Consider the following 55,017-nt stretch of genomic DNA (forward strand, 5'->3'; position numbering starts at 1 on the left):
ATAGCCTTCATGAAACTCTTTCTGATGGGCGCTGCCGCCACCGGCCTCGCGCTCGCCGCGACCGTGGCCCATGCCGACCAGCCCGCCACCACGACCGCCGCTGCCCCGGCCGCCAAGCCGACCTATGGCACCTATGGTTTCGACACGGCCGGCATGGACAGCTCGGTCAAGCCCGGCGACGATTTCTATGAATATGCCAATGGCACCTGGCTGAAGAACACGCCGATCCCGGCGGACAAGTCCAACTATGGCGCCTTCACGGTTCTGGATGAACTGTCGCAGAAGCGCACCCGCGAGATATTGGACGGCGCCAAGACCGATCCCAACAGCAAGATCGGCGTCGCCTATGCGACCTATCTGGATTCGGCCGCGGTCGAGGCGAAGGGCCTTGCCCCGATCAAGCCCTGGCTCGCCGAAATCGGCGCGGTCAAGGATCTGAAGGCCTATGCCGCCCTGTCCGGCAAGGCGGCGCGCGCCGGCGTGCGCGGCCCGTTCCGCTTCTATGTCGGCCAGGACGACAAGGATCCCGAAACCTACATCCTCTCGATGATGCAGGGTGGCCTGGGCCTGCCCGACCGCGACTATTATCTCGACCAGGGCGAGAAGATGGCGGCGATCCGCACCGCCTATGTCGCCCATCTCGAACAGATGCTGACCCTGCTGGGTGAGCCCAATGCCAAGGCCCGCGCCGCCGCGCTGATGGCGTTCGAGACCGAGATCGCCAAGGTCCACTGGACCCAGGTCGACAGCCGCGACGCGGACAAGACCTATAACAAGATGAGCCTGGCCGCGCTGCAGAAGGCTGCGCCCGGTTTCGACTTCGCGGCCTATTTCGGCGCCGTCGGCCTCAAGCCCACCGACCTGCTGGCCGCCCAGCCCTCCGCCGTTACCGGCGAAGCCGCGCTGATCGCCAAGGCGCCGATCGGCGTGCTGAAGGACAGCCTGCTGCTGCGCAGCGTCCACAGCTATGCCGATTATCTGCCCGACAACATCGCCAGCGCCGATTTCGCCTTTTTCGGCACCACCCTGTCGGGCACGCCCGAGCGCGAGGAACGCTGGAAGCGCGGCGTGACCTTCCTCAAGGACTCGCTGGGCGAGGAAGTCGGCAAGGTCTATGTCGCCAAATATTTCCCGCCTGAAACCAAGGCGGCGATGGACCAGCTGGTCAAGAATGTCCTGTCCGCCATGGGCCGCCGCATCGACGGCCTGCCGTGGATGAGCGACGAGGCCAAGGCCCGCGCCCACAAGAAGCTGGCCGCCTTCACGCCCAAGATCGGCTATCCTGATCGCTGGCGCGACTATAGCGGCCTGACCATCAAATCGGGCGACCTGTTCGGCAATGCGATGCGCGCGAACCAGTTCGATTTCGATTATAATATCGGCAAGCTGGGCAAGCCCATCTATCGCTGGGAATGGGGCATGACCCCGATGGAGATCAACGCCTATGCCAATTTCGGCATGGTGGAGATCGTCTTCCCCGCCGCCATCCTGCAGCCGCCCTTCTTTGACCCCAATGCCGACCCGGCAGTCAATTATGGCGGCATCGGTGCGGTGATCGGCCATGAACTCAGCCATCATTTCGACGACCAGGGCGCGAAATATGACGAGACCGGCAAGCTCAACCAGTGGTGGACCGATCAGGACGTCGCCAATTTCAAGGCACTGACCGCCAAGCTCGGCGCCCAATATGACGCCTATGAGCCCTTCCCCGGCGCGCATGTGAAGGGCGCCTTCACCATGGGCGAGAATATCGGCGATCTGGGCGGCCTGGCCGTCGCGCTCGACGCCTATCATGCCTCGCTGGGCGGCAAGGCCGCGCCGGTGATCGACGGCATGACCGGCGACCAGCGCTTCTTCCTGGGCTGGGCACAGGTGTGGCGTCGCAATTATCGCGAGGCCAATCTGCGCCAGCGCCTGGTCACCGATCCGCACGCGCCGTCGCAATATCGCGCCGACATCGTGCGCAATTTCGACGCCTGGTATGATGCGTTCAAGCCCGCACCGGGCGGCAAGATCTATCTCGATCCCAAGGATCGGGTGAAGATCTGGTAAGCAGAATCGGGAAGGGCCGCTCATCGGGCGGCCCTTTTTCGTTACGGCATGGAAATGAGACCCGCGACCGATCGTTTCCCCTTCGCGGCGGGCTGACGGGAACTTTTCCGCCATCTTTCTAATGCCACGCTTCATCCTGTCCGGACTTTTCCCCGGCCTGCTTTGTCCACAGCTTTGGGCGGTAGCAAAGCCAAGGAGAAGCACATGACGGGTCTCAACCTTTCGAACATCATCAAGACCGGTGTCGCGTCCGTCGCGCTGCTGGCAGCCTATTCCGTGTCGGCGCAGACGCCCGCCGCCCCCGCAGCATCGGCCCCCGCCGCCGGCGCCAGCAACTTCAGCGATGCCGACATCAAGCAGTTTGCCGCCGCCGCCGTCGAAGTGACCAAGATCCAGTCGGACAATGCGATTGCTGCTGCGGAAAAGCAGCCCAAGATGCTGGCTGCGCTGCAGTCGAAGGGCATTCCGCCCGAAAAGTTCAATGCCATCGGCCAGGCTGCCGCCGCCGACCCGGCCCTGCAGCAGCGGATTCAGGCTGCCGCCGGCACGCCGGCACCCGCTGCGCCCGCCAGCCCGGCGACCCCGGCTGATCCGGCGACCCCGCCGCAGCAATAAGCATATTTGCCACGGGAATGGCGGGTTTTCCCTTGCCCGCCATTCCCGCTCTGCGATCCGGTTCCCCAGATCGTTGAAAATAAAGGGGGTGACCATGGCGGCTCCGCCTGTCTATGGTCGCGGCCATGCATGAACAGGCCCTTGTAATCGCGCTGATCGGCATATTGGGCATCGGCGCCCAATGGATTGCCTGGCGCACCGGCTGGCCCGCCATCGCCCTGATGCTCGCCGCTGGCGTCATCGGTGGCCCGGTGACCGGCCTTATCGATCCCAAGCTCACTTTTGGCGAACTGCTCGAACCCATGGTGTCGGTGGCGGTCGCCCTGATCCTGTTCGAGGGCGGGCTCAGCCTCAATTTCCGCGAATTGCGCAAGACCGACGGCGCCGTCACCCGGCTGGTGGTGCTGGGCGCACCGATCGGATGGGTGCTGGGCGCGCTTGCCCTTTATTATGTCGCGGGCCTCGTCTGGCCGGTGGCGATCCTGTTCGCGGGCATTCTTGTGGTGACCGGGCCGACCGTGGTGCTGCCGCTGCTGCGCCAGTCCAACGTCGCCGCCCGGCCGCGCGCTATCCTCAAATGGGAAGCCATCGTCAATGATCCGGTCGGCGCGCTGCTCGGCCTTGCCACCTATGAATATCTGCGCCGGTCGAGCGAGGGCAGCACGCTGGCGGCCGTCATCCTGTCGCTGGTCGCGGCCGCGATCATCGCCGGCCTCATCGGCTGGCTTGCCGCCCGCGCGATCGGCTGGGCGTTCCAGCGCGGCCATGTGCCGGAATATCTGAAAGCGCCGATCCTGCTGGTCGCGGTGATCGGCGTCTTCGTTCTCTCCAACCTCATCCAGGCGGAAACCGGCCTCGTCACCGTGACGGTGATGGGCGTGGCGCTTGCCAACATGAAATTCGATTCCCTGCGCGACATCCAGCCGTTCAAGGAAAATGTCACCGTCCTGCTGATATCGGGCGTGTTCGTGATCCTGTCGGCTTCGCTCGACCTTGATGTGCTGCGCCAGTTCGAATGGCGCTTCCTGGCCTATCTGCTGGTGCTTCTGTTCGTCGTCCGCCCGGCGACGGTGCTGCTCAGCCTCGCTTTCTCGCCGGTGCCCTGGAACGAGCGGCTGCTGGTCGCCTGGATCGCCCCGCGCGGTATCGTCGCGGTCGCCATTTCCGGCCTGTTCGCGCTGCGTCTCGATCGGCTGGGCTATGGCGACGGCGCGATCCTCGTCACCCTGTCCTTCTCGATCGTGGTTGCGACCATCCTGTTCCATGGCTTCTCGATCAAGCCGGTCGCCCGGCTGCTCAAGGTCACGGGCGCGCAGGATAAGGGCCTGCTGCTGGTCGGCGCCACCCCCTTCAGCCTCAGCCTTGCCGCCCAGTTGCGCCAGCTGGAGGTGCCGGTGATGATTGCCGACAATAGCTGGCAGCGGCTGGCGCCCGCCCGCCATGGCGGCATCCCGACCTATCATGGCGAGATATTGGCGGAGGCGACCGAGGAGCGGCTCGACCTCGCCCAGTTCCAGGTGCTCGCCGCCACGTCGGAGAATGAGGCCTATAACGCGCTCGTCTGCAACGAGTTCGCGCCCGAGGTCGGCCGCGACAATGTCTATCAGCTGGGCGACGCCAGCGATGATCATGATCCGCGCGCGCTGCCGGAATCGCTGCGTGGCCGCGCGTTGTTCGACTCCGGCCTGGGCGTCGAGGAAATCATGATCCGCGAGGATGCCGGCTGGACCTTCCGCAAGACGCGGATCAGCGACCAGTTCGATTTCGAGGCGGCCAAGGCCGATCTGCCGGCCGATGCCGACATGCTGCTGCTGCTCCGCAAGAATGGCACGATGCGCTTCTTCACCCATGCGTCGCGACCGACGCCACAGCCGGGCGACACCATCCTGTCCTATGTGCCGCCCGCATCAAAGACCCGCAAGAAACCGGAAGGAGAGGAGGAATGAGGAGGCTCGCCCCCGCGCTGGCCCTGTGCGTCATGCTGGCGGCCTGTGATCGGCCCGCAGGCAATGCCGTCGATAACGTAGCCAACGCGGCCAATGTCGCCGACAATGACATGGCCGCGAACGAGGCGGATAATGCCGCCGAGCCGGTCCGCTCGATCCTGCGCCCCGAAGTGGCCGAACCCGAAGCGCCGAAGATCGAACCACTCGACGCCACCATCGCCTTCGGCACGTCCGGGCTGAAGCTGGACGATGCGGCGCGCGCGGCGCTCGATACGCTGGTCGAAACCCCGGCGATCAAGACCGGCGGTGCGATCACGTTGCGCGGTCATAGCGACAGCAAGGGCAATGACGGTGACAATCGCGTGGCATCGCGCATCCGGGCCGAGGCGGTCGAGGCCTATCTGGTCGAAAAGGGCATCGCCAAGGATCGCATCAGCCTGATCGCGCTGGGCGAAACCCGGCCGGTCGCGCCCAATGCCAAGGAGGATGGCAGCGACGATCCCGAAGGTCGGGCGAAGAATCGCCGGGTCGACATCCATGTCGCGGTGCCCACGGTCGTGGTGCCGACGGCGGCCGTGCTGCCCAGCATCTCGCCGGTGGACCGCAAGGACAAGCCATAGCCTTGGCCGCCGATCGGGCGTAGGGGACGCCGATGACCTCTCCTGTCTGGCACCCCTTCACCCAGCACGGCCTCAACGAGCCTATTCCCCATGTCGTCCGGGCGGAGGGTGCGACCCTCCATCTGGCCGATGGCAGCAGCCTGATCGATGGCATTTCCAGCTGGTGGGTGACGACCCATGGCCATTGTCATCCGCGCATCGCCGCGGCCATCGCGCATCAGGCCGGGCAGCTCGATCAGCTGATCTTCGCGGGCTATACCCATGAGCCGGCCGAAGCGGTGGCACGGGGCCTGGTCGATCTCATGCCACAGGCGCCGGGGCGCGATCCCCTGGCCCATGTCTTCTTTTCCGACAGCGGATCGACAGCGGTGGAAGTCGCGCTCAAGATGGCGCTCGGCTACTGGCATAATCGCGCGCTCGACGGGCTGGGCGAGGCGCGCAGCCGCATCCTGGTGCTGGAACATAGCTATCATGGCGATACGATCGGCGCGATGTCGATCGGCGAGCGCGGTGTCTATAATGCCGCCTGGACGCCCTTGCTGTTCGATGTCGGCACCATTCCCTTCCCGCATCCTGGTCGCGAACAGGAGACGCTTGCCGCACTGGAGGTCGCCTGTGCAGAACAACCGGCCGCCTTCATCGTCGAGCCGCTGATCCTGGGAGCCGGGGGGATGCTGATCTATCCGCCCCATGTGCTGCGGGCGATGGCCGATATCTGCGCGCGCCACGATGTGCTGTTCATCGCGGACGAGGTGATGACTGGCTGGGGCCGCACCGGCACCCTGTTCGCCTGCGAACAGGCCGGCGTCGTGCCCGACATCATGGCCGTGGCCAAGGGGATTACCGGCGGCGCCATTCCGCTCGCCGCGACGCTGGCGACCCCGCGCATCTTCGAGGCGCATCGCTCGACCGACCGGGCGCGCCTCTTCTACCATTCGTCCAGCTATACCGCGAACGCGATCGCCTGTGCCGCTGCTGCTGAAAATCTCGCCATCTGGGCCGAGGAGGATGTGCGCGGACGGATTGCTGTGCTGACGCAGGGCATCACCGATCGGCTGGCCGTGCTGGCCGATCACGCCGCCTTTGCCAACCCGCGCCAGATCGGCACGATCATGGCGATCGACCTGATTGCGGCCGACGCTGGCTATCTGTCGGACCTCGCCCCGCGCCTGCGTGCCTTCTTCCTGGAACGCGGCCTCTTGCTAAGGCCGCTCGGCAACACCATCTACCTGATGCCGCCCTATTGCATTGATGCGCAGCAGCTCGATGCCGTCTTCGCGGCCCTCGTCGCAGCCGGTGATTATTTCGGTTCTGCGTCCTGACTTCCATTTTCCACGTTTTGGCGCTATGGCGGCGCGATTTTTCGATTCTGGGATATTATGGCCAAAGAAGAACTGCTTGAAATGCGCGGACAGGTTGTGGAGCTTCTCCCCAACGCCATGTTCCGCGTGCGCCTTGAGAATGATCATGAAATTCTCGGCCACACCGCTGGCAAGATGCGCAAGAACCGCATCCGTGTGCTGGTCGGTGACGAAGTGCTGGTCGAACTGACCCCCTACGACCTGACCAAGGGTCGGATCACCTACCGCTTCAAATAAGCCGCATTTTCGATGCGACTCATTCTAGCTTCGGCTTCCCCCAGACGGCGTGATCTTCTGGGGCAGATTGGCGTGCTTCCTGATGCCGTCGATCCAGCGGACATTGACGAAACCCCGCGCAAGGCGGAACTGCCGGCCGCCTATGCGGCGCGTGTCGCCGCCGAAAAGGGGGCGCTGGTGGCTGCCCGCCATCCCGGCGCGCTGATCCTGTCGGGCGATACCGTGGTGGCCGCTGGCCGCCGCATCCTGCCCAAGGCGGAAAGCGAGGCGGAGGTCCGTGCCTGTCTCGACCTGCTGTCGGGGCGCCGGCATCGCGTCTACAGCGCCATCACCCTGATCGACGCCGCAGGCGTGGCACGGCATCGCCTGTCGACCAGCATCGTCATCTTCAAGCAGCTGGAGCGCAGTGAGATCGACCGCTATACTGCCAGCGGCGAAGGGCTGGGCAAGGCGGGCGGCTATGCCATTCAGGGGCGTGCCGCGGGCCTCATCCGCAGCATCCAGGGCAGCCATAGCGCGATCATGGGCCTGCCGCTTTACGAAACCCGCACGCTGCTTGAGGCAGCGGGCTATCCACTGGACCGTCGGGATTTCGAGTGAAATGGTACATTTCGCGGCTCGGAAATCACGACAAGTAGGTAACTGAACGATGGCCGAATGGCTTTATGAAGAAGGCATTGGCGAGGCCCGTGCCGCGCTGATCGAAAAAGGCCGCATCGTCGAGGCGCTGATCGAGCGCGAAGGCGAGGCTGTCCGCGCCGGTGCCATCCTTCAGGGCCGTCTGGTCCAGACCATCATTCCGCGCAAGCGGGGCGTCGTGCGCCTGATCTCGGGCGAGGAAGTGCTGATCGAGCCGATCCCGCCCAAGGTGGCCGAGGGCGCCAATGTGCTGGTCGAAATTTTCCGCGAGGCGATTGCCGAGGAAGGCCGGGGCAAGCGCGCCAAGGGCCGCATCGCCCAGCCCGGTTCCAAGGTGCATCCGGGGCCCAGCCTGCTGCAGCGGCTGCGCGCCACCGATGTCGCCATCCGTCCCTGTCCCGCCCATGAGGAGGACCGGCTCGAAGCCCTTGGCTGGAGCGAGCTGATAGAGGAAGCGGTCAGCGGTGAAGTCGGTGCCGAGGATGCGGCGCTGCGCATCTTCCTGACCCCTGCCATGATCCTGATCGACATCGACGGCAGCCTGCCGCCGGCGCAGCTCGGCCCCAAGGGCGCGAAGCTGTCGGCCCAGGCAATCCGCCGCATGGGGCTCGCCGGCTCGATCGGCATCGACCTGCCGACCATGAACAACAAGGATGAGCGCATCGTCGCGGCTGCGCAGATCGACAAATATCTGCCGCTGCCGTTCGAGCGGACGGCGGTCAACGGCTTCGGCTTCGTCCAGATCATCCGCCGCCGCGAGCGCGCCAATCTGATGGAACTGCTGCGCGAGGATCCGGTGCTGACCGCCGCGCTGGCGCTGCTGCGCCGTGCCGAACGGCATGGCACCGGCGGCGCGGCGACGATCACCGCCGCGCCGGCGATCATCGACCTGCTGCACAAGCGTGCCGACTGGATCGAGCAGCTTGCCCGCCGTCGCGGTGGCGAGGTGACGCTGCGCGCCGATTCCGCGCTGTCGCTGGCGGCCGGTCATGTCGCCTAAGGCCGGCGCCTGCCCGGTCTGCGGCCAGCCGGCACAGCCGGAAACCCGCCCCTTCTGCGGCAAGGGATGCCGCGATCGCGACCTGCTGCAATGGCTGGGCGAGGGCTATCTCGTGCCCGGCATGCCGGGCGACGAAGCCCTGCAAAAAAATGATAATTATGGGCTGGACAGCGAGCCGGATTGACGCCTATAGGCACGCCTCCATCCGGCGGTCACCTCCGCCGAGACCCGATGCCCGGGTAGCTCAGTTGGTAGAGCATGCGATTGAAAATCGCAGTGTCGGCGGTTCGAATCCGTCCCCGGGCACCATTTGTTCCCCTCAGAACATCTCGGAAATGCCCAAGCCGCCTCTCGGAAATGGCGGATTTCTGCGACCTTTTGAGCCTTTTGCTCTCAGGGCGTCCAGTTGCATCTCGCAACCTTTTCTGGCCAAAGTTGGTAGCTATTCTCGCGGGTACCCTGAAGGAGATACCCCATGCTGAGCGCCATGGCCGTGAGCAACGCGAAGCCCATCCACCGTCCATATAAATTATCGGACGGCCGGGGCCTGTATCTGATGGTGATGCCCAATGGGGCGCGCTACTGGCGTTTCTATTACACCTTCCTCAAGAAGCAGAAGACGCTGTCGGTCGGGGTGTATCCCGATGTCTCGCTCGCACTGGCGCGAGAACGGCGGGAAGAGCTGCGCCGCATTCTTGCGTCAGGCGAAGACCCGTCGAGCCGGCGGAAGGCTGATGCCGCTCAGGCGCGGCTGCTTGAAACCGGAACGTTCGACCAGCTTGCAGATGAGTATGTCGCGCGTCTGAAGGCTCGGGGTCGAGCCGAGAAGACGGTCACCAAGAATATCTGGATCCTCGAATACGCACGGCCCGCGCTCGGAAACCAGCTGGTGCGGGATATCTCGACGCCGGAGGTGCTGGAGATCCTGCGCAAGATCGAAGCGCGAGGGCATCACGAAACCGCGATTCGGCTTCGAGGGACACTGAGCACCATCTTTCGCTACGCCATTGCCACCGGCAGGGCGAACAAGGATCCGGCGAGCGAATTGCGTGGGGCGTTGCTGACGCCTAAGGTCAAGCACAGGCCGGCTATCACGGATCCGGCCAAGGTGGGTCCGCTGCTTCGTGCCATCGACGGCTATGACGGCGATGGGGCAGTCCGAATCGCCCTTCAGCTGTCGGCCCACCTGTTCGTTCGACCAGGCGAGCTACGGCTGGCGCAATGGGAGGAGTTTGATCCGGACAGTTGTATCTGGCTCATCCCGGCGAGCCGGACGAAGATGCGTCGTCTTCATAAGGTCCCGCTCTCCCGTCAGGTTCTTGGCCTGTTGGAAAAGCTGGAGGGTATGACCGGGGGCGGTCAGCTCCTGTTTCCCAGCCCGCGATCCGACAAACGCGCGATATCCGACAATACGCTGAATGCAGCGCTTCGCCGGATGGGCTTCAAGCAGGACGAAATGACGGCGCATGGCTTCCGAGCTATGGCGGCGACCTTGCTTAACGAATGCGGCAAATGGCATCCGGATGCCATTGAACGACAGCTGGGCCACATCGAAGGCAATGATGTCCGGCGTGCCTATGTGCGCGGCGAGCATTGGGGCGAACGCGTGCAGATGATGCAATATTGGTCTGATCGCCTTGATCAGCTGCGTTCGACAGAAGCCGGCGTAAGGCGTAAATTTTCTCAAGCTTCTGCAGGCGAGCAGGCGGCTCCGTCACGTGACGGGGATGACGAAAGCATATCGCCTGACTGGCGCTAGGAGTGATGGCCCAGGCCTTATCAATCTATTCTGATGAGTGAGGCTAAAGAGGGCGACTTTCAGCGATGGAAGTCGCCCTTCTATTAAATCGCAGATACTGATTGGGGGAATTGTAGCGTTTGCTTGGCACGCAACGATTGCGGTCGCCAAAACTTGTAAGCGCTGCACGCGCATAATTCATGATGATGTACCAGTATATTTGGCTGTGCGATCACGACTAGAAAATTAGCGGTCATGTTCCGACGATTAGCTAAGATTTTTATGTCCGTTATTTTGGTAGGCGATCGAAAGGCAGATTTGACTTGGATGCATGATCTTAGAGCAGTGCGGGTTTGGCTCAAATGATGTGCGAAGAGGCATCGAAATGCCGTCGCGAGACGCAAGAAACGCTGTGCCAGGACTCTATGCTCAAAATGACCAATAAGCGGCTCCGTAAAGCTGCGTGCCAGGCGTTGCGCGATGGACAGGGCAGCGAGGCAGGTTCAGCAACCACCTGGAAAGGTCACAATGAGCATCTCCGTGCGCGAAATGCGATGAAGTCGCTTTTGAGCCATCGTCAATGCACACGCCGCAGACCATGCGAAAAAATGTGTTCCGCCTGATCCAGATTATTGAGGTGGATTAGGTGAAATTGGCGCTCGGAACCCTTCGGCAATTTACGGCTTCCTTAGCGGATAGAACCACTAAGGAGACCCCACATGGCCAAGGCCGAATATTCCGATGCCATCGCCCTCCTAAAGGCCGATCATCGCAAGGTTGAAGAGCTTTTCGAGCAGTTCGAGAAAGCTGCGACTGGCAAGAAAAAGGGCGACATCGCCCACCAGATCTGCACCGAACTCAAGATCCATACGCTGATAGAGGAAGAGATTTTCTATCCCGCGTTCGAGGGCAAGATCGAGGCCGATACGCTTGAGGAAGCCTATGTCGAGCATGACGGCGCCAAGGTGCTGATCAACGACATCGAGGCTGGCTCTTGGGACGACAAATTCTACGAGGCCAAGGTCAAGGTGTTGTCTGAGGAGATTAAGCACCATGTCCACGAAGAGGAAATGCGTGGAGAAGGCATGTTTGCGCAATGTCGCGCGACCGATGTCGACCTGATTGTCCTGCGGGATCAGATGCTTGCACGCAAGGAAGAGCTGGTTGTTCAGGCCAAGGCCGCAGGCTTGCCGGCGGCCAAACCGACAGCTGTCAATCTGATCCCCACCTGAGCCGGCATTGCGAAGGGCGCGCGGCCGAACTCGAGCGCTCCAGTGCCGAAAGAGAGCTCGCATCCGACGTTTTTCGCCAACATCCCGAACATATCGAGGAAGAGACCATGCCGAAGTTCGGATATAAGCTGATGACAGAGGAGCATGGGCCAAAAGCGCTCGTGGAAAACGCGATCCGTGCAGAGAATGCGGGGTTTGACTTCGTCTCTATCTCAGATCATTTCCATCCTTGGCTCGAATCCCAGGGGCATGCCCCCTTTGCCTGGAGCGTCCTAGGGGCCATCGCCCATGCGACCGATCGGATCGGCATCGCGACCGGCCTCACCTGCCCGATCCTGCGCTATCATCCTGTCATCGTTGCGCAGGCCGCCGCCACTGTCGCTATCATGAGTGACAATCGCTTCACCCTGGCGGTGGGAGCGGGTGAACGACTGAATGAACATGTTACAGGGGTGCGGTGGCCCTCAGTGCCGGAGAGGCACGACATGCTCGGCGAAGCGATCGATATTCTTCGCCTTCTTTGGGAGGGCGGCGTCCATAGCTGGAAAGGGAAGCATTTCCTTATCGACCATGCCCAGCTCTACGATCTTCCGACCAAACCGATTCCTGTCATCGTTGGCGTTAGCGGTCCAGCGTCTGTCGCTCTTGCCGCGGAAAAAGGTGACGGGATCATGACAACCGCGCCGGAAAGCGATCTGGTAAAAGGCTATGAAGCCAGGGCCGGCAATCGTGAGGCCTGCTATGCGGAGGCCGTCATCGCATATGCATCCAGCGCTGAAAGAGGGTTGGAGATCGCACGCGACAGATTTCGCTTCTCTGCCTTCGATTGGTCGGTCAACAGCGAGATTCCCTCGGTCCAAGGCTTTGAGGCTGCTAGCCAGTATGTCCGACCTGAAGATCTGGCAGCGAAGGTGTCAGCCGGTCCGGACGTTCAGACCCATATTCAGTTGATCTCACAGTATGTGGACGCTGGCTTCGATCATATTGTGCTGACGTGCCCTGGAGACGATCAGGCGGGCTTCATCGAATTTTTCGAGCGCGAGCTCAAACCGTCCCTGCCGCGCTTCGAGCCGTCCGAATGAGGTCGCCCCAGGATCGGGACGTTGGAGGGGCGCTCCATGGGTGTGAACGAGGTGAACTGGCTAGGCATCCCAAAAGCGATTGCATGCACCATCCTCCGCTGATGCCGCCAGTCAACGCTATTTAGGGCAAGGCCCGCCGAGTCGCCACGCCAGGCATATGGATAATAAGCTGTGTCACCTGGTTGTTTGAAAACGGCCTAGCGGCAGAGCCTCAAGGATCTGAGAGGTTTAATGGCCAGTTCGCATCAGACCCGTTTCGTGAAGATCTGTCCCGCCCAGTCCGGCGCGATGAACAACGAGCATGACAGGGTCGCCAGAGCCGAACTTGCCCGAAGGATTGCCCGCCTTGGCGAAGCGACATTCGTCGAACATGACCCGCCAGGATTTTCGGCGTTGGATGATAGTGCGCAGAAGACGCTCTTCATTCCGGCAAGCACGATCGACCTAGCCATGGCGCGGCAACTGGGCATAAGCGATGAGAGCCAGATTTACGGCGGTGTGGTTCCCCATGCCTTCGTGGGAAGCAAGGTCATCACTCATCCGCTTTTCCAAAGCAGTGATGCAGTGCCCGTGGGATGGCACTCGGAACTGGGCGCTGCGCTCGCGCCTCATGTTCTCTCCGGCTGGTCAGCTTTCAGTGTGGATGCTGTGCGCGCCGCCGGCCTCGACTTGCTTAAACAGGGTGCAATCCGCCTGAAGGAAGTTGAAGCGACGGCAGGGCTCGGACAATTTGTCGTTACCTCGCCTCGGAAACTGGAAGAAGCGATAGCCCAACTTGATACGGAGGCTGTTGCCCGTCATGGCGTCGTGATTGAAGAGAATCTCGACAATGTCATCACCTACAGCGTCGGCATGACATGCCTTTTTGGAGACTTGATCTCCTATTGGGGCACGCAGCGTCTCGCCACCAACAATGACGGCGCCACCGTCTATGGCGGCTCGACCCTGCATGTTGTGAGGGGTGGCTTTGAACGACTGGCCGGACTCGATCTTGCAGACGATCTGAAGCAGGGTATCAAAAAGGCGATCGCATATGATGCGATCGTTTCGAAATTCTACCCGGATCTGATGGCCTCTCGCCGCAACTATGATGTCGCTGCCGGGATTAATTCTTCCGGCGAAATACGCATTGGCGTCCTTGAACAAAGTTGGCGGGCGGGCGGCGCGAGTGGCGCCGAAATAGCGGCTTTCAAAGCCTTTGCGCGCGATCCCGAATTGTCGGCGGTTACATGCGCCACGATGGAGATTTATGGTGAAATCGACGCCGCACCGATCGGTAGCATCGTCTATTATAGCGGTATCGATGCGGTCGCGGGACCGATGACAAAATATGCAATGGAGCTGGAATGACAGGCAGCCAGATATGCTTCGATGTCGAAGGGGAAAGTCTTGAGGCGACGATCCTGTCACCGGACAAGCTTGTTCCTGGCATACTCTTCATTCACGGCTGGGGCGGTTCGCGCGATCAGGACATGGTGCGCGCCGAAGAGATCGCGCAGCTGGGCTGTATCTGCTTCACCTTTGATCTGCGAGGCCATGCCCGGCACGCCGAAGAACGTAACAGAGTGACACGATCCCATGGTCTTGCCGATGTCGTGGCCGCTTACGACTATCTTGTCGGCCAGGACCAGGTCGACCCATCTGCGATTGCAGTCGTGGGTACAAGTTATGGCGGCTATCTTGCCACCCTTCTCACCGCAGTCCGTCCGGTCAACTGGCTGGCCTTACGTGTGCCTGCTCTCTATCCGGACGAACATTGGGATGTCCCCAAGGCGATGCTGGATCGCGACCTCATCAATGCCTATCGGGCACGCTTCCGGACGGGGCGAGAGGACAAGGCGCTGGCAGCATGCGAGCGATTTGCAGGCGATGTGCTCATCGTGGAGTCAGAACATGATGACTATGTCCCGCACGAGACAATCAGCTCCTATATGTCGGCGTTTCACAACAGTAATTCCTTGAGCTACCGTATCCTCAAAGGAGCCGATCATTCGTTGCGGAACGAGGGCTGCCGGCGCGCATACAACCAGTTGCTGCTCACCTGGATCGAGGAAATGGTTCGGGGAGGTCGCAGATCGTCTACCCCCCACCAGCAAGCGGCCGGAGAAATGCCATCTCAGGCTTATAGACTTGCGGATCGATAGTCTTTTCCAACGCATTGGCCCGACAAGCCGCGTCATGCGTTGAGGGAGGGAAGGAGAGAGTCATGTCATTGTCGCTCGAAGACCTGTCCCGGAAGATGAAGGACATCGATTTCGCGATGCTTGCAACTCGTGCCAAAGGCGGTGCCATTGGTTCGCGTCCGATGAGCAATAATCGCGAAGTCGATTATGACGGCACGGCGTGGTTCTTCACAGACGAAACCGCCTTCATGGTTTCGGACATGGAAGCCGATTCAGCTGTCAATCTTAGCTATCAGGGCAAATCCGGTCTGCTGGGCCACCGTCCTTTTTTCGTCGCGGTCGAAGGGCGAGCCGCCTTGATCAGAGACCGGACTCAGTTTGAAGCCCATTGGACGAAGGGGCTCGAACGGTGGTGGCCGCAGGGCATTCAAACTCCCGGCCTGGTTCTGATCCAGGTGATTGGCGAACGCGCCCATTATTGGGACGGCGAGAAAGAAGGCGAAATCCTTCTTGAAGGCATTAAGTGATGTCGCCCAACGAAAAGCCTTCTGCACACCGGCTCGGAAAAGCCGGTGCTTTTGTTGTCGGCACTATCATCGCCATTTTCATCATCATATTTGTCGGCAGAAACCTGTGGCACGGAGAAGAGCTCGAGCAGGATCAAGCCGTCGGCAACAATGTTGCGACTGAGCATACCGGCCCCTCCTATAATCAGCGACCGTGAGGCACGCCACGTCTCAGACCGGAAGCTCCGTCGCTCTTTAAACCATCATTTATTAGGTTTCGACGCCCAGAACAGATGGCATGGTGGAATGTTGCGCCATTCATATGCGGCGTGCACTGACGAAAATCGCTGCTCGAGGAGTGGGCGTACAGCCTTGCGCATTTGATAAGCCATGAAGAGCCCATCAGGGGATAAGAGCTGCACGCTGCGATCAATGATCTGCGTTGCGATTGCAGGCTCAAGTGTCGAAAATGGTAAGCCCGAAATTATGCAATCGGCCTGCGAAAGGCCGAGATCCGCCATATACTGCTGAGCATCTGTGGCCGATCCAGTGATGACGTGCAAACGCCTGTCCGGAATTGCCGAAGCCAAATGGTCGGTGAATGACGGGCTGGTGTCGATGGCAATCAGCCTGGCATGCGGTCGGAGGTGAGCGAGAATGGCGCTAGTGAACGCGCCGGTACCTGGCCCATATTCGAGCATCGTCGTTACCTGAGACCAATCAACGCCGTGCAGCATTCGGTCGATCAGCCAGTGCGATGCTGGAAATGAAGAGCCGACCGTGTTCGGGCTTTTGAGAAATTCGGCGGCGGCAATGAGCCGGGCCTTCAAATCGCTCGTTCCCCCCGAAGCCACGGAAGTGGGGTAAGAAGCGGCATTTTGCACGTCGGCCATATCTGCTCCTCGACTTATTCTCCGCTCTAAAATCCTCCCGACGCATTTGAAGTTTCGATTCCCGCCGCAAAAATCACGCTTAACAAAATCAATCTCTGACATGATTTCTCACGCTTTTGGGACAATTGCTGATGTCAGTCTCGACGGAGGCGCGATGAAAGAGGGCGACCGTCCTGCTTTCAAGCGGCCTCTTTCATGTAGCGACGGAATTAATCTGGTCACCAGTCATTCAAGCGAGCAACTATGGATCATCACGAGGCGATGGGCGGTTGACGGATGGGTTAGACGGGTTGCACCGATAATCTGCATCAAAGGCCAGGATCGGAACGGGGGCGCCAGGACAGCTGTTTCCCCTCTATGGCGAAACTCAAGGTCTTCCGCACGCCCGCCGGCTTCCACGACGCCTATGTAGCGGCGCCAAGTCAGAAAGCTGCACTGGCCGCGTGGGGATCCGACGCCGACCTCTTTGCGCGCGGGATTGCAGAAAAGGTCACCGACCCCAAGCTGATGGGTGAGCCGCTCGCGAAGCCCGGAGTCGTAATTAAGGTCAGCCGGGGCAGTGCGGCTGACCATTTCGAGGCTGCCGAGCCAAAGTCGCCACCACATCGCAGTCGCCCGAAAGGCAGACGAATATCTACGGAGAATGTGGCGAAAGCCGACGCGCCGCCCATCGCGCCGACGCCAAGGAAGAAGGTTCCGCGCCCCAGCCGCGCAAAACTCGATGCAGCCCAGATAGCGCTCGAACAAGCGGCTGCTAATCTCAAGCAGAGCCTGGCAGACATCGAAGCAAGGCGGCGTGCTCTCGACGCTGAGCGCCGCGCTTTGCAGGCGGAAGGCGATAAGCGTATGACGAAGCTGGAGACCGCCCGCGACAGAGCGCGCAAAAAGTATCAGGCCCGGCTGGAGAAATGGGCTAGACGCTGACGTATCAAGACTGGCGCTTTGCCGTAGGCCGCCTTCTGCCCTTTAATAGGGCTACGGCCTCGTACCGAGGGCGGCTTTTGCATAGACTATCCAGCGGTAAGGACACGACATGGACGATAGCTGGGGATTGCCCATCGTGATGGCTTATCCCTTGCGGGGATAGCCTCATAAACTAAGGCTCACTCATCGGCCAGACTTGACGGCTTTCAAGATCGCTTCGCAGAAGCTGACCAATTGGCCGGAATTTGAGTTTGGGCCTGGGATATGCATATGGGGGCGCCAAGTGCCGGTAACGTCGATTACACGTGGTCACTCGGCGAGTTGCTCATGCACTTGACCAATGTTGACTGACAAGGAACTTCGCCTCGATCTCCTCGCGAGCGGCGACGTCAACGCAGAAGGGGCTTCTCTCGACATTGCTCCGTTCCTACGACGTATATGGTTCCCAGTACGGACGCTCCATAAGCCCTGTAGCAGCTCCAAGGACAAGCGCGGCTTTAGTCTCGACCATCGGCGCCTTGAGCGGATGAAGAACGCACGCCAGCGCTAGCTGAAAAATGCCTCTTGAAACCGGTTTATTGCTTCCTAATTTTTCCTCGCCGGACGCCGAAACCTGGGTCCGGTGGACATTGAGAGCGCCGGCTCTCTCCGGCGCTTCTCATGCCCGAATTGCTCAATCAGGAGGATTTGGAAATGAGAACCAGTGCTTTTGACTTTTCGCCGTATCGACGCTCAACCGTGGGTTTTGATCGGCTGTTCAACCTGCTCGAGGCAGGCGCGCGCGAAGACGATGGCTATCCACCCTTTGATATTCTGAGAGAAGGCGAAGACAGCTATCGCATCACGCTCGCTGTCGCAGGTTTCCGCCCCGAGGACATTGAAGTGGTGGCCCAGCAGAATCTGCTCACCGTGACCGGCAAGCGTGCCGAGGACAACGGCCAGGGCGAGTATCTGCACCGGGGCATCGCCACGCGTACGTTCGAGCGGCGCTTCCAGCTTGCCGATTTCGTGGAAGCTGGCGATGCCCGTTTCGAGAACGGCTTGCTGAGCATCACGCTCAGGCGCGTGGTGCCCGAGGCGATGAAACCGCGCCGAATTGAGATCGCTGGGGGCAAGGCCGCCCAGGATCAGATCGAAGCACCTAGGGATGAGGTCCGCGAAGCAGCCTGATCCCCGACCAAAGGGTTTGCCGGGCCGCATCCAGCGGCCCGGTAGGCCTACCCCTTCCAGCCAGAAAAGGAGATGACTATCATGGCTTTTCGTGATCTCATTCCCTGGAGGCGGCAGGAAAACCGGCTCCCCGTCCCGGTCAGTGCCGAGGGCGGCCGAGACAGCGATACCCACCCGATGCTCTCGCTCCACCGCGAGGTGGACCGGCAGTTCGATGGCCTCTTCCGCGCCTTCGGCGTACCCGCATTGGCTGGATTGTACCGCGCTGCCGGCTGGCCGCATGTCGAGCTCGGCGAGACCGACAAGGAGATCCGCGCTACGGCCAAACTGCCGGGTCTCGACGAAAGGATGTGGATATTACCGTTGAAGGCGGTGCGCTCACGCTCCGGGGAGAGAGGCGGTACAAAGTTGAAAACAAGGACTTTGGTTATCCCGAGCGCAGCGATAGCTGCTTTGAACGCCGTATCCGGCTGCCCGAGGACATCGACCGTGACAACGCTAACGCAGCTTTCAAGAACGGCGGGTTGACGGTTACTCTGCCCAAGATGGAGGCGGCAAACGAAAATGTCCGCCCAAATCCGGTCAATGGCAAGGCCGCCTGACGGCCTGGCTCAGAACTTCGGTTCCTGTCTTGCCAATTATAATTGTGGGGGCAGCCTCTGCCTTATCGGGTCCTACAGATCAAAGTCAGCAACTGAGCCGCATCAGCCGTCGATGATATCCTTGGCAAGTCCCGTCACTTTCCGACGACCGGATCATGTGGCTCGGCGTCATCGGACGGTAGGAAGCGCTGCGCGGCAATCTGCCGCGCATTCGCGGCACATGTCAGCGCAAAGTTTGCAATGCGCATGCTCATATCGACCGCATTGGGCCGCGCACAGATCACAAATGCGGGCGCAACTGTCTAGCATCACTCCGACAACTTCGATATTGAAGCCCGAGCGCCGCACGGCGATCCGACCCATCGCTGTACAGACGTCCGCGCAATCAAGGCATGACCGGATGCACTGCGTCATCTCCATTTTCTCTGCCATGCAAGCGTCTGCGCATGAGGTACACATTTCAGCGCAGAACATCGCGTGGCGTGCCGCGGTGGCCAAAAGCGGATTAAAATCCTGCCCTACGTCTGGATGGAGCGATATCATCTTATGGATGGACATCAGCCATTCGCCTGCTTGCGTCGGGTCTCCCAACCTTTTTTCGCTGCTTGCGATCGCTTCGCATGACTTTGATCTGATCCGCCAATGCGGCCGCCTTTTCTGGATGAATCGTGGTTTTCTGCCTTGCCACGTCCTGATCCGGATTTCTTGCCGCCACCGGTTTCCTTGTTGACTGTTGCCCACGCACGGCGCTCGGCTTCCTCATGGCTTACGCCCCGATCTTCATAGCCTTCTTCGATGTGCTCCGCTTTGCGCTTTTGCTTGTCCGTATAGCTCGACTTGTCTCCACGTGGCATGTTGGCTCTCCTTCCATTTTGTTTTTCCCAACACGGCAACAGGGGTTCGTGTCCGGCTGTGATCGCAAGAAACTTTCCCACTTAAGTTAGGAAGAGCGAGAATTTGCTTTCTGATCAAATGCATGGCTCGAGACGCCTTCAATTGGCGATAGCTTTAAATTGATCCATGTAATGGAAGGCTGGGTGACCAGGAGTCATTCCATGGCGAGATGAGGAGAGACGACGATGCACCATCAGGACGATGCGGCCTATTTTCGCCGGCGTGAGATTCAGGAGCTTGCCACTGCCGAGAAAATTGCAAATCCTCTCGCCAAGCGGCTGCATTGGGAGATGGCGCAGCAATATGCGATGCGTGCGCGTTGGTCGGAGGACACGCCGGGTGCTCGGGGGCATTATTACAAAAAGAATAGGAACTGATTAGCCGATTAATTGGACGAGAGTTTCCTACCGTAATATTAGGACATGGATACCCATTTCGACGTCAATTTCGGGACACTCGATCATATCTGGGCTTTTGATCGCAGGATGGGCCGGTATGCACAGTAGCGTTATTGTTGACCACTATCTTGTCTTCAGGCAACGCCTCTGTTTGTCAGACATAGCCCCCAAAAAATGAATAATACAAGAACGCCAAATTCCCGCCATCGGCAGGATGCTTCATTGCCAATTGCGTGGTGACGGAGATATGTCATCCAACGAACATAGTTGAGAAGTTTAATTTGTGTTTAAAACGGTCAATTGGTAATATGGCGAAACGATCATTACGCCTGCTTTTATTGCATTTCAGTATGTATTCTCAGTTGTGCCGGGAGGGTGATAATTTGTGAATTTTGATATGGTTTGGTGCCATAACTTTATTCACCACATTACCATGCGCTTTGGTACCATGGCTTTTCCACAAAACCGCATCATCAGCGCCTCAGGGGCTTTTTCATCACGCTACCCGCGGATCCGATGAAGATGAGATGTCCCGCTTGGCCATCGCATCGATGACAGCTCGCAGAAAGGAAGAAGGGTTTTCGATCTCCTCCCTGGAGGCTGCCTCCCAATTGTCGATCAGTTCCTTGTCGGTCATCAGCCCGACATCGTCCTCATGCCTTTTTCTTACCGTGTGCGTCATGCTCCAATCCTTAGCCTTCGCCAGGCTGTCGGCCATCGTCCATGATAGCACCGCCATCCTGTTCCTCTTCGAGCAGGATGGCGGAATCGGCATTAGCCGAAAGGCGAACCTGATCGTCTTCCACCGCAGCAACCAGACCGGTCGAGATGAAGTGATGATGGTCACCATGAGAACCGCTATCGGCCTTCACCATTTTGATCCTGTCACCTTCAAGCCGGTCCACGGTCCCGATGTGGACGCCATCCGCTCCGATTATTTCCATATGTTCAACAATAGCGGTCAGGTCTGCCATGATCGTCTCCTGCATTCTTTTGTGATGTCCAAAGCGTTCCTGCCGGAGGTGGTCAACCACCGCTGCGCGTTCGCTTAAACCCTCGGTAAGCAACCTGATAACGACGCGACTGTTCCGATAAAATCGGTTCAGCTCCCGCCCGCCTAACTTGTGTTGGTTGGATTCCCCCTCTCATTCTGTTCGAGCATCCAGATGGGGGGAGCCTTATGTACGACGTCCACCAAACGGCTCATCCTTCTAGCGCAGCTCAAGCACGCATTGGGCAAACATGCGCTGGAAGAGGAGAATGCAATTTACCCCGCTATGCGCCAGCATGGTCTTCTGGCGGAATCCTACACGCTCCATGCCGAGCATGGTTATGTGAAGCAATATCTTTATAAACTCACAGACCTTGTGAAGGATAACGACGCTTTCCAGCTTAAATTGGCAAATTTTCGCCGCGACATCGAAACTCATATGCGCGACGAAGAGCATGATCTCTTTCCTCGGCTTAAGTTGGCCTTGGAAAAGGCAGATGGCGATTATCTTGCGCGCCGGATGAATCAGGAAGGGCTCAAGCTGGCCTGACCCGGGCGCAACCCCTCTCAATGGTGCAATACCTGCTATCCCTGCACAGGGAAGGGCGAAATTCGAGTACGTGGCGATGACGCAGTGGATTACCGAGCTTGTTGGACAGCTTGGTTATTGGGCGATCGCTCTTTTGATGATGCTGGAGAATATTTTCCCGCCGATACCGTCCGAGGTTATCATGCCGCTTGCGGGATATTCGGCGGCTGACGGCGAACTCAATATCATTTTCGTCATCCTCTCCGGCACGGTCGGCACAACCGCGGGCGCTTTCTTTTGGTGGTGGGTGGCCAAGCTCGAGGGGATCGCGACGCAAGCGACAAGATCCACGGCGCGAAGTAAGCCGGTGCATCAAGCGTCATGCAATTCAGCGGCTGCGCACAGAGGTCGAGCTGGGCGTAAGTGTCATCTGGCCGGAAGAAGTTCAATGTAAACGGCGGCGATCGCGTGGAAAGGCGCGGAAAACGTGCGATCGGCCCTTTTCTCCGCATCCAATTTCTCAGTGAAGCAGATCGGTGATGCGCTGCTTCATGGCCTCCATCGAAAAAGGCTTGGTGAGGACGTGCATACCGGGATCAAGATGCCCGTGGCTCAATACCGCATTTTCCGCATAACCGGTGATGAAGAGAATCTTGAGATCTGGCCTGTTCACACGGGCTGCATCTGCCACCTGCCTGCCGTTCATTCCACCAGGCAAGCCGACATCAGTGATAAGCAGGTCCACTCGTGCATCGCTCTCAAGAATTTTTAGCCCTGCCGCGCCGTCTATCGCTTCGAGCGCACCATAGCCAAGCCCTTCTAGAATCTCTACGACCAGCATCCGCACAGTGGGCTCGTCATCAATCACCAGAACGGTTTCGCCTTCGCGTGCTTGAGGCGCCAGCGCCGGCTCGGCTTCCGGTGTTGCGGGAGTGCCCGCTTCCCCCAGATGGCGTGGAAGATAGAGACATATCGTTGAGCCGCGACCGAGCTCCGAATAGATCCGGGTCTGCCCACCGGACTGACGTGTGAATCCATAGATCATAGAGAGGCCGAGCCCCGTTCCCATCCCTATGGGTTTGGTCGTAAAGAATGGATCAAATGCCTTGGAGATTGTCTCCTTGCTCATCCCTGTGCCGGTATCCGAAACACACAGGGAGACATATTGCCCTGGTTCCATGTCTCGCTCAACAGCAGTCCGGCGATCCAGCCATCGGTTTCCTGTCTCGATCGTTATCTTGCCGCCATCGGGCATTGCGTCTCGCGCATTGATACACAGATTGAGAAGAGCGTTTTCCAGCTGGCTCGGATCCACAAGGACTGGCCAAAGCCCTACCCCGTTGACCGCCTCCACCTCAATAGCCGGCCCCACAGTGCGCATGACGAGGTCGACCATGCCATTCACGAGGTCGACAACGCAGGTTGGTTTTGGAGCAAGAGTCTGACGACGGGAAAAAGCCAACAGCCTGTGTGTCAGCGCTGCCGCGCGCCGCGCGGCACCTTGCGCAGCGTGTACATAGCGGTCCACATCCTCATGCCGACCCTGCGCCCGACGAATCTGGATCATCTCAAGCCCACCAGTGATCCCGGTGAGCAGGTTGTTGAAGTCATGCGCCAGTCCACCGGTCAACTGCCCAACAGCCTCCATTTTCTGCGATTGGCGCAGCGCTTCTTCGGCGGCTATCAGGTCTCGCGTTCTCTCCTCGACCTGTTGCTCCAGAGAGGCCGCCAGCTCGCGAAGTTCGATTTCCGCCCGTCGCCGTTCGGTAGCAACTCGGGTTCGTTCCGCAACTTCACGGACGAAAGCGATCTCGTCGTCGAGCCAGTCGCGTGCGGTGGCATGATTGAGATAGAGCAACGCGACAAGGCCGCCCTGTTCAGTGAGCGGCATATTGACCACAGCCTGCGCGCTTATGGCCTTGAGCGCATCGGCTCCCTCCACCGACCGCGGATCAAGGTCGGCATCGGCAATAATGACGTCTTTCCCGCGCTTGAGATCCTCGATGTAGGATCCATAATCCCGAAACTGCAGCACCCCGGCCAAGGACGATATCCCTTCGGCATTCCAGTCGCGCTCGATCGTGATCGTCTCAAGAGCCGGATCAATGACGCCATAGCCCGCCCTGCTGACCTCCAGCGCCTCGCCCAATATCCGGGATGCAGCAAAGGAGATGTCTGCAGGGTCCTGCACGTCGCGCACGACATTGCTGAGTTCGACCAGCGCATTGCGCATCCGCTCGGCGCGCCTCAGCTCCGTAACGTCCGAAGATATGCCTGCAAGCCGAACAGGTTTGCCGTCGGCATTGAGAAACGGCTGACCGCGAGAGGTCAACCACCGGATTTCCCCCCCCGGCGTGACGATCCGGTAGGTCACATCGAAGTCCACACCCGTACGCCGTGTCAGGTCGATCGCATCGATGTTAGCCGCACGATCGGCGGGATGAATAGCCGCCAGGCGGTCATCATATGTAAACGGCTTTTCCGTATCTACGCCAAACAGTGCCCGGCACGCCGGAGAGGAGGCGAGCTCTCCGGTCTCGAAATTGATACTCCATGTCCCGAACTTTCCGGCGCGAAGGGCGAAATCGAGCTCGCGCTCCTGCTCGTTCTGGCGTTGGAGCCGGCTGGTAATTTCGGCCATGAGGACGGCGTTCGAATTTTCGAGTCCCTCAAGACGTTCGCGCTCCAGCGTCACATCGACCTGGCTGGCGAAGAAATATGCGAGCTTTCCCGCCCCGTCGAATACGGGGGCAAGGAGGAGCCGGTTCCAGAATGGCTCCCCGCACTTGCGATAATTGCGAATGTCGATCTCGATCGGGCGCACCGCCTCCACCGCATCATGAATCGCCTGGACATCCGTCGGATCCGTTTCGGACCCCTGCAGAAATCGGCAGTTGCGACCCAGTATCTCGTCGCGCTCGTAACCCGTCAGCCGACAGAAGGAGTCATTCGCAAACACCACCGGATTATCGTGCAAACGTGGATTGGTTATGATCATCGGCATGCGCGTGGCGCGCACCGCAGCTACGAAGGGATCCGTCCCTGCGTCGAGGCCTAAAACTTCCGCTTCAATCCTTTGAGCATCGGCGGTGCCGTTTCCGCTCGTCACTGTTTCGCTCATTCCTATGCCGATCCCGCCTACGCTTTTCCCCTTTGTTAGAACCGAGGCACGTAGAGTGCGGTTCCATCTCCCTGGCACGGGAAAGCTGGAAGGCGTTACAGATCGAGGCGCGCTCGAAATCGCTGAAGGCAGCGACTTTGGCTTTTTTCCATCGAGATGGATTGGGGTGGAGTGGCCATTTTGGTCAAAGGCGCTGGCAGGCTGGTACGCTGGTCAATAGCTGGGTGGGCGTAGCGCCCCGAGAGGCTACCAAAAAAGGGGATGCGAAGAGCGCCAGCTGTCTGGGCCAGTGGGTTGAATCCGACATTTGGTGCCCGTGCATAATTTCGTCCAGATCGACCTTCCAGATGCAAGGGCGGGGGGCCTCGTTATTCTCCTTGATAAAGAGGTTGATGGCGGCCTGCAGATCGACGACGGAATGAAATATGCCGTCTTTTCGACCGCGACCTGTGAGCTTAGCGAAAAGCGGTCGACGGCATTGAGCCATGGGCACGTCGTCGAGACGAAATGGAAGGTACAACGCGGATGCCTGGTCCAATAGGCGCGACGATCGCCAAGCATATCTGTTCAGTTCGACGCTCCGGTTGCAGCCCAGTTCCCAGGGCAAAAAATCTGCCGGTCGCCGCCGTGGGCGATCCCTCGCGTTCGGCCTGCCGGCGCTCAGTGCAGCATAGTTTGAAGCATGCGCTCAAGTTCGGTCGGAAGCAGCGGTTTAAGGATCAAAGGGGCAGTGGGATGTTTGCGCATTAACGCGAAGTCCGGGGCGCCTGAACAAAAGACATAGGGGATGCCGTACAGATCAAGATCACCTGCCAAAAGGCCGACGTCGCCATCTTTCAACCGAATATCCAGCACAGCAGCGGACGGCATATCTTCAGCCACGGCAGCGATACCGTCGGCGAGCGTTTGGTAAGGCCCGTCTACCGCATAGTTGGCGTCCTCCAATATGTTAGCGATGACGGCGGCGACGGCAGGGTCGTCCTCGACCAGCAGGATGCGGTTACTCATCTTTTAGGCCAATCCGAAATGAGCACGATATCGCTCGAAACAACGCTCCCCGCAGCGCAGGCGGATCAGCGCTCCTTCCGCCATGGCGGTTGCACGGCGGGGATCTTCCGCGACCAGTGGGTAGATTGCCTCATCATTCCATTCACGGCTGTGCTTGATATCGAGTACGGCATGGAGATCGAAATAGCGTCGTTCGGACCCAGACAGGCCGACGCGCTTCAACCCCCTGGCAGTATACGCGGACCGATCGGGCGCGGTAAGCTCGATCACTCCCAGGGCGCCGACGCTGTGCCAAGCATAGCAACGTAAGGAGGCCATGGCCGTCATGGCATTGGCGAGCGCCAGACTTTCCCAGGCAGTATTTTCGATACGCGTATCGAGGTCGAGAGTATCGACCAGCTGGCCCAGCATCGGCCCATGCATGCCCTTCGCGTTACCCCGGCCCATCTCGTCCCAGTAATTGCGCGCCAGTTCGAGCTTGGCGCGCGCCGGCAGCTTGACTTGCGTCATTGCGACCAGATCGTCGAAACCTGCTTCGCCCGCAGCTTCCTGCGACAGGAACCATCGAAGCTCATCTCGGTCCGCCTGTTCAGCGAGCCACGGGAAAAGACGGTCATGCTGTCCAGGCCCACTCGCCTTGAGATTCTCGAACCAGGCGATGAAGCGATCAGGGTCCGTTGGCGCCTCGCGCGCCTCAACCATGACTTCCCGCCGCAACTCCTCAAGAAATCCCATCTCCAGACGAAGCATATGGCGATCATTGTCGAAGCGACTAGCTGACATGTCCTCTGGAAAAGTGGGCGATAGCCGTTCGCGATTCCAGCGGCTCAGCACCTCCTGAAATTCCTGTTGCAGAAATTGAGATCCGTCAGCTTTGAGCTGCGTAGCCACATCCAGTCCTTTCATATGATATGGCGGAATAATCCTGGAGGGCTGACTCTCGTTCCTGAAAATCATATTGATCAGGATCAATGAAACCAGGCGCAGTGCTAAGCCTGGTCAATCTAAAAATGTGAAACCGATCATTTCCACGGCTGCTTCGCAGATCGCCTCAGCGTCCGCTGCATCGTTCTTTCCGCGTTTGACGTACGGCTTCACATACTAAGCGGGCATCAGCTTGACATCATGACCCAGAGCGATGAGCTGACGCGCCCAGAAATGTGATGAGGCCCAGGCTTCGATTCCGATCAAGCAAGACGGCAATTTCGCGAAGAACTTCAGCAAACGATCGCGCGTCAATCGCTGGCGCAATACCGCTGCACCATTGGCATGCATCCACACCGTGCACCTGGAACATGTTCTTCGCCAGGTCTAAACCAATCGTCGTGACCGTTCCCATTGGAGCTCTCCTTCCGACTCATACGCAGGTCAGACTGCGGGAGGGTTGGAGAGCCGTCCACGTCATCATTATGAGACGCTCAGAGTCGGGATACGGGTCACCAGATGCAAACCTTTCGCTTTGTCGGCAAACTGGCGACCGATTTTCGTCGTTCTGCAAAGAGAGCCGCGCTAGCCGTATCTGCAAAACGCGGTCTTAACACCGGACTATAAGCACGGCGGCACAGCTTGCCCGCGATCGTTTATGGCAACGACCATTTGGTCGGAAAGCCAAAGACCCAGCCACCGTCCAACAAGCATCATTCCTGCCTCTTCCCCGAGCGACAAAGCGACGTCGCGGCACAGTGCGCCGAATGTCATGCCACGACGCAATTTGAGCAGCGCCTGCAATTCGCCGTCGTCGATAGTCCGGATGCGGCACTGCTCGCCCTGACGCCACAAAATGACCATATCGGGCAAATCCAGATATTGCGGCGCGGGTGGTTCTTTCTCATCAACCAGAGCCGACCATATGACAAAACCATTGGTTTGAAGGTGCATAAGTTCGATCGACGACGAAAACGTCAACACCGCGCGATCCCAGTCGACATTGCCCAAACCGTCCAGCCCAACGGCGGGACTATCGGCTGCGACGAACAGTTCTTCCAGTGCAAGCTCGATACCAGCGATTTCCGCTATCTCAGGATCGTCAGCGTGAAGCCGTGCAAGTGTCGTCGGAAAATCGCGTCCATATGCGTCCAATGTCCAACTGCTCGGCGGGACGCTGTCGATATGATGCACGGCGGCATGAAGAAACAAATCCTCACCGATCCACGCACGGGTGCGCGGAAAGCTGAGTTCCAGACAGGTGACAAGCTGGGTGCGGTAATTATTCTGATAGACGGCAAGGCCTGGCCCCGCCGCCGCACCGATGCGATCGGCGGCAGCCATGTCTTCCCGTAGCAGCCAGTCTCGCATGTCGCGCTGAAGCGCCAGCAGGCTCATGCCGCTTCCTCCATCTTCCCGGCGGAAATCCCGCGCGCGGTGGAAAGCTCCACCAGCAGGTCGGCCAGCGGCGGGATGGCATCGTCGCGTTCGATCATCGTCGCGACCGGCCCAAGTTTTGTCAGGACATGCGCATAGAGCTGCCACACGGACGGCGGCACCGCCTGGTCGTGCGTGTCGATCAGCAGGTGGTCGCCATGGCTGTGCCCGGCGAGATGAATCTGGCGCACGTGGTCATGCGGCACGCCGTCGAGGTAGGCGACAGGATCGAAGTCGTGATTGCTAGCGCTGACGAACACATTGTTGATATCGAGCAGCAGTCCGCAGCCGGTTCGCGCGCACAGGGCGTCGATGAACTGCCATTCGGTCATGTCTGCCGGAGCGAAATCAATATAGGTCGACGGGTTCTCTATCAGCATCGCACGGCCCAGCGCATCCTGCGCCTGGTCGATATTGGAGCTTACGATATCGAGCGCCTCCTCCGTGTAGGGCAATGGCAACAGATCGTGCGAGTTGAAGCCTTCGATCCGCGACCAGCTCAGGTGATCCGACACGAACAGCGGATCGACGTCATCCACCAGCGCGCGAAGCCGGTTGAGATAGGCCCGATCAAGACCGTCGGCCGAGCCGATGGACATGGATACGCCGTGCAGGGCGACGGGGTAGCGGGCGCGAACATCGCGCAGAATATGTCGCGGCCGACCGCCGTCGATCATGAAATTCTCCGAGATCACCTCAAGAAAATCGACCGCGATGCGATGGTCCAGAAAGTCGGCATAATGCTGTTTGCGCAGGCCAAGTCCGAAACCGGAGAAGGAGGGGATCATGGGTAAACTTCCTGCTGATAAAGGCTGCCCGGCGCGCCTGTGCACGCCGGGCATTGAAACGTCATTTCGGCTCGGTCAGGCTGCCCCCGGCGGCCTTGCACGCCTTGACGGTCATGGCCTTGAAACCATGCCCCTTGCAGACATTCTGCCCCTTGCATTCGTTGCTGGCGGTCTTGCAGTCCGACGTGCCCTTGCAGCTGTTGATGCCGTAGCAGTGAACGACTTTCGTATCCCCGCTGTCTTGCGCCACGGCCGGTGCCGCTGCTGCTGAAACGATCGCGATGGCGGCGGCCGAAGCAGCCATGCCGATACCGCTGTTATGGGTGAGCATGATGATTTCTCCGAAATAATGTTGAGCCAATCTGGCCCCTGTCTTTCGGCCTGCAGCGGCCCCCGGTTACAGAGGCGCCAGAAATTTACCGAACCGATGGCAACATGCTGCGCAATGGCGCGGCTTCTGCTTCACCAGCGCAGCAGCCGCGGCCCGACCAGCATGCCGAGCAAGGTCGCGAGCAATATTCCCAGCGAATACCAGGTCAGGACGAAAATCGCCGACACTTCGGGGCAGTGGATACAGTAGACTGTTGCCGCGAAGGCCCCCGCTGACAGGCCAGCGGCCGCTCCGGCCGCGCGCAACCGGGTCGGGGCGAGCCTGCGGAAGGACCATAGCAAACCGGCGAAGATCGGGGCTGACAGCGACAGGACCAGCCAGGGGCAACTCTTCCAGCTATGGCCGAGCCACATTGCCAGCCATTGCGACGAGGGCGTGCGCGCCAGTTCGAGCAGGCCGACCGCCGCAAGAAGCAGGACGGGTATCGCAAGCGCCCACAATCCGCGCAATCGACCGCTGTCGGGGCGCGCGAGTTGGGCCGTCGTCACCAGTGCGGCGATCGACAGGGAGAAAGTATATCCCCATTTCATCCAGAAGGACGCACCCTGCATGGCCGTGCCCAGATCCGGGCGGATGCCGATCGAAGCCAGAATGAGAAGCGCTGATGCGATCCCGCCAACGATGATACCGATGGCCAGCCGCCGCGCGACGCTGTTTCGGGCCACCGGGCGAGTATCGCTGGCAAGATGCCGGATCAGATCGTCCGTGTTCATCGCATTGCCCCCTGCACCCGCACCATCAGCGCCTTCAGCCCGCGATGCACCGAAATCTTCACGTCGGATTCGCCTATGCCCTCCGCACTTGCCGCTTCGGCGACGCTCAATCCCTCCAGCCGGGTTGCGCGGATCATCCGCGCCTGCTTGGGCGGCAATTGCTCCAGCAGATCGTCTATGTCGAGCTTCGCCATGCTGTTTGCCTCGAATTCTTCGGAGACCAGCAAGTCTTCTAGATCGTCGATCGGCCGCAACCTGCCGACACGGCGGAAATGGTCGATCATCTTGTAACGAGCGACTGCATAGAGCCAGGCGGTGAAGGCACGGCCGCGATCATAGGTCGCGCGGCGGGTGTGAACGGCAATAAGGGTGTCCTGCACCATATCCTCGACATCGTCGTCGGCGCCGCGAACAAGGCGCCGATAGAAACCCCGCAGCAGCGGAACAAGCAGGCGCAGCAATGCCGCATGGGCGGCGGGATCACCGTCCAGCCCATCAATCATCAATGCGCGCAGATGCTCCTCTGTGGTCTGCATTCAATCTCCTCGCCCACATGTTCGGGCCGAACCGGCCATCAGTTACAGCATCGACGAAAATTTCTGCGCCGTTCGATTGTAACCGCAGGTTGTTCTTCCCCGAACCCGCCTATGTGACACGGGCTTCCCGCCTTCCCCCCGGTCACCGCGCGCAGAGGCGACGGATCGAAGAGGATATCATCATGCGTACCACTCATGCGGCGATCGCCGCCAGCATCGCCATCGCTTCGGCGACCGCGTTCGCCGCGTCCTCCGCCCATGCCGAGACGAAGCCGAAGATGGAAAAATGCTACGGCGTCTCGCTCGCCGGCAAGAATGACTGCGCGGCCGGCCCCGGCACCAGCTGCGCGGGTACGTCGAAGGTCGACTATCAAGGCAATGCCTGGAAACTGGTGAAGGCCGGCACCTGTACATCGATCAAGACGCCCAAGGGCAACGGCGCGCTTTCCCCCAAGGCCTGACAATGGCGGCCGGGGCGCCATTCCGTCCCGGCCATCCCTCCTGGAGACGAACGATGAGTCTGTCCCTGAAAATGCGCGATGTCTTCGTTCGGCGGATCGAGGCACTGCTGCCTGATGCACTGCTGCTGCTGGTCGCCCGCTTGGGTATTGCGGCCATATTCTTCCTGTCGGGGCGAACGAAGGTGGAGGGCATCATCACCATCACTGACAGCACATATGAGCTGTTCCGCACCGAATATGCCCTGCCGATCGTCCCCCCCGACCTTCCTGCAACAGTGGCGACCTGGGCGGAGCATCTCTTCCCGATATTGCTGTTGCTGGGCCTGTTCACACGGCTTTCGGCGCTCGCCCTGCTGGGCATGGCCCTGGTTATCCAGACATTTGTCTATCCCGAAGCATGGCCGACCCATCTCAGCTGGGCCGCGATCCTGCTTCCCCTTGTCGCCCGTGGCGGCGGCATCTTCTCCATGGATGCGCTCATTTTTCCCCGATCAAGGATGTGAGGCCTAGCTAGCGCCAGGAATTTTGCCTTGCCGCGACCGATATTCCCCCGCGCCGCGTTTACGGGAGGCCGGCTTCGCAGGGCGGACTGCGAACGCCAGATGATATGAAAAGCTGTCGTTGGGCCAAGCCAGTTGGGACGGCGGAATGATCCCACGGCCGGGTGGTCGGATGCATCACAACCGACCCTAGTCGGACGCTCAGCGAGCAAATTTCGCTTCCCAATTGCAGACCGTCCGATATTCCTACGGCTCCCGGCCAGATTACGCCGATCGAGCGGCCAGCGGTAGGTTCTGCCAGAAGCTGCCGCTGGGGTTCGGGGAAGCGCAATCAGCAACAATCGCGATTGTTGCCTTAAGGCTTGCGGGAAGTGGGGAGCTTGCACCAAATATGCGGCGCAATGGAAAACCCTTACGAAACCGCCAAAGCGTTCGCACTTGATTTCGGGCGGACGGAATATGCGCTCAAGCGCTCCGACTACCTTCGAAAGAACAAGGACGTCGCCGAAGCGGACTGGGACTCATTCGCCGGCGATCTCGGCACGGATTTTTTCGCGCATATTGTCAAGAAGGAGATCGCCAAGACACTCATTGGCGATCCACCGCGTCGACTGATGGCAGACATGACTTGGTCACCAGAGAAAACCGCGCCGCTCACCAACGTGCACGAGTTGATAATTCAAGGCGTATGTCGCGTGCGGAATAGCTTTCTTCACGGAGAAAAATTCACAGGCGGACCAGAGGGGCAGTGGGATCGCGACCTTACGCTGGTCAAAGAGGCGCACGCCGTGCTGACGGAAGCAATGGCCTTCGGGCACCTCACGCACGATTGAGTAAGGGTTACGGCGAATGCGCTTCACAAAATCCGAAGGGCTGACAGAGTCCGAAGCGCTTCTTGCCTCGCTATGCGAGCAATCGTTCTTTGCGCTGTGGACATATTCGCCACGACCTTGGTTATTTCGTCGAAGGCAAGATGCAGGAGCAGCTGTTGGACGTCGAGGAGTATCCAGGTTCGTCTTGATGACAGGGTAATGCCCCGATCCGGTGGCCAGTAGCATGGACCTACGCGCGAACCTGTTCTAATCTTGTTCCCATGGCGAGCGCTTCTGCCCCGACCGATTCCGACGATGATTCTCACGGCATCCTGCCGTCCCAGTTCCTGCGGGAGAGGCGGCCGGAAATCTATTCCGACTCCGCTGGTCGGACGGACTATGAGCTCGACAGGGCGGTCTTCGATTATCACCTTGAGACGCTGACCCGGCGTAACCAGACTCACGATTTCGAGATCTTTTGCCGAAAACTCTGCGAACGCGCGATCTGTCCCAACCTTAGAGCGCAAACCGGTCCAGATGGCGGCGGTGACAGCAAGGCCGATGGCGAGAGCTTTCCCGTTGCCGACGAACTCAGCGATATCTTCTTTGAGGGCGAAGCCAATTCGGGCCGCGAACGCTGGGGCTTTGCATTCAGCGCCAAGGGAGAATGGAAGCGAAAGATCCGCGAGGATGTTGACGGGCTCATAAAGACCGGCCGCAGCTACGACCGCATCGTTTGCGTGACGAGCCAGTATATCAAATCGAAGGAGCGCGCAGCGCTTGAAGACGAGCTTTCACAAAATACCGGCGTTCCGATCACAATCCATGACCGGACCTGGGTTATCGCCCAGGTTCTCGACCATGGGCGCAAGGATCTTGCCTACAACTATCTCGGGGTTGGGAAGGAGGTCATCGACTGTCCGGCGTCAGCACCCATGGCACAGATTATGGGTTGAGATTTAAGGAGGGTTTGGGCTTCGTCGTAGTGACGAAGGAACGCAGATGAAGCCCAAACCCTCCTTGCGAAAATCGCCGACGAAGGCCTCTGCCGAAGCCGTGGTGAAGGATATTCGCCGACAGACGCGGCGGCATTTCTCGGCCGAAGACAAGATCCGCATCGTGCTCGACGGATTGCGCGGCGAGGACAGCATCGCCGAACTGTGCCGGCGTGAAGGCATTGCCCAGAGCCTCTACTACACCTGGTCGAAGGAGTTCATGGAAGCCGGCAAGCGCCGTCTTGCCGGTGACACCGCCCGCAGTGCGACAACGGGCGAGGTTCAGGACCTGCGCCGCGAAGCCCGTGCCCTCAAGGAATGCGTGGCCGATCTGACGCTGGAAAACCGTCTGCTCAAAAAAAGCATGATCGCGGATGGGGGCGACGACGAATGAGGTACCCTGCCGCAGAAAAGCTGGAGATCATCAGGATCGTCGAGCAGTCGCACCTGCCCGCCAAGCACACGCTGGATAAGCTCGGCATTCCCCGCCGGACGTTCTACCGCTGGTATGATCGCTTCCTCGAAGGCGGCCCCGAATCGCTGGAGGATCGCCCCTGTGCGCCAGGCCGGGTGTGGAACCGCATTTCCGAGGATGTCCGCGAGCAGATCGTCGAGATGGCGCTTGATGCGACCGAACTCTCCCCCCGCGAACTGGCCGTGCGCTTCACCGACGAGAAGCGCTACTTCGTGTCGGAGGCCACGGTTTACCGCCTGTTGAAGGCGCACGACCTGATCACCAGTCCGGCCTATACCGTGATCAAGGCCGCCGACCAGTTCCACACGAAGACCACCCGGCCGAACGAGATGTGGCAGACAGACTTCACCTACTTCAAGATCATCGGGTGGGGCTGGATGTACCTTTCGACCGTGCTCGACGACTATTCGCGCTACATCATCGCCTGGAAGCTGTGCACCAACATGCGCGCCGAGGACGTCACCGACACGCTCGACCTCGCTCTCAAGGCCTCGGGTTGCGATAGTGCCACGGTGCTGCACAAGCCCCGGCTGTTATCGGACAACGGCCCCGGCTACATCGCGGGCGAACTCGCCGAGTACATCGAGGCCCAGCAGATGAGCCACGTTCGCGGAGCCCCGTTGCATCCGCAAACTCAGGGCAAGATTGAGCGCTGGCACCAGACCTTGAAGAACCGCATCCTGCTGGAGAATTACTTCCTGCCCGGCGACCTCGAGGCCCAGATCGAGGCGTTCGTGGAGCACTACAATCACCAGCGCTACCACGAGAGCCTGAGCAACGTGACCCCGGCAGACGCCTACTTCGGCAGGGCTCCCGCCATCATCAGGCGCCGCGAAACCATCAAGCGAAAGACCATCGAACATCGCCGCTTGCTTCACCGCAAGCTCGCCGCCTAACATCAAGCCCCAGACGAGGCCCGCTCTCCGCTAATCCACGATCCCATCTGTGCCAAATGTTTCGACGACGGACAATCGGGCTTGGGAGCGCCCGCCTCGCATTACCGCTTACTCAGGAAGATCTCGCCGATGCTAGCGGGCTGACTGCTGTGCATGTCAACCGCATGCTTCAACGAATGCGCAAGGAGGGCTTGATCGAAATGGCCAACGGCCAGCTCTTCGTCCCTGATGTTAGGGCTCTGCGTCAAAGTTGCGGCTTCGACCCAAATTATTTCCATCTGAGGCTTTCCGACGATTATCCGTCTGACCGTCCGGAGCATCTGAGCGATGCGACATTGGAATCTTTGGCATAGGCTGACCTCGTGGCGGCGTGCGTAATCAAATCGAAGCGACGATGCCTGCGTCGCCGCTGCTATCGCGCGGTTTGACCATTATTGTCTCGCCCATGAATGATCGGCCCGGTGAGGATGATCGGCGTTATCGGTTCGCAAAAATCCGGCGTGTAGGAATGCTTGAGCTCAAACCCAAGCCGGACTGAATCAGCGCCATTGGCGCTGGGGGCGGCCAAACCTACAATGGCGCCGTTGATCCTCCTTTGGCGGCGATTGCTCTATCGGATGTCTATCATGCATCTGATGACGGACTCCCTAGCCGGACCCATGCATCATGATGGGCGAAGCATGGTGGAATATTCGCCGTCATTTTCTGCAGTCCCTCAATATCGATAAGCCTCACCAGCGCCTTGCGCCGCTCGAGCAATCCGCTGCTATCCAATCGCTTCAGGGTCCGATTGACATGCACAGCAGTCAAACCAAGCAGTTCACCGAGTTGTTGCTGTGTGAGGGGAACCTCAAACCGGTTTTCCTTCGCCAGCCCTGACGATTTCGCCCGATCATACAGGTCAAGGAGAAACGCTACCATCCGCTCGAGCGCGGAGGTCGCGCCCAGCCAGGACAGTTTCTGCATGAGCGCCACTCGCTCCTTCTGCGTGCTAAGGAACAGGCCTGTAGCAAGACGCGGATTGTCCATCAGCAATTTGCCGATGGCGGCATTTGGGATAGGGCAAATAACTGCATCTGTAAGGGCTTCCAGCGTTTCGCCAGCATGGACGAGGGAAAGGCTGGGGAAGCCGAGCATGTCGCCCGGCAGATGCACTTTGACAATTTGTCGACGACCGTCGCGCAGCATCACAGAGGAGCCGACCCACCCCGCCAGAAGGAAGAAGACGCCGGCAACCTGGTCGCCTTCTCGGCGGATGATATGATGCCGCTTTACGGACCGCTTGCTGCTCGTCCACCCTTCTGCGATCCGAGTTTCCGCAGGCGTGAGAGGCACGAATTCTTCAAGGCGATGATAAGGTGGCAGCATGATCTCTCCGAAGGTCCGGAGTGTCCATCCGCCATTCGCTAACCAAGCGCACTTACAAGGATCAGTCAAAAGCCAGCATTTTTCACCGAAAGTTCAATGCGATTGATGCAGTTTATCCGATCCGCTCTGCAGGCTTCAAGCGCACGAATTCATCCGATCACGCATAAGGCCCACAGCCCTGATTTCGATCAATATGCCAGGCATCGTTCCCAATTTGGAAGATGCCAGCTGCTATTTCGAAAGCGGGTACTGAGAAACTCACGATCCAGCATGATCAGGACCTTTCTTGAAATTGGCGCCACCAGGGCATTTCTCCCCGCATATGGCCTTCATCCTGTGTGAAATGGTCCATGATATCGTTCATATGTTCAGCACAGGCGCGCACCAGCACCCAGCTTGGATCGCTCATATTTTGTCTGGCGAGATCCCTTAGGAGGGCAATCTCCTCCGCCATCAGCGTCAGTGCTTCGACATCATCACGCATCTGAAATACCTGGCCTTTCCCGGCTCCTCTCACTGGCTTCAACACGATGCCGCCAGGAAATATCCGCGATCCCAATCTCCTGCTGCGCAGGAAGCGGGATCATTTGCGCCGCCCATCCATTTCTGGGCAAAGGAGAAACGCGGTGATGCAGATGCATTGGCCCAGGACCTTGACGATTGTTCGTCATGGCCAGAGTGCAGGCAATGTCGCACGCGACGCTGCCATGCAGGCTGATATCGAACGCATAAATTTGTCGGATCGCGATGCCGACGTACCTTTGAGCGACCTTGGATGCGATCAGGCTCGCGCGCTCGGTCGCTGGTATTCCACACGGACAATCGGTGCGCGTCCTGATGTACTCCTCGCATCGCCCTATCGGCGCGCTTGCCAGACCGCGGATCTTTTCCGTAGCGCCGGAGGCTGCGAGGACGACATCGAAATTCTTTTTGATGAACGGCTGCGGGAAAAGGAATTCGGGATCCTCGACGGGCTAACCGCTACAGGAATACGTAGCATTGAACCGCAGCAGGCCGAGTTTCGCAGGATCCTGGGGAAATTTTATCATCGTCCGCCAGGTGGCGAGAGCTGGTGTGACGTCATACTACGCTTGCGATCAGTTATGGATACGATCGCGCTGCATCATGCTGACCGGCATGTAATGGTCTTCACCCACCAGGTGGTAGTGCTGTGTCTGCGCTATATCATCGAAGGGATGACCGAGGCCGAGATACTACAGATTGATCGTGAGGCAGACGTCGCCAATTGTGCGATCACCGAATATCAGTTTGATGAGGGCGAAGGCAAACGTGGTGGGCTATCCCTCATTCGTTACAATGTGACTGCCCCGGTCGAACAGGAAGACATGCTTGTCACCCGCGCGCCCGACGCCATCGCGGGCGCTCGCGGATGACTTGCGACGCGCTCGACGAAGCATGGCTTCTACGGCACCCACTGCCGGCCATTGAGCATGGCGCCGATAAGAATGGCCGCGGCCGTGTTCTCGTAGTCGGAGGCGCTGAATTCGTGCCCGGCGCGCTTCGCCTTACTGGCGAAGCCGCCTTGCGCGCCGGCGCAGGAAAGCTCCAACTGGCAACGGTGCAATCCTCCGCACTCTCTCTGGGCGTGTTAGTTCCCGAGGCTGCCATGATTGCCCTGCCTGCCGACAAAAATGGGGAAATCGCGCCAGAGGCCGCAGAAATGCTCGTGACGCGAATGGCAAACTGCGACACTCTTGTTCTGGGACCAGGCATGAGCACCTCAGTAAGCACCCAAGCATTCATCGAAAATATGCTCGCTCGCCTCGACTTTCCTGTTTGTCTCATCCTGGATGCCGCCGCTCTCGTCGCGCTGCGCAAGCTCGATCAGTCTCGATTGCACGGGAAAAATGTCATTCTCACCCCGCATCATGGTGAAATGGCTGCTTTAAGCGGCTTGTCTATAGAAGCGGTTGAAGCGGACCCCGCTTCAGTTGCCATTGAAATGGCTGCTCGCTGGAATGCTGTTATTCTGCTCAAGGGCGGTAGAAGCCACCTGGCATCCCCTGAGGGAGAATGTCTCGCCTACACTGGCGGTTGTGTTGGGCTTGGCACAGGTGGCTCGGGAGATGTACTCGCCGGTCTTGTCGGTGGCCTTGCTGCGCGTGGCGCCTCTCCGCTCACGGCAGCCGCCTGGGGGGTGTGGATTCACGGTCCCGCTGGAACGATCCTGGCGAAGAAGGTTGGACAGATCGGTTTTCTTGCGCGGGAGCTTCTGCCGCTTATTCCTTCGATAATAGATGAACAGGTTGCTACGACGTCCACAAGGTGATGGCATCCGGTTCGGCTATTCTGCTGCTCCCCTGGGGTGATCGCTCGTGAAAGCGTATGCACTGGCATAGGGGTTTTAGCTGAATAATCGCAGCAAAGGAAAAAGTTCTGGACTGCGGCCGATCCGCAGAAGGCTATTCTCCGGTTTGGTTATGGGGCGCCGCAACAGCCTTGGATTCGGGCGACTCTCGCTGCCGCAGGAAGATCGAGAGAAACACAAGGACGGCCGTCGAGAGAAATTCACTCTGCCAATTCTGGAAGGATTCAAACCAGAGTTGTGCGTCGCCAAGATAGGCCAATGTCTCCAGTGGTTTTTCTCCGTGCGCGATGGCCTCTTGCGCCGCGACCTTGGCGCTTTGTGTCCAGTGGATGACGAACGAAGCAATAAAGAGGGCAGCCAGAGTCAAACCGAGCGACTGCGCGTAGAGAGCGCGCCAAATTGGTCCCCATCGCAAGATTCTAGGTGCGCCGGGCTTGCTGGCCTGGAGGTCAAGGTCTGCGTCTCGCGGCGGGACGTCCGGGTCCTTGGACTCCGCCGAACCGCGCTGGATGAGAAAAGCGGTCAACACTACATAGGCTGACATCTGAAGGAACTCGCTCTCCCAATTTTCAAAGACGCTTGAGAGAAATTCGGGGCTGAAGCTGTAGGCGCTGAGTGCTAGCGCCTGCTCACCATGGCGGCGCGCATCCTCAATCTGAACATGCCAGCCGGCGACCCACTGTCCTATGATGCTTATACCAAACAACAACAGCAAGACGAGCGTCAGTCCGTTGTTTCGCAGCATGACCATTTTCCAATCGGACGAGTTGAGGACGCTCAAGCTAACGGCTCTTGCTAACGTCCGTTCCTAAAGCAGGTGACAGGTATTCGCGCCGGAAGCGCCTTACCAAGCCATTTATCGCGGACCCCGGCACCCGCTGCGGCACCAACACTGATCTCCATCAATAAGATTTATCCCGGCGCTATGGGTCTATTGCTGCGGCAGTCGCGTTGAGTAGCGGCGAGACCAAGGATCGCCCTTGCTGCGCCCTCATGCTGGCGCAGCCTATTTTCCTATGTCCAAGGAGCTATACCCATGAGCCATGCGACAGACGATGCCCATGCGACCGCTGCAAAGTCGATCGAGCAGAAAAAGGAGGCCGCAACAGCTATCGAGGGGGCGGGCCATGAAAGCTTTAGCGGCAAGTCCGTCACCATCAACCGCCCTCGCGCCGACCTCTTTGCCTATTGGCGCGACTTCACCCAGCTGCCCAGCTTCATGGATAATGTGGAGCGCGTGGAAATTCTTGCCACTGACCGCTCCCACTGGGTCGTCAAGGCGCCGGCGGGAAAGGTCGTAGAATGGGACGCTATTATCACCGAAGAGATTGACGGTGAACTGATCGCCTGGGCTTCTGTCGAAGGCGCTGACGTCACCAATAGCGGTCGCATCGAATTTCGCGACGCGGGCGAACGCGGCACAATCGTCACGGCCACCATCGCCTATGATCCGCCCGCCGGGTTCATCGGCAAAATCGTCGCCAAGATGTTCCAGCGCGAACCGGCCATTCAGGCACGGCGCGATCTGCGGCGGTTCAAACAGCTCATGGAAACCGGCGAGGTCGCCACTGCCGCCCGTACTGCACAGCAATTTGCCGAGGAGAAGAACTGATGCGCGCGCTCACTTGGCACGGCAAGCATGATGTCCGCGTCGATACCGTCGACGACCCTGAAATCCTCAATCCGCGCGATGCCATCATCAAGATTAGTTCGACCGCAATATGCGGTTCGGACCTGCATCTATACGATGGCTACATCCCGACCATGAAAGCCGGCGACATACTCGGCCATGAGTTCATGGGCGAAGTGGTCGAGACCGGTGCAAAATCGACGTTGAAGAAGGGACAGCGGGTCGTGGTGCCTTTCACCATCGCCTGCGGGAACTGCTACCATTGCGGCAAGCATCAATATTCCGCCTGCGATAACGGCAATCCCGCCGACAATCAGGATATCGGCCAGGAAATGTATGGCCAACCAATGTCCGGACTGTTCGGCTACAGCCATCTGACCGGCGGCTATGCAGGTGGGCAGGCCGAATATGTCCGTGTGCCATTTTCCGACGTCGGGCCGATAGTTGTTCCCGATGGGCTGGAAGATGACCAGGTCCTGTTCCTCTCCGATATTCTCCCAACCGGGTGGCAGGCGGCCGAATATGCCGACATCGAGCCGGGCGACACCGTCGCGGTCTGGGGCTGCGGACCGGTCGGCCTTTTCGCGGTCCAGTCCGCCTTCCTGATGGGCGCGCATCGGGTGATCGCGATCGACCATTTTCCTCATCGCCTTGAGCTAGCGAAGCGCTTCGGTGCGGAAACCATCAACTATGAAGAAACGAAGACATATGAGGCGCTGATGGAGATGACTGGCGGCATCGGTCCCGACGCAGTCATCGACGCCGTTGGCCTCGAAGCGCACGGGTTCTTCCTCGACAATGTGGTCGATCAGATTAAGGCATCGATGTTCCTTGGCACCGACAGAACCCATTCGATCCGACAGGCGATCCATGCCTGCCGCAAGGGTGGACGCGTCTCCATGCCAGCCGTTTATGGCGGCTTTGTCGATAAATTCCCACTGGGCGCCTTCATGGAGAAGGGGCTGACGCTCAAGACCGGCCAGACCAGCGTCCAGCATTACATGCCCGCGCTTCTGAATGCGATCGTCGAAGGGAAGATCGATACGACCTTCCTCATCTCGCACCGCATGGGGCTGGAGGATGCTCCCAAAGGCTACAAAATGTTCCACGATCAGCAGAATGAGGTGACAAAGATCGTGCTGAAGCCCGCCTTTGATCGCGTTGCGGCGTGAGGAGAAAAGACATGGCTAGTAAATTCGCAATCATCTCCGGCGCGTCCAGCGGGATTGGCGCTGAATTGGCAAAACTGGCGGCCGCAGATGGCTATGATCTCCTCGTCGTTGCCGACACGCCGTTTGCCGGTGCCTCGGCTGGACTCGCAAGTTTTGGCGTCGCGGTCGATACGCTCGAGGTCGATCTTTCCACTGTGCAAGGCGTCGATCAGTTGCTTGATCGAGCCGGCGGGCGACAGGTCGATGTGCTCTGCGCAAATGCCGGACATGGCCTGGGACATGCTTTTCTCGACCAACAACTGCCCGATTGGCGCCATGTCATCGACACCAATATCACCGGCACCATCTACCTTCTGCAAAAGGTGCTCGGACAGATGGTCGCGCGCGATGAGGGGAAGGTCTTGGTCACCGGCTCGATCGCCGGTTTCATCCCCGGCAGTTTTAACGCGGTCTACAACGGCACCAAGGCCTTCATCGACAATTTTACCGAAGCCTTGCGCAACGAATTGAAGGAACATGAGGGCGTTACGCTGACGACGCTGATGCCCGGCGTGACCGACACGGAATTTTTCGACCGGGCTGGCCTGGGCGCCGACACTTCGGTGGGTGCCGACGACAACAAAGCCGATCCGGCCAAGGTTGCAAAGGATGGCTGGGACGCGCTCTTGGCGGGAAAGGGCCATATCGTTTCCGGATTCTCGAACAAGCTGCAGGTCGCGGCAGCGGGGATCATTCCTCAATCCATGTTGGCTGAGCAGCATCGCAAGATGGCCGAGCCCGACACTGCGCAATAGGAGGCTAAGATGTCTAAAGATATCCGCAAGGTAGCGCGAGGGCCGCTTGGCGATGCTCGTCCTGACCATGAGGCTGAGGATGATCGGCCCAAGGGGAAGCCGGTCGAAGAGGTCGAGGACAGACCCAATGTCGGAACGGTAAAGCCGGAGGACTATCCCGTCGAGGATCGCGATCGAGCGCGTCCGGACTGAAATCTTTCACAACCATCGCTGAAGGCCCGCAATCGCGCAACCCCTCTTACAACTGATGTCGAACGGATCGATCAACATGGGGTTGCTCTCCTAAGCGATGCAGACTCGGGCCAGGCATCAGGGGCATATTTTGTTGCTCGGCATTTTCGTTCTCGGCCAATGACAAAATTGTTCGTCGAAATCTTAAATTCAGTTTCTTGGTCTTTCCGTGCTCACGCTCCGAGAGCGTGCGGGATACTGCGGGTCGGCTTGAGACGTTCGTCGCAGTTGCCGCCGACATCCTGATGCTGCTTGGCCGCAGTCGTATTAGGCTTGGATCGCCCTGTATGAACGGATTCCTTCCGCACGTGACTGCTTGGCAGATGTTGATGCACGCGCCCGGCGGTGGTTCCTTTGGTCTGGAATTCCGGACGGGACGGTTCGGAGAATGTTAATTCCTTTGAGCGCCTGCTGGGCAAGTGGGCGCAGGGGCCGTTCGAAGTTGAGATCGATCGTTTCAGGCGGAAAGTGCAGAATGATGGGCTCAAAGACGTTGCAGGCGAGATCGAGAGTTTGACGGCTATCTTTGCTGTAAGCTCGTTAATTTCCCCGGCCAACACGATTGGAAGCGCAGCCCTTGATCGCTGGCCTCTCGGGAGGCGACCTCCCATAGCCCGCCAATTGCAAACCAAGAATGCTGCGGCGCCAGTCGGCCCCCCGCGGATGCACCTGCCCAAGCAAGATCCAGCTGAGCAGAGCAGAATGCAATCTTATGATCTGCGGGGAGATGCGTTAGTAAATTTGTAGACGTGTTGATAAAAGATTTGACTTCGAGATCGAACCTAAATTATAGTTTTTCGATACTGGTAGCATAACTTGTATGGATTAGTTGCTGTAGTGAAATGTGATCGGAAGATCGGAAAGGTTTGTCATGACAAATGCTCCGTCCCCGGCACCATTTGTTCTTTCCCCCCTATACAGAAGCATCCAGCGCCATCCAGGAAATGGCGGAAAACGTGAGTTTTCCAATAGCCCATCGTCCCCGGGGGTGTACTGTCAGCCACACCCTGATCATGGTATTTCCATGGTATCCCCGCAACTCGATTACGGACCGGACAGTCGCCTTACGGCCAATCCTGGATATCCGCGAAGGGAAGTTGACGGGCTGCGGTGAGGAGCGAAACATCGGTGGCTGTGCCCCCAGCAAGGGGCTGCCGGAAACGACAGACGAGCCCTATTTTCAACGGTTGATAAAGAACTCGACGGAAACCGAAAGTTCGAGCGGATCGCTTCTGTCCGCTGGTATAGGGGGAAGAGGCTGCGCGCGTTTGAGCGTCTCCAAAGCTGCCCGGTCGAGCAAGACCGATCCCGATGAGCGCGTGATCCTGTTGGACAGGACCATCCCGGCCCGGTTCATATGGAAGGTGACATAGGTCACGCCTTGTTCCCTGCGATTTCTGGCTGTGGCCGGATAGCGACGATATTTTTCCAGATGGGCGAGCAGCGCGGCTTCCCATGTCATGTCCTGCCTGCTGCTCGCTTGCCTTGCGGGCGGTGCCGGCACGGATTTTGGCGCCATGGTCTCTGGAATGGGATCGACGGCCTGCGCAGGTTCCACCGGATCATGGGTTGGCGGGGACAATGGCGCCAGGCGGGGCAGGAGAATGTCCGGCGGAGACGGGAGAAGGCGCTCTTGCGCCTTTTGCTGCCGGCGCTCGACCTGTCTCGGCCCTTCAGGCACTTCCTCCACCGGCTCGGGCGGGGCGGCGAGTGGCTGGAGGGTTACGACCAGCGGCGGACTGGCTGTCGCAATGATGGGCTGCCGCTGCCAACGGAACGCGACGCAGCCCAGCATCAGCGCGAATATCATGGCCGTGCCCGATATTCCGGACAGGCGCGTGTGCCAATGGATCGGCCGGTCACTATAGCGACCATGATGGGCCTGGCGTTTACCGCTTGCAGGTCCGTGCTGTGGAATGGGCGGTGGCAGAGAGGCACTGGACTGCAGGGCGATGCAGCCCGCAGAGCCCTTGCTCGCCCTATCCGCAAGACGCTGCGCCGCGTCGGCACAATCTGCGTGCCTCATTGCCCGGCTTCCGGTTCCCGGCGCCGCGCGATCCATATGATCCAGAAAAGCAGGAAGGCGGCGACCCCAAGCGAGACGAGCCAGTTGGGCCGTACATGCAGCCAGAAGATGGCATAGCCCACAGCCATGCCCAGGCCGGCCATGACCTTTGCATGACGCGGAACCGCCCGGTCGCGCCGCCATGCACGGATCGCTGGTCCAAAGCGCGGATGGTCCAGCAGCCAGGCCTCGAGCCGGGGAGAGGAGCGTGCGAAACAGGGCAGCGCCAGCAGCATGAAGTCGGTGGTCGGCAGCAGCGGCAAGAAGATGCCGACAAAGCCGATGCCGACCAGCAGCAGGCCCAGTATGAGCCAGGCGACGCGGGAGCCACGCCCGCGTCGCAACAGGTCCGGCGTGGGCGGTTCAGCCAATGCGGGCATCGACCAGTGCCTGTACGCGGGCGAAGGCAGCGTTGGCGCCAGTCACGACGTGGGTCTCCTGAACAGCCGACAGGTCCACATCGTTCAGAGCCGCCGTGAACGTTCGCCAATGGGCAGCGGGGCCTTCAGGCGGTGGCGCCAGATGACGGGCGCCATGGGTATCGGACAGGCCGATCTTCGCGGCTTCCTTGCGCAGCAGGGCTGCCCCCATGTTCGATCCTTCCGCGACATAGAGCCAGCCGAGCGCCGTAGCGACATCCGCAGCCTCGCCTGCCGGAAAGGCCGGTGCCTTGTCAGCCTGCGGCAGCGATTGGCCCAGATCCGCCAGATCCGCCGCGATCAGTCCGAGCCTGCACCGCTGGGCAAGGCCGGGCAGCAGTGCCTGGAGGTTCTTATCCTGATACAGCGCCTCGATATCGCGGTGGAAAAGATACTGGACCATGGCGAAGCGGGCATAGGCTTCGACCGTATCGAAGGACGCAGCGGTGATGATCGACGTATCAAGCCTCTGATGGGTGTCGCGCGTACGCTCCTTCAGTCTCTGCGCACGGGAAAGTTCGAGTGTCGGTGCCGTCATGATGGTCTTTCCGTCAGAAATGATAGCTGATGCCGATGCGGATGCTGTGCATATCCGCATCGCTACGATGCTTGCGCCCCTCGACCAGGGTAGAGGTACCGGTGACCTCCCGATATTCGTTGATCGGCGCGGTATAGGCGGGGAATTCGAAGACGGTGCCGTCGTCCCAGACAATGGTCTGGGCCGGAACCTCCTGCCAGCCGACCGTCTCATAATAGCCATAGTCCAGCGCCGCGCCGGATCGGGCATTGGCAAAGGAGAATTGCTTCTTCTGGAAACGGGCATAGGAATATTCGGCGCGCAGCGACCAGCGCTTGCCGATGTCGCGCTCCATGCCCGCCCCCAGGACCAGCCCGGAGCGGGTCTTGCGATCCTTTTCGAAGAAATAATGCTCCAGTTCGCCGCCAATGCCCTTTTCGTCGTTGTTGGTGGTCGGCCCGGAACGATATTGGTTGCGGGTTTGGGTCTCGCGCAGCCAGCCGATGCCACCGGTGCCGTAGAGCAGCGTCTGTCCCAGCGAATAGCCAAGCCGCCCGCGCAGGGTGATCAGGCGATCCCATTGGTAACGGGTGTCGGATTCCAGGGTGCCCTTGGCGCGCAGGGATGCGACATTATAGCCGTCATTGTCGGTCTGCTGCACCAGCACGCCGGACCAGTTGCCAAGGTCGCCCGCCGAAATATCGGCCTCCACGCCCAGCACGACGCGGCTGGGCAACTGATAATTGTAACCTGCATGGAGGCCACCCAGGAAATTGCGCATATTTTCCTTGTAGCGGCTGCCATTTTCCAGATCGGCGGGATTGCCCGCACCGTCCGTGACTGTGCCGCTGGTCCGGCCAAAGCCATAGCCGATCTGCCCACCGACATAGGGGCCGGTCCAGTCCGTCGGGTCGGCATTGCCGCTCCGACCGAACCAGTTGGCCGGCCACAGCCCGTTCTTCGATCCGATCGTGCTGGTCATGCCGATGCGGAAGGTCCGTCCCGGTGCCGGGACGTAGCCCAGGCTCATCGGTTCATTATAATAGCGATCGGTAAGGTTATCGATGCTCCAGTTGATGAGCAGCGCATCGATCAGCTTGAAGCTGCCGGTCATGTCCAGCAGGGTATAGGGATGCCAGGCGATCTGGCTGATCAGCGGCATATAGCCGCTCGACGGCTTTTCCGCCCCGATCGGGCGCTTGCCCATATAGGTCAGGCGTGCGCCCAGCATCGCCCGGTCATCCAGGAAGCGCTGATTGACGGACAGGTTCGCTGCCCATCGCGGTGGAATATAGTTGGTGGCAAAGTCGGAGGCGAGCGAACTGGCAATACAGGCTTCGCCCGGACGACAGAAGCGGATGCGGTCATAATAGGTCGCGCCTGCCTCCATGCTGAAGCCGCCATTTTCGTAGCTGAGGGTGGCTTCCAGCCCCCGGAACAGCGCGCGATCGATATTGTACACCTGCATCGATCCGCGCTGGAGGATGTAGCGGCGCGCGATATAGCCGTCGACGTCATTGTCGAACCAGGCGAGCTTCAGTCCCAACTCATCCTTGTCGGTGATCAGGCCGGTGCGGGTATAATTGGCGCCAATCTCCCAGTTGCGGGTCTCTTCCTTGTGCAGGTCGGGATTGGCGATGTAGAAGAAGCCGCTGGTCGCTTCCATCAGCGAAGGCAGACGCGCCGCCCGCTTGTAGTTGGCGAAGAGTTGCAGGCCGTCGACCGGCATCAGGGTCGCCCCTAATGAGAAGTTGAACGCATCCTCGCCGCGCTTGAGAAGCTCGGAATAATAGACCGTGCCGGACTGGCGGTCCTTCAGCGAATATTCCTGATAGCGCGCGCCTGCATTGAAACGCAGCCACTCGGCCGGTTCCAGCGCCATGTCGGTGAACAGGCTGTACTCGCTGCGCGATCCTTCCCGGCCGGGGGGTGTCCATCCGTTCATCTGCCAAGTGCCGATCGGCCCCGCCTTTTCATGCAGGAATGACGCCCCATAGTCGGCAGAAAACAGACCGATCGGCGTCAATATCCGGCTGCTGTTGGTGAGATCTGTTCCCCAACTGTCGACATAACGGCGTGCCGGATCGCTGTTGACGAGCGAAGGGGCATTTTCCCTGAGCTTGGATATCCAGCCGTTGAGCTTCAGGTCGATCAGGTCGCCTTCCGGGTTCCTGCGATAGCGTGCCGTGAAGCGATCGAGACTGGTCTTCGACAAGATCTGGTTCTGATAGACAGCCCCCGTCGCACTGCCGAGCGCTCCGGGATAATTTTCGCCAAAGATGCTCCAATAGCCACCATAGCCCAGTTCCAGCACATGATCGTCGGCAGGGCGGATCGCGGCCTTGACCAGCACGGATTCCGTATCGTTCGATGTATTGTAGACTTCCTCTCCGCCGGCAAAGGGCGTCGAGCCATGGATGTCGTAGAAGGCGACGGCGCGGTCGCACAATTCCTGCATCTGCCTTTCCGGGCTACCCGCCGCACAGAAAGGCGAGGGCGTCCCGGTCTCGCGCGGCGCATATTTGCCTTGGCGGCCGGCGAAATAATTGCCGGTTCGACGCACGGAATAGCCCGCGAGAATGTCGAACAATTCGCCCTTGCGGGCAAAGACGAAGCTGGCCGCCCCGCCTGCGGGGCTGAGGAAACCAGGCCGATCCCGTTCGCGGGTCGCGGCCATGGTGTCGCCATAGAAATGGTTGGGCTGGATGATCGATCGGATCATGTTCGATCCGGGCTCGACATTATTATTGGAAAGCGAGGCTTTTATGCGGATGGCCATGGTGTCGCCGGCCGGGACGATGTCATCCACGCTCAGGGTCGTCATGGACACCGATCCGCCAATGCCCCCGGCAATGGCATTGCCATTGGACGGCCCTTTCACGATCGCGACATGGCTGATGAAATCAGGATCGACGAAGCTGCGATTGCTGGTGCCCTGATAGCCGCGATAGACGGTCGTGCCGTTGATCGCACCATCCACCGTGACGGGCACACGGCCCTGCCCCTGGAGCCCGCGGATATTGACATCCAGTCCCCCGCTAGTCCGAGCCTCGCCGGAAATGACGCCAGGGGTGCCGCGCAGCATGTCTGCCGGCGCCGTGGCCGGATAAGCCTCCAGCGTCTCGCGGCTTATCACATTGACGGAGCCGGGCGTGCGAAAGACGCTTTCCTTGGTGCCGTCCCACCCCGCCACGCGCCCATTGTCACCGGCGAGGCCGCTGCCGGCACTGTCCTGCATGCCCTGCACCCGCAACGTGCCAAGCTGAACCGTTCCCTCGCTGACCTGCGGCGCGCGTTCCAGCATGACCGACCCGGATGTGAGGTAACGGAAGGACAGGCCCGTGCCGGAGAGAAGCCGCGACAAAGCCTCATTTGCGTTCATGTTGCCCGTAACGGCATGGGATATCCTGCCTTCGACATCTGCGGCCTCGAAGCCGATCTGCACACCGCCCTGCCGCATCAACTGGCGCAACGCATCGCGCAGCGACTGCGCCGGTATGTCGAAACTCCGTGTAGAGGAGGCGGTTCTGCTGGCAGGCGCCTGTGCCAATGCCGGCATGGTCGCCGCAATGCCAAGCGCCGAACCGGCCAGCAGGGTATGGCGCGAAATCGCCAGCAGACGCTGGCGTGCTGAAACGGATGAACGCATGAATGCAAAGCCCCTAAATCTTCTTCGGCGCTGCCCCGCGCAACCGCCTGTCAGGCAATTTGCAAATGCAAATCAATTGCCTTCGTAGGTAAGACTGGCGGCGCGAGGCCTTTCCCAAGGCCTTGCGAAAAATATCAGGATTTTGTTGCGGGGCGGATGATCATATGGCCGCCGGGCAAGCGGATCACCCGCAATTGCCGCATGCGCACGAGCGTCTGCAGCGCTTCTTCGGGACGCTCGATCAGGAACATGCCGCTGATGGGGGCTTCCTTGCTGAAATCACCCACTGCCCAGACGGATGCACTGCGGTAACGGGCCAGTTCGGCAATCGCGGCCCTGACCGGCTGGCGGTCCAACAATATTTCGCCGCGACGCCATGGCGCCAGTTGGGAGGTCGGAACAGCCGGCAAGGCGCTGAGCTCGGACGCGCTATAACGCATTCGTTCGCCAGCATGCAGAGGCGGCCCCTGCATGCCGTCAGGGCTTCGAACCTGAACCGTCCCCTGCGTTACGCCAATCTCGACGGAGCCTTCCTTCCGGTCGACCTCGAAGCTGGTGCCGATATCGCGGGTCATGCCTCTTTCGGCCTCAACCAGAAATGGCCGCCCCTCATGGCGGACATCGAACCAGGCGCGACCCGCCAGCAGATGGACGATGCGTTGCTTGTCATCGAAGTCGAGGGATAGCGCAGCGCCGCTATCCAACATGGCGGTGGTTCCGTCCGGCAGGGCAATGCTGCGCACTTCGCCTATGGCGCTGCGATGATCGGATCGCAGGTCGAGCATGAGCGAGGGGAGCGCCATGAAAAATGCCAGACTGGCCGCCATGGCTGCAGGCACGAACCATGCCAGGCGACGACGAAGTGGCAAGGTGTCGGCACCATTCGGGCGATCATGCGATGCAGTCGGACGATCGAATGCCGCACGCAAATCCTGCCACAAGGCGCGCTCGCGGGCGAAGGCTAGGGCATGCCGCTGATCGGATGCCAGCCATGCTTCCAAGATGCTCAGCTGGGCTTCATCCACATCCCCTCCGGCCAGCCGCGCGACCCAATGCTGGGCCTGTTCGCGCAGGATCGCGTCCGGCGCAGCAGGATCGGAAGGACTGCCCGGCGGCTTGGATGTCTCACTCATTTGTGCATGCCCGCCTTCGTGCCGGAAACGCACTGCGCGTCCCGCCTGAGGGTAAGACCGATCTCGCCCGTGTTTTCCCAAAGGGCGCGCAAAAATAATCTCACTGGCCGTCCCAATCCCCATCCCGGATGCGCCCGAGCTGGGCAAGCGCGTGCCGCAGATGATTCTCCACGGTCGTTGACGAAACGCCGACCGATTCTGCCACTTCGCGCTGTGTCTTTCCTTCAATGCGCGTCATGCGCAGGATCGTGCGCGTGGGCTCCGGCAGTGCAGCGATGGAGGCCCCGATACGCTCCAGCATGTCACGAGATTCGATGATCCGTTCCGGCCCCAGTTCGAAATCGACGCCCCACAATAATGCTTGCGACCGTTCGGCAACGGAGGCTTGCCGCTGATCATCATGCACATGGTCGACCGCCACATTATGGGCGAGGCGGTGGAGGTAAGCGCGCTTGTTTTCGATGGGGGGATCATCGCGGACATTCTGGATCTTGATCCAGACCTTCTGCGCGACGTCGTGCGCAGCGTCATTCCCAACCAGGCGTCGCAATCGCTGCAACAGGGATTTGTGCTCAGCAAGCAGCAGGCGGGTCAAGGATGTGGCGTTGCTGGACACGCGCCGCACCTAGCGCAAGTTGAGAATTGCTCGCAATAGTGCGTGCGAAATTTTAGCGATAGCTGGCTGCCATCTCCCGGCTCGAGCCTTGCATGGCCTCGACAGTTCGAGATCGCGCGCGCAGGCGTCATGCCGAGCGCGCGCAATATCCTCCGGCAGCCTGTCAGGCTGCAATTTCCTTCCGGACGATTTGTGCGCCAGCGCCCAGCGCGTTCAGCTTGCCCTGTGCCACGCGACGGGACAGGGGCGCCATGCCGCAGTTGGTCGAGGGATAGAGCTTGTCGGCATCCACGAACTGGAGCGCCCTGCGCAACGTATCAGCCACTTCCTCCGGCGTCTCGATCGTATCGCTGGCGACGTCGATAGCGCCGACCATCACCTTCTTGCCCCGGATCAGTTCGATCAGGTCCATCGGCGCATGGGAATGGTGGCATTCCAGCGAGATGATGTCGATCTTCGACTTCTGCAGATTGGGGAAGGTCTGCTCATATTGCCGCCATTCGGAACCCAGCGTCTTCTTCCAGTCGGTATTGGCCTTGATGCCATAGCCATAGCAGATGTGGACGGCGGTTTCGCACTTCAGCCCTTCGGCTGCCTTCTCCAGCGTGGCGATGCCCCAGTCATTGGCTTCGTCGAAGAAGACGTTGAAGGCCGGTTCATCGAACTGGATGATGTCGACGCCTGCGGCCTCCAGTTCGCGTGCTTCCTCGTTGAGCAGCTTGGCGAATTCCCAGGCCAGCTTTTCGCGGCTCTTATAATGGGCGTCATAGAGGGTATCGATCATCGTCATCGGGCCGGGCAGCGTCCATTTGATCGGCTGATCGGTCTGGGCACGCAGATATCGGGCATCCTCCACGAAGACCGGCTTGGGGCGTGCGACAGCGCCGACGACCGTTGGCACGCTGGCATCGTATCGATTGCGGATGCGCACGGTTTCGCGCTTCTCGAAATCGACGCCGCTCAGATGCTCGATGAAGGTGGTGACGAAATGCTGGCGGGTCTGTTCGCCGTCGCCCACGATCGTGATGCCGGCCTGGCGCTGATCGTCCACGGCCAGGCGCAGGGCGTCCTGCTTGCCGGCAACCAGTTCCTCGCCCTCCAGCTTCCAGGGCGACCAGAGCTTTTCCGGCTCCGCAAGCCAGGAAGGCTTGGGCAGGCTGCCGGCGGTCGAGGTGGGCAATAATATCGTCATGTCAGGGGGCCTTGTATTTTAGCGGATCAAAGGGCGAAATCGGCGGACCATTGGTCCAGAAGGGCGCGGTAGGGTTTGATGAAGCGCTCTTGGGCGAACTGGCCCTGCTCGACCGCCAGACGGCTGCGTTCTTCGCGATCGTAGACGATACGGGTCAGCGAAAAGTCCTGATATTGCAGGCTCGGCCGATATTGCTCGGCCGCCGCGCTATTGGCGTTGTAGATTTCGGGACGATAGATTTTCTGGAACGTCTCCATCGTGCTGATGGTGCTGATGAGTTCCAGATTGCTGTAATCGCCCAGCAGGTCGCCGATATGATAGAAGGCATAGGGCGCGACGCTGTTGGGCGGCATGAAATAGCGCACCTTCATGCCCATCTTGGCGAAATATTCGTCGGTCGAGGAATATTCGTCATTCTGATATTCGATGCCCAGAACGGGGTGCGCATTGCCCGTGCGATGATAGGTTTTGCTGCTCGACACGCTCAGGCAGATGACCGGCTGCTTGCTGAAATTATCCCGGTAGGCGCTTGAATTCAGGAAGTGCCTGAACAGCTTGCCATGAAGGTCGCCGAAACCGTCCGGCGTTGAATGCGGATGATCTTTCAGATGCTCCAGCAGGACCACGCTGAAATCATAGTCGCGCACATAGGAGGAGAAATTATTGCCGACGATCCCGTCGATGCGTTCATTGGTCTTTTTGTCGACGATCGTCGTCTGCAATATCTCGATCAGCGGGAAAGCATCATTCTTGCCGCCCGATGCGATATTCATCTCGGCCGATATGATCTTGAGTTCCAGCGCATAGCGATCGCCATTGGGATTGTCCCAATGGGCGAGGGAATTGAAGCGGTTGTCGATCATCCGCAGCGTGTTGCGCAGATTGTCCTGACGGCTCTCGCCCCGCGCCAGATTGGCGAAGTTGGTGGTGATGCGCGTATTGTCGGCGGGGCGATAATCCTCGTCGAATGCGACGCTCTTTATCGAGAATGTGAATAGGTCATTGGTCATGATGGCTTGCCCTGATCGCTGGATTGGACCGTCAATGCCCTGCGCCGCCGATCTCCGACGGCCGCAGGTCTCCGTTCGGGCCGGCCTGCTGGCCGGTCCGTCATGATTGGTTCGGGAAGAGATGTCGTTTGTTGGCGCGCGCCGCGTCAGCCGGGGATCAACCCGGTCGGCACGGTACGCCGACGCATTCGTCGGTTCGGGAGGAAGCGGAACAGGAGTGAGAACATCGGCCGGTCACCTGCATTGGCGGGCGGAGGGGCCGAAGGAAGAGCGCGCAAGACATGGGCAGGCAAAGTGGCGCCAGGCCACAAGCTCTGCTTCAAGCGCGATCCACCGGAGGAACCCCCGTCCGAGGAAAGTTATCGCGCCGAAGGCAGGTCTCCTGGCTCACGGGTCGTCATGGTGGTTCCGGCCTTCCCGAGCCTCGTGCAAAGGCCCAGTGACACAAAATGGAACCGCCACTCGCCGCTTACAGTTGCGGGGGCAGCGCCGGAATTTGCCCAGACGAGCATCACCGGCTTCCCGTCTTAGCCCCGCATCATGCCTGAAGCGGGGAACCTCGACACGCTGCTTCAACACCAAGGCGAGCAGGATGTCAAGTTCTATATAAAGAAATCTTTATATAGAACTTGACATCCTGCCGGGAAATACATGTAGAACGAGGCTGTCTCGCGTCCAGCTCAATGGCCAGCAGAGCGATGTCGCCTTTAGTGAGCCCCCGTACGAGCCTCATTCCGCGAATATATGCTGGTGAACTTCAAAGTCGAAGTCAGGCCCAAGCAGGCTGGCTTCCTGTTCGACTGGATCGAGAATCTGGTCGACGAGGATTAGAAGGGGGCGCTTCGCAACACCGGCCGGGCGGCCATGGCGGCGTTCATGTTCGTTTCTGATGCGCCTTTGCACCATCCTCCAAGGGCTGTTCGTGGAAGACCTTGGCGCATCCATGCTTCCGCACTTCATCCACTGCGATGCTGAAATGGCAAGCGCATTTCGTGGATCGCGCCGGACTGCGCCCGCCTAGATTTGAAGTTCACCAACTAGCCATTCTTCGAACGCTCGAATGATGGGGCGGTCAGCATGGATCAGAGGATAGACCAGGGAGTGCAGCGTCTCGCGGATGCCGCTGTCAGGTAGCGGGACCGACAAGCGGCCTTCAGCGATTTCGCGTTGGGCGAGTCGGGTGGATTCCAGCGCCACGCCCAATCCATTGGCTGCCGTCGCTATGACCATGAAACTGCGGTCGAATCGCATGGCGTAACTTGGCGGCATCTTGACGCCGTTCTTCTCGCACCATCGCTTCCACGTGACCCGGTTCCTGTCGCCGTTGATGATCGGCAGCTTGTACCCGACGGCCGATCGGCAATGAGACTTTCATCCCCGATGACCATTTAACGGACCGCATTTCCGGTTGATGTTCAGGCTTGAGAAGCCCAGATCTCTGCTGATCAATCGAATGCACGTGCGCCCGAGCCCGCCCCGGCTGCTACGTCGCCAGGGTTCCGCAAGGGACAGTCGGCGAGCGACAGGCATCCGCAACCAATGCAGCTATCCAGTTGATCGCGAAGGCTCGACATCAGCGCAATTCGGCGATCCAGTTCCGCACGCCAGGATTTGGACAGGGCAGACCAGTCATTCATTGCCCGCACATGCCCCGACGGGAGTTGGGCGATGCTGTCCTTGATTTGGGCAAGTGGAATGCCGACGCGCTGGGCAACCTTGATCACCGCGATCAGGCGAAGCACCGAGCGATGATAGCGCCGCTGATTGCCACTGGTCCGCTGGCTCTCGATCAAACCCTGCGCCTCGTAGAAATGAAGCGTCGAGATCGGCACGCCGGCGCGCCGGGCGACTTCACCCACACCAAGGCCAGTAGCTGCCAGCGGCATCGATATATCCATTTTGCAGCGATACCGTCGCGGACGAGATATCGCTTTACCTCAACTATTGTTGAGGTTTTATAGAGGCACTCCCTGATTCGCAAGGGAGGCCAATTTGCTATTCCTGATCTCAATGGTTCGCGCGTCGCATTGGCGCGCTCACAAGCGATTCCTGTTGCAAGCCTCTCGCAACAAGAATAATCGATGTTGGCCGGAAATAGAGTTGCAGGGTGGTGTCTCCTGCGCTTGCCAGGTGGCAAGTTCTTCTCCGCCGCGGCGTCAACCCGAACCTGTTTCGGGGCATGGCGCGCGGTATTTGCGGCTCTTGCCGACGCACGTCCTGTCCCAGCGAAGGATAGCCCGTGCGCGCAGACGATTGTGACCCCTCCCCATTCTCCGATGAGCG

General features: G+C 59.6%; 59 protein-coding genes, 1 tRNA gene, 2 pseudogenes and 1 riboswitch. Of the genes and pseudogenes, 35 read left to right on the forward strand and 27 right to left on the reverse strand.

Annotated features, from left to right (window positions below; translation table 11 throughout):
- Window positions 1-9: 9 nt before the first annotated feature.
- From U0025_RS17565 to U0025_RS17645, 17 genes are all read left to right on the forward strand, one after another.
- Window positions 10-2,052 carry a M13 family metallopeptidase gene (locus U0025_RS17565; RefSeq protein WP_004208767.1) on the forward strand — a complete coding sequence of 681 codons (2,043 nt, stop codon included), beginning with the start codon at window positions 10-12 and terminating at the stop codon, window positions 2,050-2,052.
- Window positions 2,053-2,256: 204 nt separating this feature from the next.
- On the forward strand, window positions 2,257-2,667 hold the full coding sequence (locus U0025_RS17570) for a DUF4168 domain-containing protein (RefSeq protein ID WP_004208769.1): 411 nt from the start codon (window positions 2,257-2,259) through the stop codon (window positions 2,665-2,667).
- A 113-nt stretch (window positions 2,668-2,780) separates the two neighbouring features.
- Window positions 2,781-4,613, forward strand: coding sequence for a cation:proton antiporter (locus U0025_RS17575; RefSeq protein WP_004208770.1), 1,833 nt, complete (start codon window positions 2,781-2,783; stop codon window positions 4,611-4,613).
- Entirely contained in the window at window positions 4,610-5,233 is a 624-nt protein-coding gene (locus tag U0025_RS17580) for an OmpA family protein (protein WP_004208771.1), read from the forward strand. Before U0025_RS17575 ends, U0025_RS17580 begins: the two co-directional genes overlap by 4 nt.
- 32 nt (window positions 5,234-5,265) lie before the next feature.
- A complete protein-coding gene (locus U0025_RS17585; protein WP_004208772.1) occupies window positions 5,266-6,555 on the forward strand; it encodes an adenosylmethionine--8-amino-7-oxononanoate transaminase in 1,290 nt (429 codons plus the stop codon).
- A 57-nt stretch (window positions 6,556-6,612) separates the two neighbouring features.
- A complete protein-coding gene (gene infA, locus U0025_RS17590) occupies window positions 6,613-6,831 on the forward strand; it encodes a translation initiation factor IF-1 (RefSeq protein WP_003049127.1) in 219 nt (72 codons plus the stop codon).
- 12 nt (window positions 6,832-6,843) lie between these two features.
- The gene (locus U0025_RS17595; RefSeq protein WP_004208773.1) at window positions 6,844-7,431 is read left to right on the forward strand and encodes a Maf family protein; all 588 of its coding nucleotides are present in this window, start codon (window positions 6,844-6,846) and stop codon (window positions 7,429-7,431) included.
- 49 nt (window positions 7,432-7,480) lie between these two features.
- Window positions 7,481-8,470 (forward strand): hypothetical protein, encoded by a 990-nt coding sequence (locus U0025_RS17600; RefSeq protein WP_004208774.1) that lies wholly within the window; start codon window positions 7,481-7,483, stop codon window positions 8,468-8,470.
- A complete protein-coding gene (gene yacG / locus U0025_RS17605; RefSeq protein WP_004208775.1) occupies window positions 8,460-8,654 on the forward strand; it encodes a DNA gyrase inhibitor YacG in 195 nt (64 codons plus the stop codon). Before U0025_RS17600 ends, yacG begins: the two co-directional genes overlap by 11 nt.
- 49 nt (window positions 8,655-8,703) lie before the next feature.
- A tRNA-Phe gene (locus U0025_RS17610) sits at window positions 8,704-8,779 on the forward strand.
- Window positions 8,780-8,945: 166 nt separating this feature from the next.
- The gene (locus tag U0025_RS17615; protein WP_004208776.1) at window positions 8,946-10,229 is read left to right on the forward strand and encodes a tyrosine-type recombinase/integrase; all 1,284 of its coding nucleotides are present in this window, start codon (window positions 8,946-8,948) and stop codon (window positions 10,227-10,229) included.
- 698 nt (window positions 10,230-10,927) lie between these two features.
- Complete coding sequence (locus U0025_RS17620) at window positions 10,928-11,440, forward strand: hemerythrin domain-containing protein (protein ID WP_004208777.1); 513 nt, start codon at window positions 10,928-10,930, stop codon at window positions 11,438-11,440.
- A 107-nt stretch (window positions 11,441-11,547) separates the two neighbouring features.
- Window positions 11,548-12,522 carry a TIGR03557 family F420-dependent LLM class oxidoreductase gene (locus U0025_RS17625; RefSeq protein ID WP_004208778.1) on the forward strand — a complete coding sequence of 325 codons (975 nt, stop codon included), beginning with the start codon at window positions 11,548-11,550 and terminating at the stop codon, window positions 12,520-12,522.
- Window positions 12,523-12,753: 231 nt separating this feature from the next.
- The gene (locus U0025_RS17630) at window positions 12,754-13,872 is read left to right on the forward strand and encodes a DUF3182 family protein (RefSeq protein ID WP_004208780.1); all 1,119 of its coding nucleotides are present in this window, start codon (window positions 12,754-12,756) and stop codon (window positions 13,870-13,872) included.
- Window positions 13,869-14,666 carry an alpha/beta hydrolase family protein gene (locus U0025_RS17635; RefSeq protein ID WP_004208781.1) on the forward strand — a complete coding sequence of 266 codons (798 nt, stop codon included), beginning with the start codon at window positions 13,869-13,871 and terminating at the stop codon, window positions 14,664-14,666. Before U0025_RS17630 ends, U0025_RS17635 begins: the two co-directional genes overlap by 4 nt.
- Before the next feature lie 62 nt (window positions 14,667-14,728).
- Window positions 14,729-15,172 carry a pyridoxamine 5'-phosphate oxidase family protein gene (locus U0025_RS17640; protein ID WP_004208782.1) on the forward strand — a complete coding sequence of 148 codons (444 nt, stop codon included), beginning with the start codon at window positions 14,729-14,731 and terminating at the stop codon, window positions 15,170-15,172.
- Window positions 15,172-15,369 (forward strand): hypothetical protein, encoded by a 198-nt coding sequence (locus U0025_RS17645; RefSeq protein ID WP_004208783.1) that lies wholly within the window; start codon window positions 15,172-15,174, stop codon window positions 15,367-15,369. Before U0025_RS17640 ends, U0025_RS17645 begins: the two co-directional genes overlap by 1 nt.
- A gap of 45 nt (window positions 15,370-15,414) precedes the next feature.
- On the opposite strand, the gene U0025_RS17650 is transcribed toward U0025_RS17645, so the two are convergent.
- Window positions 15,415-16,044, reverse strand: a complete 630-nt coding sequence (locus tag U0025_RS17650; protein WP_150131267.1) for a class I SAM-dependent methyltransferase — start codon at window positions 16,042-16,044, stop codon at window positions 15,415-15,417.
- A 357-nt stretch (window positions 16,045-16,401) separates the two neighbouring features.
- On the opposite strand from U0025_RS17650, the gene U0025_RS17655 reads away from it, so the two are divergent.
- From U0025_RS17655 to U0025_RS17665, 3 genes are all read left to right on the forward strand, one after another.
- Entirely contained in the window at window positions 16,402-16,968 is a 567-nt protein-coding gene (locus tag U0025_RS17655; protein WP_004208785.1) for a hypothetical protein, read from the forward strand.
- A gap of 693 nt (window positions 16,969-17,661) precedes the next feature.
- A complete protein-coding gene (locus U0025_RS17660; protein ID WP_004208786.1) occupies window positions 17,662-18,138 on the forward strand; it encodes an Hsp20 family protein in 477 nt (158 codons plus the stop codon).
- A gap of 350 nt (window positions 18,139-18,488) precedes the next feature.
- Window positions 18,489-18,740 (forward strand): Hsp20/alpha crystallin family protein, encoded by a 252-nt coding sequence (locus U0025_RS17665; protein WP_306452540.1) that lies wholly within the window; start codon window positions 18,489-18,491, stop codon window positions 18,738-18,740.
- A gap of 557 nt (window positions 18,741-19,297) precedes the next feature.
- On the opposite strand, the gene U0025_RS17670 is transcribed toward U0025_RS17665, so the two are convergent.
- Entirely contained in the window at window positions 19,298-19,594 is a 297-nt protein-coding gene (locus tag U0025_RS17670; RefSeq protein WP_072895214.1) for a plasmid stabilization protein, read from the reverse strand.
- A gap of 225 nt (window positions 19,595-19,819) precedes the next feature.
- Between U0025_RS17670 and U0025_RS17675 the strand changes: the two genes are divergently transcribed.
- The gene (locus U0025_RS17675; RefSeq protein ID WP_004208789.1) at window positions 19,820-20,011 is read left to right on the forward strand and encodes a hypothetical protein; all 192 of its coding nucleotides are present in this window, start codon (window positions 19,820-19,822) and stop codon (window positions 20,009-20,011) included.
- Between the two features lie 517 nt (window positions 20,012-20,528).
- On the opposite strand, the gene U0025_RS17680 is transcribed toward U0025_RS17675, so the two are convergent.
- Both U0025_RS17680 and U0025_RS17685 read right to left on the reverse strand, forming a co-directional pair.
- Window positions 20,529-20,750 carry a hypothetical protein gene (locus U0025_RS17680; RefSeq protein WP_235654594.1) on the reverse strand — a complete coding sequence of 74 codons (222 nt, stop codon included), beginning with the start codon at window positions 20,748-20,750 and terminating at the stop codon, window positions 20,529-20,531.
- Window positions 20,725-21,006: a DUF2171 domain-containing protein gene (locus tag U0025_RS17685; RefSeq protein ID WP_004208791.1), complete on the reverse strand. Its 282-nt coding sequence runs from the start codon at window positions 21,004-21,006 to the stop codon at window positions 20,725-20,727. The genes U0025_RS17680 and U0025_RS17685 overlap by 26 nt, the downstream gene beginning before the upstream one ends.
- A gap of 192 nt (window positions 21,007-21,198) precedes the next feature.
- Between U0025_RS17685 and U0025_RS17690 the strand changes: the two genes are divergently transcribed.
- Together U0025_RS17690 and U0025_RS17695 are read left to right on the forward strand one after the other, a co-directional pair.
- On the forward strand, window positions 21,199-21,573 hold the full coding sequence (locus U0025_RS17690) for a hemerythrin domain-containing protein (RefSeq protein WP_004208792.1): 375 nt from the start codon (window positions 21,199-21,201) through the stop codon (window positions 21,571-21,573).
- A gap of 70 nt (window positions 21,574-21,643) precedes the next feature.
- Entirely contained in the window at window positions 21,644-22,006 is a 363-nt protein-coding gene (locus U0025_RS17695; RefSeq protein WP_218916887.1) for a DedA family protein, read from the forward strand.
- Window positions 22,007-22,072: 66 nt separating this feature from the next.
- Here U0025_RS17695 and U0025_RS17700 read toward each other — a convergent pair whose 3' ends face one another.
- The 10 genes and pseudogenes from U0025_RS17700 to U0025_RS17740 form a co-directional block, all read right to left on the reverse strand.
- Window positions 22,073-24,673, reverse strand: a complete 2,601-nt coding sequence (locus U0025_RS17700) for a GAF domain-containing hybrid sensor histidine kinase/response regulator (protein WP_004208793.1) — start codon at window positions 24,671-24,673, stop codon at window positions 22,073-22,075.
- Between the two features lie 295 nt (window positions 24,674-24,968).
- Window positions 24,969-25,219, reverse strand: a pseudogene (locus tag U0025_RS26125) (IS630 family transposase); the annotation flags it as partial.
- Between the two features lie 114 nt (window positions 25,220-25,333).
- Window positions 25,334-25,681: a response regulator gene (locus tag U0025_RS17705; RefSeq protein ID WP_004208794.1), complete on the reverse strand. Its 348-nt coding sequence runs from the start codon at window positions 25,679-25,681 to the stop codon at window positions 25,334-25,336.
- Between the two features lie 3 nt (window positions 25,682-25,684).
- Entirely contained in the window at window positions 25,685-26,587 is a 903-nt protein-coding gene (locus tag U0025_RS17710) for an iron-containing redox enzyme family protein (RefSeq protein WP_048938974.1), read from the reverse strand.
- Window positions 26,588-26,716: 129 nt separating this feature from the next.
- Window positions 26,717-27,020 (reverse strand): annotated as a pseudogene (locus tag U0025_RS17715) (IS110 family transposase); the annotation flags it as partial.
- A gap of 206 nt (window positions 27,021-27,226) precedes the next feature.
- Window positions 27,227-28,003: an HvfC/BufC N-terminal domain-containing protein gene (locus U0025_RS17720; RefSeq protein ID WP_004208796.1), complete on the reverse strand. Its 777-nt coding sequence runs from the start codon at window positions 28,001-28,003 to the stop codon at window positions 27,227-27,229.
- Window positions 28,000-28,830 carry an MNIO family bufferin maturase gene (gene bufB / locus U0025_RS17725; RefSeq protein ID WP_004208797.1) on the reverse strand — a complete coding sequence of 277 codons (831 nt, stop codon included), beginning with the start codon at window positions 28,828-28,830 and terminating at the stop codon, window positions 28,000-28,002. The genes U0025_RS17720 and bufB overlap by 4 nt, the downstream gene beginning before the upstream one ends.
- Window positions 28,831-28,891: 61 nt before the next feature.
- Window positions 28,892-29,161 carry a BufA2 family periplasmic bufferin-type metallophore gene (gene bufA2 / locus U0025_RS17730; protein ID WP_004208798.1) on the reverse strand — a complete coding sequence of 90 codons (270 nt, stop codon included), beginning with the start codon at window positions 29,159-29,161 and terminating at the stop codon, window positions 28,892-28,894.
- Between the two features lie 131 nt (window positions 29,162-29,292).
- The gene (locus U0025_RS17735; RefSeq protein WP_004208799.1) at window positions 29,293-29,934 is read right to left on the reverse strand and encodes a DUF1109 domain-containing protein; all 642 of its coding nucleotides are present in this window, start codon (window positions 29,932-29,934) and stop codon (window positions 29,293-29,295) included.
- A complete protein-coding gene (locus tag U0025_RS17740) occupies window positions 29,931-30,470 on the reverse strand; it encodes a sigma-70 family RNA polymerase sigma factor (protein WP_004208800.1) in 540 nt (179 codons plus the stop codon). The genes U0025_RS17735 and U0025_RS17740 overlap by 4 nt, the downstream gene beginning before the upstream one ends.
- Before the next feature lie 182 nt (window positions 30,471-30,652).
- On the opposite strand from U0025_RS17740, the gene U0025_RS17745 reads away from it, so the two are divergent.
- The 6 genes from U0025_RS17745 to U0025_RS17770 all read left to right on the forward strand — a co-directional run bounded on the left by U0025_RS17745 (window position 30,653) and on the right by U0025_RS17770 (window position 34,962).
- On the forward strand, window positions 30,653-30,931 hold the full coding sequence (locus U0025_RS17745; protein WP_004208801.1) for a BufA1 family periplasmic bufferin-type metallophore: 279 nt from the start codon (window positions 30,653-30,655) through the stop codon (window positions 30,929-30,931).
- Between the two features lie 53 nt (window positions 30,932-30,984).
- Window positions 30,985-31,434, forward strand: a complete 450-nt coding sequence (locus U0025_RS17750; RefSeq protein ID WP_004208802.1) for a DoxX family protein — start codon at window positions 30,985-30,987, stop codon at window positions 31,432-31,434.
- Between the two features lie 398 nt (window positions 31,435-31,832).
- A complete protein-coding gene (locus tag U0025_RS17755) occupies window positions 31,833-32,264 on the forward strand; it encodes a hypothetical protein (RefSeq protein ID WP_004208803.1) in 432 nt (143 codons plus the stop codon).
- A 260-nt stretch (window positions 32,265-32,524) separates the two neighbouring features.
- Window positions 32,525-33,199: a hypothetical protein gene (locus tag U0025_RS17760; protein WP_004208804.1), complete on the forward strand. Its 675-nt coding sequence runs from the start codon at window positions 32,525-32,527 to the stop codon at window positions 33,197-33,199.
- A 46-nt stretch (window positions 33,200-33,245) separates the two neighbouring features.
- Window positions 33,246-34,609 (forward strand): IS3 family transposase gene (locus U0025_RS17765; protein WP_139278864.1). Its coding sequence is split into 2 segments (ribosomal slippage): window positions 33,246-33,593 and window positions 33,596-34,609, totalling 1,362 coding nucleotides; the frame shifts between segments, so codons are not numbered across the junction.
- Window positions 34,610-34,665: 56 nt separating this feature from the next.
- Complete coding sequence (locus tag U0025_RS17770) at window positions 34,666-34,962, forward strand: Crp/Fnr family transcriptional regulator (protein ID WP_323156736.1); 297 nt, start codon at window positions 34,666-34,668, stop codon at window positions 34,960-34,962.
- A 271-nt stretch (window positions 34,963-35,233) separates the two neighbouring features.
- Here the strand turns inward: U0025_RS17770 and U0025_RS17775 are convergent, their stop codons facing one another.
- Both U0025_RS17775 and U0025_RS17780 read right to left on the reverse strand, forming a co-directional pair.
- Entirely contained in the window at window positions 35,234-35,977 is a 744-nt protein-coding gene (locus U0025_RS17775; protein ID WP_004208806.1) for a Crp/Fnr family transcriptional regulator, read from the reverse strand.
- 274 nt (window positions 35,978-36,251) lie between these two features.
- Window positions 36,252-36,461 carry a hypothetical protein gene (locus U0025_RS17780; protein ID WP_004208807.1) on the reverse strand — a complete coding sequence of 70 codons (210 nt, stop codon included), beginning with the start codon at window positions 36,459-36,461 and terminating at the stop codon, window positions 36,252-36,254.
- Window positions 36,462-36,606: 145 nt separating this feature from the next.
- Between U0025_RS17780 and U0025_RS17785 the strand changes: the two genes are divergently transcribed.
- Window positions 36,607-37,371, forward strand: coding sequence for a histidine phosphatase family protein (locus U0025_RS17785; protein ID WP_004208808.1), 765 nt, complete (start codon window positions 36,607-36,609; stop codon window positions 37,369-37,371).
- The gene (locus U0025_RS17790) at window positions 37,368-38,267 is read left to right on the forward strand and encodes an NAD(P)H-hydrate dehydratase (RefSeq protein WP_004208809.1); all 900 of its coding nucleotides are present in this window, start codon (window positions 37,368-37,370) and stop codon (window positions 38,265-38,267) included. Before U0025_RS17785 ends, U0025_RS17790 begins: the two co-directional genes overlap by 4 nt.
- A gap of 133 nt (window positions 38,268-38,400) precedes the next feature.
- Here U0025_RS17790 and U0025_RS17795 read toward each other — a convergent pair whose 3' ends face one another.
- Window positions 38,401-39,087, reverse strand: coding sequence for a DUF6766 family protein (locus U0025_RS17795; protein ID WP_201038998.1), 687 nt, complete (start codon window positions 39,085-39,087; stop codon window positions 38,401-38,403).
- 255 nt (window positions 39,088-39,342) lie between these two features.
- On the opposite strand from U0025_RS17795, the gene U0025_RS17800 reads away from it, so the two are divergent.
- The 4 genes from U0025_RS17800 to U0025_RS17815 are packed head-to-tail and all read left to right on the forward strand — an operon-like array spanning window position 39,343 to window position 42,094.
- Window positions 39,343-39,918: an SRPBCC family protein gene (locus tag U0025_RS17800; RefSeq protein WP_004208811.1), complete on the forward strand. Its 576-nt coding sequence runs from the start codon at window positions 39,343-39,345 to the stop codon at window positions 39,916-39,918.
- Complete coding sequence (locus tag U0025_RS17805; RefSeq protein ID WP_004208812.1) at window positions 39,918-41,108, forward strand: zinc-dependent alcohol dehydrogenase; 1,191 nt, start codon at window positions 39,918-39,920, stop codon at window positions 41,106-41,108. Before U0025_RS17800 ends, U0025_RS17805 begins: the two co-directional genes overlap by 1 nt.
- An 11-nt stretch (window positions 41,109-41,119) precedes the next feature.
- Window positions 41,120-41,902 (forward strand): SDR family NAD(P)-dependent oxidoreductase, encoded by a 783-nt coding sequence (locus U0025_RS17810; protein WP_004208813.1) that lies wholly within the window; start codon window positions 41,120-41,122, stop codon window positions 41,900-41,902.
- A gap of 9 nt (window positions 41,903-41,911) precedes the next feature.
- Window positions 41,912-42,094: a hypothetical protein gene (locus tag U0025_RS17815; RefSeq protein WP_004208814.1), complete on the forward strand. Its 183-nt coding sequence runs from the start codon at window positions 41,912-41,914 to the stop codon at window positions 42,092-42,094.
- 1,219 nt (window positions 42,095-43,313) lie between these two features.
- On the opposite strand, the gene U0025_RS17820 is transcribed toward U0025_RS17815, so the two are convergent.
- The 10 genes from U0025_RS17820 to soxR form a co-directional block, all read right to left on the reverse strand.
- A complete protein-coding gene (locus U0025_RS17820; protein WP_051156885.1) occupies window positions 43,314-43,943 on the reverse strand; it encodes an energy transducer TonB family protein in 630 nt (209 codons plus the stop codon).
- Window positions 43,944-44,155: 212 nt separating this feature from the next.
- Complete coding sequence (locus U0025_RS17825) at window positions 44,156-44,578, reverse strand: YbaN family protein (protein ID WP_004208816.1); 423 nt, start codon at window positions 44,576-44,578, stop codon at window positions 44,156-44,158.
- Entirely contained in the window at window positions 44,562-45,155 is a 594-nt protein-coding gene (locus U0025_RS17830) for a biliverdin-producing heme oxygenase (RefSeq protein ID WP_004208817.1), read from the reverse strand. Before U0025_RS17830 ends, U0025_RS17825 begins: the two co-directional genes overlap by 17 nt.
- Window positions 45,156-45,168: 13 nt before the next feature.
- Window positions 45,169-48,783 (reverse strand): TonB-dependent receptor domain-containing protein, encoded by a 3,615-nt coding sequence (locus U0025_RS17835; RefSeq protein WP_004208819.1) that lies wholly within the window; start codon window positions 48,781-48,783, stop codon window positions 45,169-45,171.
- A 134-nt stretch (window positions 48,784-48,917) separates the two neighbouring features.
- Entirely contained in the window at window positions 48,918-50,039 is a 1,122-nt protein-coding gene (locus U0025_RS17840) for a FecR family protein (protein WP_080604473.1), read from the reverse strand.
- Window positions 50,017-50,532 (reverse strand): RNA polymerase sigma factor, encoded by a 516-nt coding sequence (locus U0025_RS17845; RefSeq protein ID WP_004208821.1) that lies wholly within the window; start codon window positions 50,530-50,532, stop codon window positions 50,017-50,019. The genes U0025_RS17840 and U0025_RS17845 overlap by 23 nt, the downstream gene beginning before the upstream one ends.
- Before the next feature lie 163 nt (window positions 50,533-50,695).
- Window positions 50,696-51,724 (reverse strand): methionine synthase, encoded by a 1,029-nt coding sequence (locus tag U0025_RS17850; protein WP_004208823.1) that lies wholly within the window; start codon window positions 51,722-51,724, stop codon window positions 50,696-50,698.
- Between the two features lie 26 nt (window positions 51,725-51,750).
- Complete coding sequence (locus tag U0025_RS17855; RefSeq protein WP_004208824.1) at window positions 51,751-52,734, reverse strand: DUF1852 domain-containing protein; 984 nt, start codon at window positions 52,732-52,734, stop codon at window positions 51,751-51,753.
- 355 nt (window positions 52,735-53,089) lie between these two features.
- Window positions 53,090-53,310, reverse strand: a riboswitch (cobalamin riboswitch).
- A 441-nt stretch (window positions 53,311-53,751) separates the two neighbouring features.
- Window positions 53,752-54,072, reverse strand: a complete 321-nt coding sequence (locus tag U0025_RS17860) for a LysR substrate-binding domain-containing protein (protein ID WP_306452557.1) — start codon at window positions 54,070-54,072, stop codon at window positions 53,752-53,754.
- A 107-nt stretch (window positions 54,073-54,179) separates the two neighbouring features.
- A complete protein-coding gene (gene soxR, locus U0025_RS17865) occupies window positions 54,180-54,620 on the reverse strand; it encodes a redox-sensitive transcriptional activator SoxR (RefSeq protein ID WP_004208825.1) in 441 nt (146 codons plus the stop codon).
- Window positions 54,621-55,017 lie beyond the last annotated feature (397 nt).

This window comes from Sphingobium yanoikuyae (assembly GCF_034424525.1).
Classification (GTDB): domain Bacteria; phylum Pseudomonadota; class Alphaproteobacteria; order Sphingomonadales; family Sphingomonadaceae; genus Sphingobium; species Sphingobium yanoikuyae.

What these genes read in the sequence shown, in the direction of transcription:
- U0025_RS17835 (WP_004208819.1), bottom strand. Translation starts at nt 48,783, where the DNA reads ATGCGTTCATCCGTTTCAGCACGCCAGCGTCTGCTGGCGATTTCGCGC.
- U0025_RS17575 (WP_004208770.1), top strand. Translation starts at nt 2,781, where the DNA reads ATGGTCGCGGCCATGCATGAACAGGCCCTTGTAATCGCGCTGATCGGC.
- U0025_RS17840 (WP_080604473.1), bottom strand. Translation starts at nt 50,039, where the DNA reads ATGGGGATTGGGACGGCCAGTGAGATTATTTTTGCGCGCCCTTTGGGA.
- U0025_RS17755 (WP_004208803.1), top strand. Translation starts at nt 31,833, where the DNA reads ATGGAAAACCCTTACGAAACCGCCAAAGCGTTCGCACTTGATTTCGGG.
- U0025_RS17690 (WP_004208792.1), top strand. Translation starts at nt 21,199, where the DNA reads ATGGGGGGAGCCTTATGTACGACGTCCACCAAACGGCTCATCCTTCTA.
- U0025_RS17750 (WP_004208802.1), top strand. Translation starts at nt 30,985, where the DNA reads ATGAGTCTGTCCCTGAAAATGCGCGATGTCTTCGTTCGGCGGATCGAG.
- U0025_RS17565 (WP_004208767.1), top strand. Translation starts at nt 10, where the DNA reads ATGAAACTCTTTCTGATGGGCGCTGCCGCCACCGGCCTCGCGCTCGCC.
- U0025_RS17820 (WP_051156885.1), bottom strand. Translation starts at nt 43,943, where the DNA reads ATGATATTCGCGCTGATGCTGGGCTGCGTCGCGTTCCGTTGGCAGCGG.
- U0025_RS17655 (WP_004208785.1), top strand. Translation starts at nt 16,402, where the DNA reads ATGGCGAAACTCAAGGTCTTCCGCACGCCCGCCGGCTTCCACGACGCC.
- bufA2 (WP_004208798.1), bottom strand. Translation starts at nt 29,161, where the DNA reads ATGCTCACCCATAACAGCGGTATCGGCATGGCTGCTTCGGCCGCCGCC.
- U0025_RS17720 (WP_004208796.1), bottom strand. Translation starts at nt 28,003, where the DNA reads ATGAGCCTGCTGGCGCTTCAGCGCGACATGCGAGACTGGCTGCTACGG.
- U0025_RS17855 (WP_004208824.1), bottom strand. Translation starts at nt 52,734, where the DNA reads ATGACCAATGACCTATTCACATTCTCGATAAAGAGCGTCGCATTCGAC.
- yacG (WP_004208775.1), top strand. Translation starts at nt 8,460, where the DNA reads ATGTCGCCTAAGGCCGGCGCCTGCCCGGTCTGCGGCCAGCCGGCACAG.
- U0025_RS17760 (WP_004208804.1), top strand. Translation starts at nt 32,525, where the DNA reads ATGGCGAGCGCTTCTGCCCCGACCGATTCCGACGATGATTCTCACGGC.
- U0025_RS17705 (WP_004208794.1), bottom strand. Translation starts at nt 25,681, where the DNA reads ATGAGTAACCGCATCCTGCTGGTCGAGGACGACCCTGCCGTCGCCGCC.
- U0025_RS17595 (WP_004208773.1), top strand. Translation starts at nt 6,844, where the DNA reads ATGCGACTCATTCTAGCTTCGGCTTCCCCCAGACGGCGTGATCTTCTG.
- U0025_RS17600 (WP_004208774.1), top strand. Translation starts at nt 7,481, where the DNA reads ATGGCCGAATGGCTTTATGAAGAAGGCATTGGCGAGGCCCGTGCCGCG.
- U0025_RS17745 (WP_004208801.1), top strand. Translation starts at nt 30,653, where the DNA reads ATGCGTACCACTCATGCGGCGATCGCCGCCAGCATCGCCATCGCTTCG.
- U0025_RS17775 (WP_004208806.1), bottom strand. Translation starts at nt 35,977, where the DNA reads ATGCTGCCACCTTATCATCGCCTTGAAGAATTCGTGCCTCTCACGCCT.
- U0025_RS17675 (WP_004208789.1), top strand. Translation starts at nt 19,820, where the DNA reads ATGCACCATCAGGACGATGCGGCCTATTTTCGCCGGCGTGAGATTCAG.
- U0025_RS17670 (WP_072895214.1), bottom strand. Translation starts at nt 19,594, where the DNA reads ATGCCACGTGGAGACAAGTCGAGCTATACGGACAAGCAAAAGCGCAAA.
- U0025_RS17660 (WP_004208786.1), top strand. Translation starts at nt 17,662, where the DNA reads ATGAGAACCAGTGCTTTTGACTTTTCGCCGTATCGACGCTCAACCGTG.
- infA (WP_003049127.1), top strand. Translation starts at nt 6,613, where the DNA reads ATGGCCAAAGAAGAACTGCTTGAAATGCGCGGACAGGTTGTGGAGCTT.
- U0025_RS17580 (WP_004208771.1), top strand. Translation starts at nt 4,610, where the DNA reads ATGAGGAGGCTCGCCCCCGCGCTGGCCCTGTGCGTCATGCTGGCGGCC.
- U0025_RS17785 (WP_004208808.1), top strand. Translation starts at nt 36,607, where the DNA reads ATGCAGATGCATTGGCCCAGGACCTTGACGATTGTTCGTCATGGCCAG.
- U0025_RS17650 (WP_150131267.1), bottom strand. Translation starts at nt 16,044, where the DNA reads ATGGCCGACGTGCAAAATGCCGCTTCTTACCCCACTTCCGTGGCTTCG.
- U0025_RS17645 (WP_004208783.1), top strand. Translation starts at nt 15,172, where the DNA reads ATGTCGCCCAACGAAAAGCCTTCTGCACACCGGCTCGGAAAAGCCGGT.
- U0025_RS17585 (WP_004208772.1), top strand. Translation starts at nt 5,266, where the DNA reads ATGACCTCTCCTGTCTGGCACCCCTTCACCCAGCACGGCCTCAACGAG.
- U0025_RS17735 (WP_004208799.1), bottom strand. Translation starts at nt 29,934, where the DNA reads ATGAACACGGACGATCTGATCCGGCATCTTGCCAGCGATACTCGCCCG.
- U0025_RS17710 (WP_048938974.1), bottom strand. Translation starts at nt 26,587, where the DNA reads ATGAAAGGACTGGATGTGGCTACGCAGCTCAAAGCTGACGGATCTCAA.
- U0025_RS17630 (WP_004208780.1), top strand. Translation starts at nt 12,754, where the DNA reads ATGGCCAGTTCGCATCAGACCCGTTTCGTGAAGATCTGTCCCGCCCAG.
- soxR (WP_004208825.1), bottom strand. Translation starts at nt 54,620, where the DNA reads ATGCCGCTGGCAGCTACTGGCCTTGGTGTGGGTGAAGTCGCCCGGCGC.
- U0025_RS17810 (WP_004208813.1), top strand. Translation starts at nt 41,120, where the DNA reads ATGGCTAGTAAATTCGCAATCATCTCCGGCGCGTCCAGCGGGATTGGC.
- U0025_RS17635 (WP_004208781.1), top strand. Translation starts at nt 13,869, where the DNA reads ATGACAGGCAGCCAGATATGCTTCGATGTCGAAGGGGAAAGTCTTGAG.
- U0025_RS17825 (WP_004208816.1), bottom strand. Translation starts at nt 44,578, where the DNA reads ATGCCCGCATTGGCTGAACCGCCCACGCCGGACCTGTTGCGACGCGGG.
- U0025_RS17615 (WP_004208776.1), top strand. Translation starts at nt 8,946, where the DNA reads ATGCTGAGCGCCATGGCCGTGAGCAACGCGAAGCCCATCCACCGTCCA.
- U0025_RS17620 (WP_004208777.1), top strand. Translation starts at nt 10,928, where the DNA reads ATGGCCAAGGCCGAATATTCCGATGCCATCGCCCTCCTAAAGGCCGAT.
- U0025_RS17815 (WP_004208814.1), top strand. Translation starts at nt 41,912, where the DNA reads ATGTCTAAAGATATCCGCAAGGTAGCGCGAGGGCCGCTTGGCGATGCT.
- U0025_RS17800 (WP_004208811.1), top strand. Translation starts at nt 39,343, where the DNA reads ATGAGCCATGCGACAGACGATGCCCATGCGACCGCTGCAAAGTCGATC.
- U0025_RS17640 (WP_004208782.1), top strand. Translation starts at nt 14,729, where the DNA reads ATGTCATTGTCGCTCGAAGACCTGTCCCGGAAGATGAAGGACATCGAT.
- U0025_RS17680 (WP_235654594.1), bottom strand. Translation starts at nt 20,750, where the DNA reads ATGGCCGACAGCCTGGCGAAGGCTAAGGATTGGAGCATGACGCACACG.
- U0025_RS17805 (WP_004208812.1), top strand. Translation starts at nt 39,918, where the DNA reads ATGCGCGCGCTCACTTGGCACGGCAAGCATGATGTCCGCGTCGATACC.
- U0025_RS17830 (WP_004208817.1), bottom strand. Translation starts at nt 45,155, where the DNA reads ATGACGGCACCGACACTCGAACTTTCCCGTGCGCAGAGACTGAAGGAG.
- U0025_RS17780 (WP_004208807.1), bottom strand. Translation starts at nt 36,461, where the DNA reads ATGCGTGATGATGTCGAAGCACTGACGCTGATGGCGGAGGAGATTGCC.
- U0025_RS17685 (WP_004208791.1), bottom strand. Translation starts at nt 21,006, where the DNA reads ATGGCAGACCTGACCGCTATTGTTGAACATATGGAAATAATCGGAGCG.
- U0025_RS17740 (WP_004208800.1), bottom strand. Translation starts at nt 30,470, where the DNA reads ATGCAGACCACAGAGGAGCATCTGCGCGCATTGATGATTGATGGGCTG.
- U0025_RS17850 (WP_004208823.1), bottom strand. Translation starts at nt 51,724, where the DNA reads ATGACGATATTATTGCCCACCTCGACCGCCGGCAGCCTGCCCAAGCCT.
- U0025_RS17770 (WP_323156736.1), top strand. Translation starts at nt 34,666, where the DNA reads ATGTTTCGACGACGGACAATCGGGCTTGGGAGCGCCCGCCTCGCATTA.
- bufB (WP_004208797.1), bottom strand. Translation starts at nt 28,830, where the DNA reads ATGATCCCCTCCTTCTCCGGTTTCGGACTTGGCCTGCGCAAACAGCAT.
- U0025_RS17700 (WP_004208793.1), bottom strand. Translation starts at nt 24,673, where the DNA reads ATGAGCGAAACAGTGACGAGCGGAAACGGCACCGCCGATGCTCAAAGG.
- U0025_RS17625 (WP_004208778.1), top strand. Translation starts at nt 11,548, where the DNA reads ATGCCGAAGTTCGGATATAAGCTGATGACAGAGGAGCATGGGCCAAAA.
- U0025_RS17790 (WP_004208809.1), top strand. Translation starts at nt 37,368, where the DNA reads ATGACTTGCGACGCGCTCGACGAAGCATGGCTTCTACGGCACCCACTG.
- U0025_RS17570 (WP_004208769.1), top strand. Translation starts at nt 2,257, where the DNA reads ATGACGGGTCTCAACCTTTCGAACATCATCAAGACCGGTGTCGCGTCC.